Source organism: Micromonospora sp. CPCC 205739, assembly GCF_036906795.1.
Taxonomy (GTDB): domain Bacteria; phylum Actinomycetota; class Actinomycetes; order Mycobacteriales; family Micromonosporaceae; genus Micromonospora.
In genome coordinates this window covers 227,618-284,485 of record NZ_JBAKHS010000008.1, presented here as the reverse complement: position 1 = coordinate 284,485, position 56,868 = coordinate 227,618, and the positions used below count along the sequence as shown (strand labels likewise).

Here is a 56,868-nt window from a genome sequence, read left to right as displayed (position 1 = left end):
CTCGGCGGCTTACAGGCCGACGCCCCCACCCAGGGCGGGCCGCGCCCGGTGGACGAGCCGATCGCCATCGTCGGGATGAGCTGCCGCTTCCCCGGCGGGGTCGGCTCGCCCGAGGAGCTGTGGCGGCTGGTCGCCGACGGGGTGGACGCGATCGCGCCGCTGCCCACCGACCGGGGCTGGGCCGACGACCTGTACCACCCCGAGCCGGGGCGCCCCGGCCGCTGCTACGCCCGGGCCGGCGGCTTCCTGCCCAACGCCGCCGACTTCGACGCCGGCTTCTTCGGCATCAGCCCCAACGAGGCGTACGCGGTGGATCCGCAGCAGCGGCTGCTGCTGGAGTGTGCCTGGGAGGCGTTCGAGCGGGCCGGGATCGACCCGGGCACGCTCAAGGGCAGCCCCACCGGCGTCTTCGCCGGCCTGATGTACCACGACTACGGCTACGGCAGCTCCGCCGGCGGCAGTGCGGCGGCCGGTCGGGTGTCGTACGTGCTGGGGCTGGAGGGCCCGGCGGTGGCGGTGGACACCGCCTGCTCGTCGTCCCTGGTGGCGCTGCATTTGGCGGTGCAGGCGCTGCGGTCGGGGGAGTGCTCGCTGGCGCTGGCCGGTGGCGTGACCGTGATGGCCACCCCGGAGATCCTGATCGAGTTCTCCCGGCAGCGCGGCCTCTCCCCGGACGGCCGGTGCCGCTCCTTCGGGGCGGGCGCCGACGGTACCGGCTGGGCCGAGGGCGCCGGCTTCCTGCTGGTCGAGCGCCTGTCCGACGCCCAACGGCTCGGCCACCCGGTGCTGGCCGTGGTGCGCGGCTCGGCGGTCAACCAGGACGGCGCGTCGAACGGCTTCTTCGCCCCGAACGGCCCGTCACAGCAGCGGGTCATCCGTGCGGCCCTCGCCTCGGCCGGGGTGCCGGCCGCAGAGGTGGACGTGGTCGAGGCGCACGGCACGGGTACGACCCTGGGTGACCCGATCGAGGCGCAGGCGGTGCTGGCCACGTACGGCCAGGAGCGGCCGGCGAACCGTCCACTCTGGTTGGGCTCGATCAAGTCGAACCTGGGGCACACCCAGGCCGCCGCCGGGGTGGCCGGCGTGATCAAGATGGTGCAGGCGATGCGGCACGGCCTGATGCCGCCGACCCTGCACGCCGAGGAGCGCTCCCCGCAGGTCGACTGGTCGGCCGGGACCGTCGAACTGCTGACCCGGCCCCGCGAGTGGCCGGTGAACGGGCACCCGCGCCGGGCCGGCATCTCGTCGTTCGGCCTCTCCGGCACCAACGCCCACGTCATCCTCGAACAGGCCCCGCCGCCCCGGACCGGGGAGCCGGAGGCCGAGCCGCTCGGGCCGTTGCCCTGGCTGCTCTCCGCGCGATCCGAGGCAGCGCTGCGGGCGCAGGCCGCCCGGCTGCACCGGCACCTGTCGGGCCGGCCGGAGATGCGGCTGCCGGACGTGGCGTACTCGCTGGCGACCGGCCGCGCCGCCCTGGAACAGCGGGCCGCCGTGCTGGGCGCCGACCGCGACGAACTCCTCGCCGGGCTGGCCGCCCTCGCCGACGGCGGGGCGGCGGCGACTGCGCTGTCCGGTGTGGCCCGGGGCGGTCGGCTGGCCGTGCTCTTCACCGGCCAGGGCGCGCAGCGCCTCGGCATGGGCCGCGAGCTGCATGCCGCGTTCCCGGTGTTCGCCGCAGCCTTTGACGCGGTGGTGTCTGAGCTGGACGTGCACCTCGATCGGCCGTTGCGTGAGGTGGCCTGGGGCGATGACGAGGAGCTAATCCGGCTCACGGGTTACGCGCAAGCCGGCTTGTTCGCGGTCGAGGTGGCGCTGTTCCGGTTGGTGGAGTCGTGGGGTGTGCGGCCGGATTTCGTGGCCGGGCACTCGATCGGGGAGTTGGCCGCCGCGCATGTCGCGGGGGTGTTGTCGCTGCCGGATGCGGCTCGGCTGGTGGCGGCGCGTGGGCGGTTGATGCAGGCGTTGCCCGCTGGTGGGGCGATGGTCGCGGTGCAGGCGTCGGAGGAGGAGGTGCGGGCTGCCCTGGCGGGAGCGGATGCCTCTTCCGCGTCCTACAGAGCTGATGACGCAAACGATTCAAGCTCCAACAGCCACGGCCCGGCGGCGGGTGCTGGTGTGGACATTGCTGCCGTCAACGGCCCCCGCTCGGTGGTCATCTCCGGCCCCGAAGCCGCCGTGCTCGCGGTCGCCGAGCACTTCACCAGGCTGGGTCGCAAGACCACCCGCCTTCGGGTGAGTCACGCCTTCCACAGCTGGCTGATGGACCCGATGCTCGACGACTTCCGCGCCGTCGCGGCCAGCCTCACCTATGCCGAGCCGCAGCTTCCGGTGGTGTCGAACCTGACCGGTGCCCTCGCCAGCAGCGAGCTGACCGACCCGGAGTACTGGGTGCGGCACGTCCGGGAGGCGGTCCGTTTCGCCGACGGCGTCACCGCCCTGCACGCCGCCGGTGCGACGACGTTCCTGGAAATCGGCCCCGACGCTGCCCTCACCCCGATGATCGAGGGCATCCTCACCGACGACGTCACCGTCGTGCCCAGCCTGCGGCGCGGACACGACGAACACCACCAGGCCCTCACCGCCCTGGCGAAGCTGCACGTCACCGGCACCACCGTCGACTGGACCACGCTGCTCACCGGCACCCGCGTCGAGCTGCCCACCTACCCGTTCCAGCGGCAGCGCTACTGGCGTCCGGAGCGGCCCGGCGGCGAGGGGGCCACCCCGGCCGGCCTCGCCGCGACCGAGCACCCGCTGCTCGGCACGTCGGTGGCCCTCGCCGACACCGACGGCCTGCTCTTCACCGGCCGGCTCTCCGTCGACGCCCAGCCCTGGCTCGCCGACCACGCCGTCGGCGGCACCGTCCTCTTCCCCGGCACCGGCTTCGTCGAACTGGCGGTCGCCGCGGGCGAGCGGACCGGCACCCCGGTGGTCGAGGAGCTGATCCTGCACGCCCCGCTGGTGCTCCCCGAGAACACGGCCGTCACTCTCCAGGTCGCCGTCGGCGCGCCCGACGACACCGGCTCCCGGGCCGTCACCGTCCACGCCCGCGCCGGCGAAGCCGATCCGTGGACCCGGCACGCCGAGGGCAGGATCGGCGCGGGCGGCACGGCGCCCGCCGTGGACCTGACCACCTGGCCGCCGCCGGGGGCGACCCCCCTACCGACCGGCGACGCGTACGAGCGGATGGCCGAGCGCGGCTACGGCTACGGTCCGACCTTCCAGGGGCTGCGGGCCGCCTGGCAGCGCGGCGAGGAGCTGTACGCCGAGATCGCCCTGCCGGACGCCGCGCACGCCGAGGCCGAGCAGTTCACGCTGCACCCGGCCCTGCTCGACGCCGCGCTGCACGTGCTCGGGCTCGCCGACGGGGACGCCGACGACCAGGGCGGCACGATGCTGCCCTTCTCCTGGAACGTGGTCACCGCGCACGCCGCCGGTGCCCGGGGGCTGCGGGTCGCGATCCGCCCGACCGGGCCCCGCGAGGTCTCGCTGGACCTGGCCGACCTCTCCGGCGCGCCGGTGGCCAGTGTCGGTTCGCTCGCCCTGCGGGAGGTGGCCGCGGAGCAGCTCCGGGCCGCCGCGCCGGGCCGGCAGGAGGGCCTGTACCGGCTCGCCTGGACCCCCGCCGCCGACCTGCCCACCGCCACCACCGGAGCCGGATGGGCTGTCATCGGCCAACCCGCCCCCGGCGACCCTGACCTCGCCGGGCGCAGCACTGGCACCGGTCCGGCGAAAGCTCCGGACCCTGCCGCGCTTGGCGGGGACGGCGGCCGGGCGAACGACGGGGACCTCGCTGCGCCCGGCGCCGACACCGGTCCGGCGAACGACCCGGCTCTCGCCCTGCGCGGCGGGGACGGCGCCCCGACGAGCTACCAGGATCTCGGCGGGGGCGGCAGCCTTCCCAGCTACCCGGACCTCGCCGCGCTCGGCGCCGCCGTGGACGCTGGCCTTTCGGCGCCCGACGTGGTGCTCTTCCGGGTCCCCCGCCCGGAGACCACACCCGCCACCGCCGAGCGTGCCGAGCCGAACACCGGCGTCGACGTCCCGGCGGGGGTACGCGGCTGCGTGAACGAGGTCCTGGACGTCGTACAGGGCTGGCTCGGCGACCCTCGCTTCACCGCCGCCCGGCTGGTCCTGATCACCGAGGGCGCGGTCGGCGCGGACGGCGCGGACGTGACGCTGACCCAGGCGCCGGTCTGGGGGCTGCTCCGGGCGGCGCAGGCGGAGAACCCCGGCCGCTTCGTGCTGCTCGACACCGACCGGACCGACGCCTCCCGGGACGCCCTCGGGCCCGCCCTGGCCACGGACGAGCCCGAACTGATGCTCCGGGCCGGCCGCGTCCTGGTGCCCCGCCTGGTCCGCGAGCCGTCCGCCCCGGCCGACACCCCGGCCGGGCTGGACCCCGACGGAACCGTGCTGGTCACCGGCGGCACCGGCGGTCTGGGCGCCCTGGTGGCCCGGCACCTCGCCGGGGCGTACGGGATCAGGCACCTGCTGCTGACCAGCCGGCGGGGGCCGGCGGCGCCCGGGGTGGACGAGCTCCGCGCCGAGCTGGCCGCGCTCGGCGCCACCGCCGACGTGGTGGCCTGCGACGTCGGCGACCGCGACCAGCTCGCGGCGCTGCTCGCCACCGTTCCCGCCGAGCGCCCGCTGACCGCCGTGGTGCACGCGGCGGCGGTGGTGGACGACGGGGTGGTGGGCTCGCTGACCCCGGAGCGGATCGACGGGGTGCTGCGCCCCAAGGTGGACGCCGCCTGGCACCTGCACGAGCTGACCCGCGACGCCGACCTGGCCGCGTTCCTGCTCTTCTCCTCCGCCGGCGGGCTGGTCCTCGCCGCCGGGCAGGGCGGGTACGCGACCGCGAACGTCTTCCTCGACGCGCTCGCCCAGCACCGGGTGGCGGCCGGCCTGCCCGCCACCTCGATCGCCTACGGGCTGTGGGGCACCGACGTCGGCCTGGGTGCCTGGCTCACCGAGGCGGACCTGCAACGGATGGCCCGGCAGGGGCTCCCTGCGCTGACCGTGCCGGAGGGGCTGGCCGCCCTCGACACCGCGCTGCGCAGCCCCCGCGCGACGCTGGTGCCGGTGAAGGTCGACGTGGCGGCGCTGCGCGCCCGCGCCGACGACCCGCCCGCGCTGCTGCGCGGCCTGCTGCCCCGGGTACGGCGGCGCAGCGCCGCCGCCGCGGTCGACCCGGAGTGGTTCGCCCGCCGGCTCGCCGGCCAGTCCCCGGCCGAACAGGAGCGCCAGGTCACCGAGCTGGTACGCGGCCACGCCGCCGCCGTGCTCGGCCACGACGGCCCGGAGGCGGTCGACCCGGAGCGGGACTTCCTCGAACTGGGCTTCGACTCGCTCGCCGCGGTGGAGCTGCGCAACCGGCTCAACGCGGCGACCGGGCTGCGGCTGGCCCCGATGGCGGTGTTCGACAACAAGAACCCCGCCGCGCTGGCCCGGCACCTGCGCGCCGAGCTGGCCCCGGCCGACGGTGGGGCGCCCGCACCGGAGCCGGCCGCCGAGCCGGACACCCTGGCCGGGCTGTTCCGCGCGGCGGTGCTCGGCAACGAGGTGCTCAAGGGCTTCAACCTGCTGCGGGCGGTGGCCGACCTGCGCCCCCGGTTCACCTCCGCCGCCGAATTCGGGGCGGTACCGCCGGGCGTCACCATGGCCGACGGCCCCGGAGCGCCCGTGCTCATCGGGATCAGCACCCCGATGGCCACCGGCGGCCCGCACCAGCACGCCCGGCTGGCCGCCGCGTTCCGGGGGCGGCGCCCGATGGTCTCGCTGACCAACCCGGGATTCGTCGCCGGTGAGCGGCTACCCGAGTCGGTGGACGCGGTGGTCGACGTGCTCGCCGAGAGCGTCGTCCGGGCCGCCGCCGGGCGCCCGTTCGTCCTGGTCGGCTACTCCTCGGGCGGGACGCTCGCCTACGCCACCGCCGGGCACCTGGAACGCACCGGGGGGGTACGCCCCGCCGGGGTGGTGCTGATGGACACCTACCGGGTCGACACCGACGACCGGGACCAGTCCCGGCTGATGGAGCAGCTCACCGTCGGGCTGGTCCAGGCCGACGCCCGCTTCGGGATGCTCAACAGCGCGGCGCTGTCGGGGATGAACCGCTACTTCGACCTGGTGCCCCGGTTCCGGCTGGACCCGGTCGAAGCCCCGGTGCTCTTCGTCGGCGCGGCCGAGCCGTTCCAGCCCGACGCGGCCGACGACGACGGCTCCTGGCAGGCCCGGCCCTGGGAGCCGACGCACGAGTACCGCACCGTCGCGGCCACCCACTTCACCATGATCGAGGACCACGCGACGGTCGCCGCGGAGGTCATCGAGGAGTGGCTCGGGGCGCTCCCCGCTAGGGGCTGATAGGGGTATGGACCGCCCGCCCCGATCCATAGTGTCTGCCACGGGAAGCGATCGACGCACGATAGGGAGCAACGGATGAGCACCGACGGCAGCTGGCAGCTGGACATCGAGAGCCCGCTCGGCAAGCAGAGCCTCTGGGTCGACCTGACCGCCGAGGGCGAGAAGCTGATCGGCAAGGCCCGGGCCAACGGCCAGGTCATCGACCCGGACATCATTGACGGCGAGCTGGTCGGCGACGTCGCCTCGTGGAAGATCAAGTGCCGCAAGCCGGTCCCGCTGACCATGAAGGTCACCGTCACCGTCAACGGCGACACCATGACCGGCAAGGCCAAGCCGGGCATGTTCGGCACCTTCCCGGTCACCGGCCGCCGCGTCTAGTGACCGCACCGACGACCAAGGGGACGGCGCCGTTCGGCGAATTCCGGACCTGGTACCGGGTCACGGGGGAGCTGTCGCCGGGGCGGACCGCGCTGGTGGTCGTGCACGGCGGCCCCGGCAGCACCCACGACTACCTGACCAGCCTCTCGGTGTTCGCCGACGGCGGCACCCCCGTCGTCCACTACGACCAGCTGGGCAACGGGGGCTCCACCCACCTGCCGGACCGGCCGGCGGAGTTCTGGACCGTCCAGCTCTTCCTCGACGAGCTGGACAACCTCCTGCGCCACCTCGGGATCGCCGACAACTACGTGCTGTTCGGCCACTCCTGGGGCGGCCTGCTGGTGGCGAAGCACGCGGCGGCGGCGCCAGCCGGGCTCAAGGGCCTGATCATCGCCGACGCCCCGGCGTCGTACCCGCTCTGGCTGTCGGCGATGGCCGAGCTGCGCGGCGCGCTGCCGCCCGGGGTCGACGAGACGCTGCGCCGGCACGAGGCCGCGGGCACCACCGACAGCGACGAGTACCACGCGGCCACCAAGGTCTTCTACGACCGGCACCTGTGCCGGCTCGACCCGTGGCCCCGCGACTACCAGGCCTCCTTCTACGAGCTCTACAACGACCCGACCGTGTACCTCGCGATGAACGGACCGAGCGAGTTCCACGTCATCGGGTCGCTGAAGGACTGGGGCGTCACCGACTGTCTCGCCGACATCCGGGTACCGACCCTGGTCATCTCGGGCCGCCACGACGAGGCCACCCCGGCCATCGTCCGGCCCTTCGTCGACCTGATCCCGGACGCGCGGTGGGAGCTGTTCGACGACTCCAGCCACGTGCCGCACCTGGAGGAGCCGGAGCGGTTCCGCCAGACGGTGGGCGACTACCTCAAGACCGTCGCGCAGGTGTGAAGAAGGACGGACATCCGATGACCGACGCGGTCGGGCGGTTCCCCGCCGACACCCTGGACCAGTTCGTGCTCGGCCCCGCCGCCCTCACCCCGGACAAGCCGGCGGTGGTCGAGCGGGCCGGCGGTGTGCTGGTGACCGTCACGTACGGCGAGCTGGCCCGCGCGGTCGACGCGCGGGCCGCCGCGCTGACCGAGGCGGGCGTGGGCACCGGCGACCGCGTCGTCATCGAGTCGCACACCTCCGCCGCCGCCATCGCGGTGCTGCTCGCCTGCTCCCGGCTCGGCGCGGCGTTCATCCCGGTCGACCCGGACACCCCGGACCTGCGGGTCCGGGCCATCGTCGAGGCGACCGACCCGGTGCTGCACGTCCGGCCCGCCGGCCGTCCGGCCCGGGACCTGCCGGCGGCCACCGCCGTCGCCGAGTTCGGCCCGGAGGGGCTGGTCGCCCCGGCCGGCAAGCCCCGGCAGCGCCGCCGGCGCGCGGTGGTCGGCACCGACCCGGCGTACCTGATCTTCACCTCGGGGACCACGGGGCAGCCCAAGGGCGTGGTGCTCAGCCACCACGCCGCGCTGGCCTTCTACCGGGGCGCCCAGCGCTTCGGCGTGGTGGCCGCCGACGACGTGGTGGCCAGCACCTCACCGCTGGCCTTCGACGTCTCGCTGTTCGACCTCGGGGTCACCCTGGGCAGCGGGGCGACCCTCGCGCCGGTGCCCCGCGAGTTCCTGAGCTTCCCGCGCCGGCTGCTCGGCTTCCTCGCCGATGCCGACGCGACCGTGGTGCACGGTGTGCCGTCGCTGTGGCGGCCGCTGCTGCGCCACGAGCCGGACGGCCTGGCCGCCCTGGACCGGCTGCGCGGCATCCTCTTCGCCGGGGAGAACTTCCCCCTGGCCGAGCTGCGCCGGCTGCGCGAGCTGCACCCGGGGCTGCGGGTGGTCAACGCGTTCGGCGCGACCGAGACGGTGGCGTGCTCCTTCGCCGAGGTGCCCGACCCGATCCCCGCCGACGCCGAGCGGCTCTCCATCGGCGACGGCTACCCGGGCGCGGAGCTGCTGCTGGTCGACCCCGACGGCGCGGTGGTCGACGCGCCCGGCGCGGTCGGCGAGATCCACGTCCGCTGCCCGTCGCTGTTCAGCGGCTACTGGGACGACCCGGCGGCCACCCGGCAGGTGCTGGTCCCCGACCCGCTGGAGCCGCGTTCCGGGCAGCTCGTCTACCGCTCCGGCGACCTGGCGTACCGGGGGGCCGACGGGGAGCTGTACTTCTGCGGGCGGACCGACTCGATGGTGAAGATCCGGGGCAACCGGATCGAGCTGGGCGAGGTGGAACGCCGGCTGCTGGACCATCCGGCGGTCGGCGCGGCGGTGGCGCTGGCCGCCCCCGCGGCCGACGGCGAGCCGAGCCTGCACGCCTTCGTGGTGCCCCGGGAGGGCGCCACCGTCGGCGCCGCCGAGCTGGTGGAGCGGTGCCGGCGCAGCATGCCGGCGTACATGGTCCCGGCGCGGTTCCACTTCCTGACCGAGCTGCCGCTGACCGCCAACGGCAAGGCGAACCGGACCGCGCTGGCCGAGCTGGCCGGCGCGGCCCGGTAGGCCGCCGGGGTCACCCCACCAGGGTCCGCTGGCGCGGCCGGGGCCGCAGCGCGAGCGCCGGGGTCAGGGTCAGCACGTCGAACGGTCGCCGCGCCGCGTCCACCCGGCCCCAGAGCCCGTCCGGCCCGGAGACGCAGAGCCGGGACACGCCGTGCGCACGCAGCGTCTCCAGCGCCCCCGGCCAGCGCACCTGCCGGACGATCCCGTCCAGCAGCAGCCGGCGCACCTGCTCGCCCCGGGTCAGCACCGCGCCGTCGTGGTCGGAGACCATGGGCAGCCGGGGGTCGGTGAACGGCAGCTCGGCGACCAGCTCCCGCTCCACGGTCGCCCGCAGCGGGGCGAAGGCACCCGAGTGCATCGGCGGGCTCATCGTGTACAACGGCAGGCCGCCGCGCGCCCGCACCGCCGCCTGGAGCCACTCCAGGCGGTGCCGGCGTACCGAGAGCATCCAGAAGTCGTCGTCGACGTGGCAGGCCGTCTCGTACCACTCGCCGGCCTCGTCCAGCTCGCCGAGGATCTCGGCCAGCCGGGCCCGGGGCGTCCGGGCGAACGACTGGGTGACCACGTCGCTGTGCGCGTGCGTGAAGTACTCGGCCAGGTGCCGGTTCCAGCCGACGGTGAGCCGTACCGCGTCGGGGAAGCTGAGCGCGCCGGCGTAGACGGCGGCCGGCGTGCCGCCGAAGCTGGGCCCGACGACGATGTCGGGCCGGACGTCCAGCGCGTCCTCCGCCCAGTACGCCAGCGCCAGGCAGACCACCAGGAACGCCACCCGCTCGCTCTCCGAGTAGCCGCCCTCGGCCTGCCGGTAGCGGTCCACCAGCGACCAGCCGAGCGTCTCGTCGGCCTCCGCGGTCAGCCGGCGCGCCTCCGGGTTGATCAGCAGGAAGCGCCCGACCTGCGCGAACGAGCTGGGGCTGATGCCGGGGAAGACCACGGCGGTGGCGCCGGCCACCTGCTCCGGTCCGGCGCCGTCCCGGTCGGGGGCGGTCACAGCAGGACCTCCGACCGGTACGCCGGCGACGCGGCCAGGATCTGGCTGGCGATCGCCTCGACGTGGTCGGTGATGGTGACGTCCCGGTCGAGGTAGGGGACCAGCTCGCGGGTCCGCTCGTAGAGCTTTCGGGTGACCGGGGAGAGCCCGTCGTTGCCCCGGATGTCGACCGCCTGGGCGGCGCAGAGCAGCTCGAAGGCGACCACGTAGGTGGCGTTGGCGAGCACCTCCCGGGCCCGGCGGGCGGCCACGAAGCCGAACGAGACGATGTCCTGGAAGTCGCCGGTGCTGGTCAGCGACTGCACGGACATCGGCACCGCCATGGCCCGGGTCTCGGCGGTCAGCGAGGCGGTCATGAACTGCCCGCCCATCAGGCCGAGTCGCAGGCCCGGGTTCTCCCGGCACAGGAACGCCGGCAGGCCGTTGCTGTTGCTCTTGTCCAGGAACCGGTCGATCCGCCGGTTGGCCAGGTTGGTCAGGGTGGTCAGCGAGATGACCAGGTGGTCCATCGCCATCGCCACGTACTGGCCGTGGAAGTGCCCGTTGTGGAACACGTCGTTCTCGTCCGGCACCACCAGCGGGTTGTCGTTGGACGAGTTGAGTTCGGCCTCCAGCGTCTCGCCGATGCGCAGGAAGCTGTCCAGCACCGGCCCGAGGATCTGCGGGGTGCACCGGATGGAGTACGCGTCCTCGATGGGCTGCGAGCCGGCCTTGGCCGAGGAGCCCATCTCGGCGGCCAGCGCCGCCTCGGTCTCCTGCTCGTTCACGGCCAGGGTGGACTCCTGCAGGGTGCGCCAGAGCCGGGCGGCGATCTCCCGCTGACCCTTGTGCGGCTTCAGCTCGTGCACCCGCGGGTCGAAGGGCTTGGTCATCCCGCGCAACCCCTCCACGGAGAGCGCCGAGACCGTCAGGTACGTCTCCAGCAGCCGGCTGGCCTGCGCGAAGACCAGGCTGCCGAGGCCGACCATGCCGGAGGTGCCGTTGATCAGCGCCAGCCCCTCCTTGAAGCTGAGCGTCATCGGCTCGATGCCGGCCAGCCGCAGCGCCTCCGCGCCGGGCATCGTCTCGCCCCGGTAGCGGGCCCGCCACTGGCCGACGCAGACCAGCGCGATCGCGGCGAGCGGACCGAGGTCGCCGCTGGTGCCCAGCGACCCCTTCTCCGGCACGCACGGGATGATCCCCGCGTTGTGCACGGCGATCAGCTTCTCCAGGTTCTGCGGCGAGATCGCCGAGTTGCCCCGGGCCAGCGACACGATCCGGGAGAGCATGATCGCTCGGACGGTCCGGTCGTCCAGGTACTGCCCGACGTTGGTGGCCACCGCGTTGATCAGGTTCTCCTGGAGCTGCTGGGCCATGGTGACCGGCACCAGCCAGTCGACGAAGCCGCCCATGCTGGTGTTGACGCCGTAGATGACGCGGCCCTCGTCGACGAAGCGTTCCAGCGTCTCCCGGGAGGTCTGGACGCGTTGCCAGACCTTGTCGTCGAGGGCGACCGGCACCGAGTGCGTGGCCGCCGCCTCCAGTTGCTCCAGCCTGACCCACTGGTCGGCTGCCACAGTGAATTCCACGAGATCGAACCCCCTCCGCGGGACGGATGTCAGCGTTGTCCGCGTCGGGTCGGACGATCGGGCAGCGCGGTCTCGCACTGCCTGTGAGCAGGTGCCCCGTGGAACCCGACGGGTGCGCAGGGTCAGTCAAGCCGCCGCCGTCGCGGGTGGACCAGACCGGGCGTACCCCTAGAAGGGCGCGACCGGCCCCTAACCCGGGCCCGGCCCGGACCCCTTGCCGCGGCCGGGCGCCGGGCCGGGGGAGTGCGTTCCCTCTGCCGGGGGAGGCCCCGGCGGCGGCGCGTTCGTAGCGTCACCGGCATGGACATGACAGGTGCCGCTGCGCCCGCCGAACTCACCGGCGGGGGTGGGCGCTGATGCTGGTGCGGACCACGACCCTGGTACGCCGGCCGCCGGAGGCGGTCTGGCCGCTGCTCTGCGACTCGCGGATCACCTCGACGCCCCGCTGCCCGGTGTTCCGGCTCGGCGCGCCCACCCCGGTCGAGTGCTTCCTGCCGGCGGGGCCCGGTGCGGTGGGCGCGCCCCGGCAGTGCGTCTCCGACCGGGGCGTGGTGTACCAGCGCATCACCGAGTGGTCGCCGCCGGCCCGGCTGGCGTTCCGGATGGAGCGCACCGACCTGCCGATCGGCTCCTGCGTCGGCGCGTTGAGCGACACCTTCGAGCTGACGCTGGCGGCCGGTGGCCGGGCCACCCGGTTGACCCGCTCCACCCGGGTCGAGGTGCGCGGCCGGCTGCGCTGGGCGCGTGCCCTCGCCGTGTGGATCGGGCTCAAGGCGGTGCACCGGTTCGTGTTCGGCGACTGGCGACGCTGAGGCGTGCCCCGTCAGCCGCTCCCGGCGGACGGCGCGCTCACGCCCCGGCGGCGCGGTGGGCCGCGGCGAGGCGTTTCGGTGCGCGGGCGTACCAGGCGTCCAGGACCAGCTCCGTCAGCTCCGGCACGCTGATCCGCTCCAGCCGGACCAGCACCGCCGGGTAGCCGTCGAAGTGCGGGGTGGTGAAGTAGATCGCCGGGTCGTCGGCGAGCAGCGCCTCCTTGGCGCCCAGGTCGGGCAGCTGCGCGCCGAGGATCGGACCGTCGGGGGCGGCGTCGCCCAGGGCGTCGTGGTCCGCCCGGCGCAGCGGCCGGTCCCACACGAACGGCTTGTCGCGTACCCGCCAGGCGGGCGCGCCGTCGTAGGACGGCCGCTCCGTCGTCTCCGGCAGGGCGAGCGCGAGCCGGCGTACGTCGTCCCAGGTGGCCACGGTCCGACCATACGACCGGCACGGCCGCGGGGAAAGGACCGTCGGGGATGGCGGGCGGGGTGGGGGCGGGGTCAGGGGAGGGGGTGGGAGATGTCGCGGGCGTGGTCGGCGACGGCGGCGCCCACCACCGTCGCCTCCAGGGGCAGCATCTCCAGGCATCGGCGTACGGCGGCGGCCATCAGCACGTTCGGCACCCGCATGGAGAGCGTGCAGTGCGGCACCCAGCGCCCCGGGCGGTACTGCTCGGACAGGGCGATCCCGGCCCGGGCCAGGCGCTCGTGCACCAGGGCCTGGTGGGCCAGCAGTTCGACGGTGGGGGTGACCCCGAGCCAGAGCACCCGGCCGACGAACTGCCCGGCGTGGTCGAAGCCCAGCCGCAGCGGCGCGGCGACCACCGTCCCGCGCAGCGCCTCGGCCACCCGCTCCGGGTCGAGGCGGGGCGCCACGGCGAGGGAGACGTGCGGCCGGTGCCGCTGCTCCAGCAGCGAGCGCATGCTCTGCACGCCCTCGGCCTCCAGCGCGTCCCAGAGGACCCGGATGCGACGGGTGGCGTCGGTGTCCAGATACAGCTCCAGCGCCGCGACCACGTGATCACCCTAGAGGCCGGGTTTAGCCGGCCTCGGTGGGCGGTACCCGACGGGAGACGGCGGCCCGCGAAGGAGTGTTCCGGTGGACGTGGACGACCTGTTGATCGAGACCTACGACCGGCTGCCCGACCTGGTGCGCGCGGCGGTGGACGGGCTGAGCCCGGAGGAGCTGCGCCGCTCGCCGGGGCCCGGCGCCAACCCGGTCGGTTGGCTGGTCTGGCACCTGACCCGCATCGAGGACCACCACGTCGCCGACCTGCTCGGCGCGGACCAGCTCTGGACCTCCGGCGACTGGGCGGCCCGGTTCGGCCTGGCCCCCGACCCGGACGACACCGGCTACGGTCACACCCCGCAGCGGACCGCCTCGGTGCGCCCGGAGAACTCCCGGGCCCTGGTCGACTACCACGAGGCGGTCGCGCGGCGTACCCGTGAGTTCCTGGCCGGGCTGCGGCCGGCGGACCTGGACCGGGTGGTGGACGAGGCGTGGGACCCGCCGGTGACCCTCGGGGTGCGGCTGGTCAGCGTGGCCGAGGAAGCCCTCCAGCACGTCGGCCAGGCCGCCTACGTCCGGGGCCTGCTCCGCGCGGGCTGAGCCGGGCGTCACCCGGCCCGGCGCAGCGCGGCGTACGCGAGCAGGTGGAACGCCTGCGCCTCGGCGGAGGTGCCCGGGCGGGTGAAGTCCGGCGCGCCGCTGACCGGCCGGACCAGCCCGTGCCGGTCCACCTGGCGGTTGGCGGCGGCGAACAGGTCCCGCCCGACGTCCCGGTACGACCGCGGCAGCCAGCCGTCGGCGACCCCGGTCAGCGCCGCGTACGCCAGCATCTGCGCGACGTTGACCTCGACGAAGCTGCCCGGGTCGTCGAGCACGTCGTGGAAGAGCCCGTCCGGCCGGCGGTGCGCCAGGCAGGCGTCGAGTAGCTGCCGGGCGTGCCCGGCCAGCTCCGCCCGCCGTCCGGCCGGCCAGTCGGAGCGCAGCCGCAGCGCACGGGCGATGCCGGCGACCACCCAGCCGTTGCCGGTGCCCCAGTGGCCGGGGTGCTCCAGTTGCCCCCGGTCGGAGTCCCAGCGGGCCGCGTAGAGCCCGCTGCGCTCGTCGTACAGCCGGTGCCGGTGGCCGTCCACCTGGGCCGCCGCCGGTCCGGGGTGCCCGCAGAGGGCGAGCAGCGGCACCACCATGTACACGGTGTCCGCCCAGACCTGCCGGTTGCCGAGCAGGTGGAACAGGGTGCCGTCGGCGGCCCGGGGCGCCCGGGTCAGCAGCCAGTCGAGCTGCCGGTCCAGCGCCGCCGACCACCGCTCGTCGGGGTGCGCGGCCACGGCGTGCCACAGCGCCTCCCCGCAGGCGGCGCCGTTGACCGCGCCGTCCTCGCCGGAGACGTCACCGAGCCGCCCGTCCGGGTGCTGGCGGGTCACCGCCGCGTCGGCCAGCAGTACCGCCTGCTGGTCGCGGCCGAGGTCGAGCAGCGCGTGGCCGGCCACCCCCTGCTCCCAGGACTGCCGCTGCATGGCCAGCAGCGCCGCCAGCACCCGGCCCACCCGGGGGTCGTCCAGTTCGCGCATCGTCGCCTCCCTCCGATCCAGCTACCCCGGATCACGCCGCCCGCACCCCGGTGCCACGCCTCACCCGGTCCGGGTGAGGTCGCCTCACCCTCCGGGGCGCGACCGTGCTCACCGGGCTGCGGGACCACGCGGGGGAGGGGGCCATGGCCATGTCGGCGGCAGAGTTCCTGGAGCGGCTGAGTCCGCGCCGCCGCCCCGAACTGCCCGAGACCACCGCCGGCACGCTCCGGCTCGACCTGCACGACGGAGGCTGTACGGAACACTGGTACCTCACCCTGCACGACCAGTGCCTCGACGTCGCCCGCTCGGCGGACGACGCCGACCTGGTGGTCCGGGCCGACCGGGAGGTCTTCGACCGGCTCGTCGCCGGCCGGACGCACGTGGTGGCCGCGCTGATGCGCAACGAGCTGACCGTGCAGGGTGACATCCGGCTGCTGTTGGCGCTGCGGCGCATCTTCCCGGGCCCGCCCGACGCCCGGCACCCCCGCGACGTCGCCGGACGCGGGGCGGCGCGCCGATGAGGCAGGAACGCGTCCACGTCGTCGCCGGGAACGCCTTCGCCGCCAGCGACGCCCAGGGGGACATGGAGCCCGACCCCCGGGCGCCGGTCGGGCTCTTCTCCTTCGACACCCGGTTCGTGTCCCGCTGGGTGCTCACCATCGACGGCGAGCGGCTGCGCGCCCTGTCCCGCGACGACCTCAGCTACTTCGAGACCCGGTTCTTCCTGGTCCCCGGCCCCGTCGACCGCTACGTCGACGCGGACGTCTCGGTCATCCGCCACCGGTCCATCGACGACAGCTTCAACGAGCGGATCACCGTGCTCAACCACGCCGCCGACCCGGCCGACCTGGTCGTCCGGATGGACATCGGCGCCGACTTCGCCGACACCGCCGAGATCCGCAGCCCGCAGCACCGCCGGACGAGCGCCACCGCCTCCTCCGCCGACGGCGTGCTGCGACTGCGGTACGAGCGCGACCGGTTCAGCCGGGAAGCCATCATCTCCAGCACCGCTCCGGGCCATGTCGACGAGGGCGGCATCACCTACCGGGTCACCGTCCCGGCCAACGGGCAGTGGATCACCGACCTGCACGTCGGCATGACGGTTCGCGGTGAGGGCGGACGCGACCTGCGCAGCAGCCTGGAGACCCACCGGCAGCGGGTCGGCCGGGACATGCGCGAGGACCTGCGGGAGTGGCGGGGCCGGGCCCCGCACCTGGCGGCCGAGCGCGAGAGCCTGTCGGACGTCTACCAGGGTGCGCTGACCGACCTGGCCGCGCTGCGCTACACGCCGCTGTCCTACCCCGGACAGGTGCCGGTGGGCGGCCTGCCGTGGGCGATGGCGCTCTACGGCCGGGACGCCATCGTCACCTGCCTGCAGACCCTGCCGTTCACCCCCGAACTGACCCCGACCACGCTGCGGGTGCTGGCCCTCGCCCAGGGCGGGCGGCTCGACGACGAGCGGGACGAGGAACCCGGCAAGATCCTCGGCGAGCTGCGCTACGGCGAGTCCGCCGGCTTCGGCGACCAGCCGACCGCGCTCTACTACGGGGCCGCCGACACCACCCCGCTCTTCGTCGTGCTGCTCGACGAGTACGAGCGCTGGTCCGGCGACGCCGCGCTGGTGCGGGAGCTGCGTCATCCGGCCCGGATGGCGCTGGACTGGATCGACGCGTACGGGGACCCGACCGGCGAGGGCTACCTGCGCTACCAGCGGCGCAACCTGAGCAAGGGGCTGGTCAACCAGGGCTGGAAGAATTCGCCCGACGCGATTGTGCACCGCGACGGCCGGGAGCCGGGGTTCCCCCGGGCGACCTGCGAACTGCAGGGGTACGCCTACGACGCGAAGCTGCGGGGTGCCCGCCTGGCCCGGGAGTTCTGGGACGACCCGGCGTACGCGCAGCGGCTGGAGCGGGAGGCGGCGGCGCTCAAGGAGCGCTTCGACCGGGACTTCTGGCTGCCCGGGCGGGGGTACTACGCACTGGCGTTGGAGCCGGACGGCACGCGCGTGGAGACGCTCACCTCCAACATCGGCCACCTGTTGTGGAGCGGGATCGTCCCCGAGGAGCGGTCCGCGGACCTCGCGGGGCACCTGCTCTCGCCGCAGTTGTTCACCGGCTGGGGCGTGCGGACCCTGGCCGAGGGGCAGCTGCCGTACAACCCGGTGGGGGCGCACGTCGGCGCGGTCTGGCCGTCGGACAACTCGCTGGTCGCCGCCGGTCTGCGCCGCTACCACCACGACGAGGAGGCGGCCCGGGTCGCCGCCGGCGTCCTCGCGGTGGCGGAACTGCTCGGCGGGCCGGTGCCGGAGGTGATCGCCGGTTACCCCCGCGAGGTCACCAAGTACCCGGTGCAGCTGCCGATAGCGGGCCGCCCGCAGTCCTGGGCCTCCGGGGCGCTGCTGATGCTGCTGGGCACCATCCTCGGGTTGCGGCCGTGCGGCGACAACCTGCTGGTCAGCCCGGCCGTGCCGGAGGGCTTCGGCCGGATCGAACTGCTGGACGTCCCCGGCCGGTGGGGCCACGCCGACGCGTACGGCCGGGACCGCTCCGACGGCTCCCGGGGGCGCCGCTCCCGGCTGCGCTGATCCGTCCCGCCGCGCCGCTGCCCGGCGGTCACCGCTGCCCGGCGGGTGTCCCCGTCGGGGCGTTGTCGGGGGCCTGTCCCGGCGCGGGAACCGCGACCGCCGGGGTGTCGGCCGGACGGGCGGGGATGCGCCGGGACAGTCCTCGGTCCACGCCGACGAAGAGCAGGCCGAGCACCCAGAACGCGACGGCGAAGAAGACGGCGCTGACCGACACCCCGGCGTAGCCGAGCTGCCCGGCGTCGATGAACGGGTACGGGTACCGGTGCACGACGAGCCCGCGTACCAGCGCGAAGCCCAGGTACGCCAGCGGGAAGGCCAGCCACCAGGCGGCGTGCCGCACCCGGAGCCGGCCGCGCTGGTCGAACAGCGCCCAGTCGGCGATCGCCAGCAGCGGTACGACGCTGTGCAGGAACTGGTTGCCCAGCGCCTCGCCGAGGGCGCGGTCCGGCTGGGGCATCGCGAAGGGGCTGGCCGGGTTGGCCAGGACCAGGTGGTACACCACGCCGGTGATGGTGATGTACAGGGTGACCGCGCCCTTGAGCGCCGACGGCGGCTCGGCCCGGGACCGCCAGGCCCGCCAGCCCGCGTAGCCGGCGAAGAACCCGACCGCGACGTTGCTCTGGATGGTGAAGTAGGGCAGCAGGCCGGTGACCGTGGCCGGACCGAGCGCGGTGAGCACGACCCCGGCCAGCACGCCGAAGACGGTCGCCAGGCGGAGGGCCACCGCCACGCGTCGACGCCGCAGACTCATCGGCGCAAGCTACCAGCCCGCACGGTCACCGGCAGGCAGAGCCCGACCGCCGCTGCACGGACCGGCCGCGTTGCTGGCGGGCCGGGGGGCGTCGCGGCGGCCGGGTCAGCGGGGGGTGGGCGGACTGTTCCGGGCGGTGCCGCCGGGCGCGGTGGGCTTCCCGCCCGGGGTCGACGGCGTCCGGCCCGCGCCGGAGGGCCGGCCGTCCGGCTGGCGGCTGGCCGCCGGGTCGGGGCGGTCGGCCGTCGGGGCTGCCGGGTCCGAGCGGTCGGCCGTCGGGGGCACCGGGGTGCCGGTGTCGCGGACCACGCGCTCGCAGTAGCCGGGTACCTCGTTCCGGCCGCCCGCGCGGGCGATGAGGTCGGCGAAGGCCGGGTTGTCCAGGGCCCGGCCGGGGTTGTCCGCGGCGCTGGCCCGGTAGGCGTGGCACAGCCCGAGGACCGACGCGGCCGGCGACGGGCTTCGGGACTCCAGGTGGGACGGGGCGCCGGACCTGTCCCGCCCGGCCGTCGGGGAGGGGCTGTCGTGCGGCACGGTGGACGCCGCCGGCGGGGCCGGGTCGTCGCGGTGCAGCGGGCCGGGCAGGGTGCCGGTGGCGGCGGCGAGGGCGACGCCCCCGCTGGCGGCCACGGCGAGGCCCGCGAGCGCGAGCTTCAGCCCGGCCAGCTGGGCCAGGACACGCGGACGGGCGGGCCGTGGGGTGGGCCGCGCAGGCTCGGCGCGGGCCGTGCGGAACGCCTGCATCGCGGCGCTCTCGCCGCGCAGCTCGGTGGGGTGCGGCGCGGCGCGCACCGCCGTCAGCAACCGGACGAGCGGCTCCGGGCCGTCGTGCGGGTCGACGACCGGGCCGACGAGCAGTCGCTCGACGGTTTCCTGGTCCATCCGATGTGCGTTCATCTCGTGTCCCTCAGCGCCGGGCATACCCCGGGCGTCACATTCCCGCCGCTCGGGGTGGCGCGAGTCACGCCGTGGCGTGCCGGGCGCGGGCCGGCCTGCGTCACCGACCCGCCGCTACGCAGCCGATGCTGTACAGCCGGCTCGACCTGGCCCGGCTCGCGCCGGAGCTCGCCAGCGGTATGGTCGACCGGGTCGCCGGGGCAGGCCTCGGACAGGGAGCTGGCCGACGCCGCCCCGGTGGAGGCGCGCGCCGCCCTCGGTGACCGGGCGGAGGCCGAGGACGGCCGTTTCCTGCTCGGCCTGACGCGCTACGTGGTGGGGCGCCCCCGCTGACCCCGGCCGGGATCAGCCCATCGTCTTGGCGCCGTCGATCGCCTCGCGGAGGATGTCGGCGTGGCCGGCGTGCTGTGCGGTCTCCGCGATGAGGTGCAGCAGGACGCGGCGCACCGACCAGCTCGCGCCCGGCTCGAACCAGGGTGCCACCGGCAGCGCCTGCGCCGAGTCCAGGTCGAGGGTGGCGATCAGCTCGTCGGTGCGGGCGGCGACCTGCGCGTACTGGTCGAGCAGCCCGGCGAGGGTCTCGCCCTCGACCATCCGGAACCCGTTCGCCCAGTCCAGCGGCTCGCTCTGCATCGCCTCGGCGCCGCCGACCGCGAACCACATCCACCGCTCCTCGGTGACCGCCACGTGCTTGATCAGGCCGCCGAGGCAGAGCTCGCTGACCGTGGTGCGGGCCGCGGCCTGCTCGTCGGTCAGCCCGCGCACCGTGTGCCGCAGGAAACCCCGGTGCCGGCCGAGGGTCTGGGCCAGGTCGGCCCGCTCGCCGGTGAGAACCCGCTCCGAAGTGGTCATCGCTGCACCTTCCGTCGATGTCGTCGAGGCCCAGGCTAGGCCGGGGCACCGACAGTTCCGCCACGCGACGCCAGCGGTTGCCGATCCGGGGCGATGCCGGTCCACTGAACTACATGGGTGACATTTGGTCGGCACGTCCTCCTGGTCGGACCAGACGCTGCTGCGCTCCGGCTGGTACCCGCGCTCCGCGAAGACCCCCGCCGACCGCCTCGGTTACTACGCCCGCCACTTCGGACTGGTCGAGGTGGACACCTCGTACTACGCGATCCCGGTGCCGGAGACCACCGCCGGCTGGGTCGAGGCCACCCCGCCCGGGTTCACCTTCGACGTCAAGGCGTTCAGCCTCTTCACCGGCCACCCGACCCCGGTGTCGATGCTGCCGAAGGACCTGCGGCCGGCCACCGGCCCGGCCCGGGTCCGCCGTCGCGACCTGCCCGAGCGTGCGTACGAGGAACTGTGGGCCCGGTTCCGGGCGGCGCTGGAGCCGCTCGCGGCGGACGACCGGCTCGGCGCGGTGCTGCTGCAGTTCCCGCCGTGGCTGACCCGCGGCGAGGCCGGCCGGCGGCGGATCGTGGAGCTGGCGCGGCGCTGCCGCCCGTGGCCGGTGGCGGTGGAGCTGCGGCACGGCTCCTGGTTCGACGACGTGGCCGCGGCCGAGACGGTGACCTTCCTGCGCGACCACGACCTCAGCATGGTCTGCGTGGACATGCCGCAGGGGCACCCCTCCTCGGTGCCGCCGATCATGGTCGGCACGGCCGAGCCGATCATGATCCGCTTTCACGGGCACAGCGCCCACTGGGAGGGCGGCAGTAAGGAGGACCGGTTCCGGTACGCCTACTCCGACGAGGAGCTGCGCCGCTGGGCGGAGCTGCTGACCGACCTGGCGGAGCACTCCGGCGAGCTGCACGTGCTGTTCAACAACTGCTGCGAGGGGCAGGCCCAGCGCGACGCGGGCCGACTGGCCGAGCTGCTCGGCGTGACCCCCGCGCCGGAGCGCGCCGGCGTGTGAGGCGGTTTGCCGCCCCGGGCCCCGGGTACCGCGCCGAGAACGACAGAAGGGTGCCGCGATGACGCAGGAACGACAGCCGGGTGTGCCGGACGACGCCGAGGCCCGCCGGGTCCGCGAGGCGGAGGAGGCGCACGGCGGCAGCATGGCGCCGGGGCTGGTGGACGAGAGCGGCCGGCCGGTCGCCGAGCCGCCGCCGGCGCCGGCCGCTGACGAGGACGGCACCGGCTCCTGAGGCGGGGACGGACGCCGACGGGACCGGCCACGGGTTGCCGTGGCCGGTCCCGTCCTGCGTACCCGGGTCGACGGTGAGCGGGCGCAGGTGCGGTCGGGCCGCGCCGGGGACGGTTGTCCCGGCCACGGCCCGTCGCCCCGACGTCAGTCCCGGGTGATCCCCTCCGGGTGCATGCCGGTGTCCCGTTCGAGCGGGTTGTCGGGCAGGTCCCCGTCCGCGGTGTCGTCGGGGAAGGGACGCCGGGACGGCGCGGGGTCGGGCGGCGCGCCCGGCCCGGCGTCCGTGAACCGGGTCGGCTCCACCGAACCGAAGCCGTGCCGGCCCGCCGGCCCGGTCGGCGCGCTCGGCTCACCGGCACGGCGTTCACCGCGCCGGCCCTCCGGCACGGCGGTCTCCTCGCTGCCCTCGTCCATCGGGTCGTGCTTGCCCGCGCCCCAGGGCGGGTCCGCGTCGAAGCCGTCCGTGGTGCCCCAGGGGGCGGCGGACTCCGGCCCGCGCCCCGGGCCACCCGTCGGTCCCTTCTTCGCCGTCATGGCCACCTCGCTGCTCGTCGTCGCGCCCGACCGTGTCACGGCGTCCCGACCGGTGCGGGGCCGCCGTCGCCGACGGCCACCCCGCGCCGGTCGGGAACCGTTCAGCCGGCCATCGCCATCCCGCGCTGGCGCTTGGCCGTGCCCATCGCCGCGAGCTTCCCGAGCGACGCCGGCGCGCTGATCAGCGAGCCGGCGCGCCCCAGCACCCCGCGGTACACCTGGCCGGGCTTCTGCTGCTCACCCATGTACGAGGTGACCACGACCAACGCCCCGGTCAGCGCCGGGATGGCCCACTGGAGCAGCTTCATCTGCCGCTGGCAGGAGGCCACGTCGGACGGGGTCTGATAGTTGGGCTCGGTCGTCCCCTGGACCGGCGGGTTGCCGGCCTTCTCCAACCGCATGCCGAGCAACCGGCTGTACCCGGTGACCGCGAGCGCGCCGACGGTCAGCGCCGTCTTGACCGCGCTGACCCTCCCCACGCCGCGCTGGGTGAACACCCGCGGGCTCTCCGCGGCGAGTTCGCCGACCGCGCCGGCCAGGTGGGCGCCGATCGCCGCCGCGTTCACCGGCGTCCAGCGGGACCACCCCGCCGAGGCGACCGGCAGTCGCTGAGTCGAGTCGCTGATCCGCCCCGCCGCCCCGTTGACGCCGAGCGCTCCCATCAGGGAGCCACCGAACCAGGCTGCCAGGCCCAGATCGTGCATCGAGCGCAGTGCGGTGTGCCGTTCGGACATCTGATCCCCCTCCACCGTATTCGGGCGCAGCGGCATACCCGCCCGTCGCGCGGCTACGCACCCGATCTCACCGGCGGTCGGGACGTACCCTGCCGCGCCGTTCGTCCCGGCAGGGCCGCCGGGAATGGTGACGGGGTGGGTCGAAGGGCGCTCAGCGGCGCGGCAGGCCCGCCGCGAAGGTCGCCACCCGCGCGGCCAGCGGCCGTCCGGCGCGGACCCAGGTGAAGTGGTCCAGCGGGGCGCCGGCCTCGGCGCTCGTGTAGCGCTGCCGGGTCACCGGCGCGGCGGTCAGCTTGGCGCAGAGGTGGTCCAGCGTGCGGTGCGGGGTGTACTGGTCGTCGTCGACGCTGACGGCGAGGACGGGCGTGCCGACCCGGCCGACCGCCGCCTCGGCGTCCACCCCGTCGAGCATCGGGAAGCGACCGGTCCGGGCGGTGTACGCCCAGTCCCGGATCACCCCGCGCGCCTGCCGCCCGCCGAAGCCCCAGCCCGGCCAGACGCCGAGCGCCGCCGCGGTCGCCGCGATGCCCTGGGTGTACGGCAGCACCCCGTACCGCCGCAGCCCCGGGTAGCTGCGCCAGTACGGTACGCCGACGGCCAGCAGGGCGAGCCCGTCGACCGCGTCGGTGCCGTGCAGGGCGAGGTGCAGCAGGGCCGCCTGCCCACCGAGGGAGTGCCCGAGCAGCACCCGGGTACGGCCGTCCAGCCGGGGTTTGAGCGCGTCGAGCACGGCGCCGACGTCACCGGCCAGTTCGGCGTAGCCGTATTGGCAGGCGCGGCTCGGTGGGGGAGTGCTGGCGCCGGTGCCGCGCAGGTCGGCCACCACCACGGCCAGGCCCGCCTCGCGCAGCGCGGCGGCGAAGGGGCGGTAGTAGCGGGCCCGGACGCCCATCGCCGGCCAGAGCACCACCACCGGCGCGCCGGCCGGCCCGTCCGGCTCGGGGTAGACCTGCATCCCGAGGCGCGCCCCGTCGACGTCGACGAACTCCTGGCTGTACTCGGTGTCCCCGCTCACCGCCTCAGCCTACGGCGGGAAGCTACCGACGGGTAGCAACGGGTGTGCCACGCTCCACCCGTTCCACCGCGGCCAGCACCGCCGGCACGTCCAGCGCGGCCAGCGCCGGATGCACGGTGGCGGCGTCGACCGGTCGCCGCTGCCCCACCCAGAGCGCCTGGTGCCACGGCCGGTCCGGCGGGGGACCCCACTGCGCGGGCGGCACCGGGCCGAAGAGCAGCACCGACGGGGTGGCGTAGGCGGTGGCGAGGTGCCCGATGCCGGTGTCGCCGCTGACCACCAGCCGGGCGTGGGCGGCCAGCGCGGCCAGCTCCCCGAGGCCGGTCTCCCCGGCCAGCACCGCCGCGGCCGGCAGCCCGGCCAGGGCGCGTACCTGCTCGGCGATGCTCCGTTCGCCGGCGGTGCCGGTGACCACCACCCGGTGCCCCCGGGCGGTGAGCGCCCGGGCCACCTCGGCGAAGCGCGCCGGTGGCCAACGCCGCTGCGCCGCCTTCGCCCCGGGGTGGACGATGCTCACCCCGGTCGGCATCCGCCCCGGCTCCGGCCGGCGCAGGGCGAGGTCGGTGCGGTCGGCGGGGATGCCGTACCAGGCCAGCATCCGGCACCACCGGTCGATCTCGTGCTCCTCGGCCCGCCAGTCCGGGCCGTCGCGGTGACCGGCCTGCGCGTTGGCGAAGGCGAGCAGCCGGCCCGGCCGGACACCGGCGAGCATCCGGTGCGACTGCGGGCCGCGACCGTGCAGGTTGACCGCCAGATCCGGCGCCGGGCCGGGCCACGCCAGGTGGCCCAGCCCGTCCGCGTCGACCAGCCGGTCGACGCTCCCGACCAGATCGACCAGCGGGGCCAGCCAGCGCGGCGCGACCAGCGCCAGCTCCTTTTCCGGGTACGCGGCCCGCAGCGCGCGCAGCGCCGGCACCCCGGTCGCGAGGTCGCCGACGCCGAGCGCGCGTAGCACCAGGATCACGGGTACGACGACTCCTGTTCGGCGCAGACCACCATCTCCCGTACCGCGCAGCCGGGCGGCTGGGAGAGGGCGAACATGATCGCGGCGGCGGTGTCGGCCGGATCGTTGAGGATCGCGTCCGGGCCGGGCTTGTACCGCTCGTCCCGGTCGTCGAAGAACGCCGTCCGCATGCCGCCGGGGATCAGCAGCGTCACCCCGACCCGCCCGGCCAGTTCGGCGGCGAGCGCCCGGGTGAAGCCGACCACCCCGAACTTCGCCGCGCAGTACGCGGTGGCGTCGCCGACCGCCTTGATGCCGAGCGTGGAGGCGACCGTCACCACCGTGCCGTGCGTGCGCTCCAGGTGGGGCAGGGCGGCCCGGACGACGGCGGCGGTGCCGAGCAGGTTGATGGCGACGATCCGGTCCCAGGTCGCGCCGTCGATGTCGGCGAGCGCGCCGGGCACGTCCATCCCGGCGGCGGTCACCAGGCCGGTCAGGCCGCCGGCCTGCTCGGCGATGCGCCGGGTGGCCTCCTCGGCGGCCCGGGTGTCGGCCAGGTCGCACTCGACCCACGGCACCCCGTCGGCCGGCGCCTGCCGGTCCAGCACGTACGGCCGCCCGCCGGCCTTGGCCACGGCGGTCACCACCGCCGCGCCGAGGCCACTCGACCCGCCGGTGACCAGCACCGCCGATCCGTTCAGCTCCCTGCTCATCGTGCTCCTCTGACCAGTCGGGCGCCGCGCGAGCGCGCGGCGCTGATCGTCGCGGTGGTGGACCGGCCCGCCAGGTAGGGCACGGTCACCACCCGGCCGCCCCAGCCGCGTACCAGCTCGGCCTCGGGCAGTTCGGGGGCGCCGTCGCCGGCATAGTCGCCGCCCTTGACCCAGACGTCGGGGCGCAGCCGGGCCAGCGCGGTGGCCGGGGTGGGCTCGTCGAAGACCACCACGGCGTCGACGCAGTCCAGCGCGGCCAGCAGCCGGGCCCGGTCGGCCTGCGGGTTGACCGGGCGGTCCGGCCCCTTGAGGGCGCGGACGCTGCGGTCGGAGTTGAGGCAGACCACCAGGCAGTCGCCCAGTCGGCGGGCCGCCTGGAGGGTGGCGACGTGCCCGGCGTGCAGGATGTCGAAGCAGCCGCCGGTGGCCACCACGGTGCCGCCGTCGGCGCGTACCCAGGCGACCAGGTCCTCGGCGGCGGACTCCGGCCGGCGCGACGTGGCCGGCTCGGCACCGCGCCGGGCCAGGCCGGCCGCGCCCCCGGCGGCGACGTACGCGGACGCCGCGGCGACCGCATCCTGCACCGCCTCGGAGGTGAGCGCCCCGGCGGCCAGGGCGGTGGCGGCGGTGGCCGCGAACCGGTCCCCGGCGCCGCAGGTGTCCTCCGCGCGTTCCACGTCGGACGGTGGCGGCACCACCAGCGGGGTGCTGCCGGAGTGGCAGAGCACCGCGCCGTCGGCGCCCATGGTCACCGCCACCGCGCCGACCCGCCAGCGCTGGCGCAGCTCGTGCCCGGCGCGGGTGGCGGTGGACAGCGGCGACCCGGCACCGGCGTCGCCGGTGAGCTGCCGCAGCTCGGACAGGTTGGGGGTGGTCAGCCGGGCCCCCGGCACCGCGACGGCGCCCTTCGGGTGCGGGTCCCAGACCACCGGGGCGCCTGCGTCGGCGAGCGCGGCGCGCAGCGCCGGCTGCCGGACCAGGCCCCGGCCGTAGTCGCTGACCAGGATGGCGCCGGCCGAAGCGAGCACCTCCAGCGCCGCCTCGGGGGGCTCACCCGGTGGCCGGGCCGCACCGCCGCGGTCCAGCCGCAGCAGGGTCTGCCCGCCCGCGCGGAGCCGGATCTTCTCCGGCGTCGCCCCGGGCAGCCGCAGCGCATACAGGCGCACCCCGGCGGTGGTGAGCAGTTCCGCGATGCGGGCCCCGGCGGCGTCGTCGGCCAGCGCGGTCACCAGTGCCACCTCGGTGCCCTGGGCGGCGGCGAGCAGCGCGGCCAGCCCGGCGCCGCCGGGCCGGTCGGTGGCGGTGCGTTCGTCGAGCACCGGCACCGGCGCGTCCGGGCAGACCCGGCTTACCGCGCCCTCCACGTCGCGGTCGAGCAGGGCGTCGCCGACGACCACCAGCGGCCGGCTCACGACGGGCACCCGGGGCGGCTCGGCCCGTGCCCGTTGGTGCCGTGCCCGTTGGTGCCGTGCCCGTTGGTGCCGTGGCCGTTGAGCGCGTGCCGGTTGATCCCCGGTGCGGCGCCGGCGGCGGCCAGCGCGCGCTCGTCGCCCCCGGCGAGCCGGCCGGCGAACTCGACCGTGCGCTGCCTCGGCGCGGCGGTGCGCGGCAGCTGGCGGACCAGCGGCAGCGCCGCGTCGACGTACTCGCAGAGCAGGTGCAGCGAGACCAGGTGCAGCTCCTGCACCACCTGGCTGTCCGGCGAGGGCACCGCCAGCACGTCGTCGCAGACCTCGGCCAGCGGGTTCGGCGCGGGGCCGGTGAACGCCCAGCAGCGCACCCCGACCTCGCGGGCCGCCTCCACCGCCCGCAGGAGGTTGGCGCTGGTGCCGCTGGTCGACATGAGCAGCAGGACGTCGTTCTCCCGGCCGTGGGCGCGGACCTGGCGGGCGAAGACCTCGTCGTAGCCGTAGTCGTTGCCGATCGCGGTCATCGAGGAGGTCTCCGCGTGCAACGCGATCGCCGAGTACGGCTCCCGGTCGTCGCGCAGCTTGCCGACCAGTTCGGCGGTGAGGTGCTGGGCCTCGGCGGCGCTGCCGCCGTTGCCGGCCGCCAGCAGCCGGCCGCCGGTGGCCAGCGTCCAGGCCAGCTGGGTGCCCCAGCCGGCCAGCCGCTCGGCGGTGCACCGGTACGGCAGCAGCGCGGCGGCCAGCCCGGACAGGTGCGCGTCGAGGGCGGACATCGCGTCGCTCATCAGGCCACCGCCGGGGCGACTCGGCCGACCGTGCTGACCGTGGCGTAGACCGCGCTCAGCTGCTCGGCGCAGCGCTTCCAGGAGTAGCGGCTGCGGATGCGGTCCAGCGCCGCCGTGGCGTACGCGAACCGGCGCACCCGGTCCGCGAGCAGCCGGCGGATCGCGGTGCCCAGCGCGCGCGGGTCACGCGGCGGCACCAGGTCGCCGGTCAGCCCGTCGACCACGGTGTCGGCGATGCCGCCCACGTTCGTGCCGATCACCGGCACCCCGCAGGCCATCCCCTCCAGCGGGGTCAGCCCGAACGGCTCGTACCAGGGGGCGGCGACCAGCAGGTCGGCGGAGCGGTACCAGGCGCCCATCTCCTCGCGCGGGACCGCGCCGACCAGCTTGACCCGGTCGGCGACCCCGCAGGACTCGGCGAGGGTCCGCAGCCGGCGGGCGAAGCTGTCGGCGGGGAGCAGGTCGGCGGGTGGGCCGCCGACCACCACGCACTCGACCTCCGGCACCGCCGGCAGGGCCCGGACGACGTCCTGGAAGCCCTTGCGCTCGACCATCCGCCCGACGGTGAGGATGCGCGGGCGGGTCGGGTGGCGGGGCGCGACCGGCCCCTCCGGACGGAACATCTCCTCGTTGACCCCGGACGGGACCAGCGCCATCTTCGCCCTCGGCACGCCGAGCCGGACCAGCTCGCCGATCTCGTCCTGGCACTGGACGATCACCCGGTCGGCCGCCCGCCCCAGCGCGCGTTCGTAGCCGATCCGGCCTGGTGGACTGGTGTCCCGGGCCCCCTGGTGGCGGCGTTTCACCGAGCCCAGCGCGTGGTACGTCAGCACCACCGGCGTGTTGGTGCGCCGCCCGGCGTGCAGGGTGGCCAGGCCGCTCATCCAGAAGTGGGCGTGCGCCACGTCCGGCCGCCAGCCCTCGCCGCTCCACTGCTCGGCCATCCACCGCCCGAACTCGCCCATGTACGGCAGCAGCTCGTCCTTGGGCAGCCGCAGCGCGGGCCCGGCGGGCACGTGCCGCACCTGGTAGCCGGCGGCGGCGTCGATGGTGTCGGGCAGGTCGGCCGAGTCCCGGCGGGTGTAGACGCGCACGTCGTGCCCCTCGCCGACCAGGGCCGCCGCCAGTTCGGCGACGTGCGTGTTCTGCCCGCCCGCGTCCTCCTCGCCGAGGACGGCGAGCGGGCTGGCGTGCTCCGAGATCATCGCGATGCGCATGTTTCCTCCTCCAAGATCCGGTCCCAGTCGGCGAGGAACCGGTCGAGCCCGAAGCGGTCCTTCGTCACCTCCCGCGCCCGCGCACCCAGCCGGTACGCGGCGTCGCGGTCCTCCGTCAGCCAGCGGGCCGCCTCGACGAGGGTGTCGACCCGGGTGGAGAGCACCCCGGCGTCGGGCGGCACCGCGTCCACGGCCTCGGTGGTGGCCAGCGCGACGACCGGCATGCCGATCGTCATGGCCTCGATCAGGCTCAGCCCCAGCGACGTCCACCGGCACAGGTGCAGGTACGCCCGCCGCCGGGCCACCTCGGTGTGCATGACGTCCTGGGGCAGGTCGTCGTGGCTGGCCAGGCGGTGACCGGGCAGCCCGAGCCGGTCGGCCAGCCCGGTCACCCCCATGCCGAAGACGTCCAGCGGGGCGACGTTGGCGAACCGGGGCATCAGGTCGGTGCCGGTGACCCGCCAGCGTCGGATCGGCTCGTTCGTCACCACCGCGAGCCGGTCCAGCTCGCCGGTCCACTCCACCCTCGGCGGCACGATGCCGTGCTCGACGACGGCGGTGCGGGTGCCGCCGTTGTCCCAGAAGAGTTCGTTGAATCCGGTGACGTGGGTGAGCAGCAGGTCGTCGCGGTCGGCCATGGGGTGGCGGGTGTTCGGCACGTCGCCCTTGGGGGTGTTGTGCTCGACGTACACCGCCGGCACGTCCCGCCCGGGCCGCCGGCGCAGCCAGCGTTCGGCCAGCTCCAGCTCCTCGGGGCGTTGCAGCACGACCACGTCCACGTCCGCGCCGGCCAGCTCCTCGGGGGTGACCTCGACGGCGCTGTCCGGCCAGGGGTAGGTGCGGGCCCGGCCCAGCCCGTACGGACCGCGGTCCGGGGTGACCGGCACCAGGTAGCGGTGCCTGCCGTGCACGAAGGACGTGGTCCAGGAGCCGTGCACGTGCCAGAGCAGGACGTTCATGACCCTCCTTCAGCGTCGGATTCCGGTGGTGAGCAGGCGGACCGCGGCGACCACGTCGGCCGGGTCGACCCCGGCGGTGAGGCAGGGGTGGCCGGGTACCGGGCAGCGGGTGGCCCGGGTGTCCCGGCAGGGCGCGGCGGCGTCGCCGAGGCGGACCAGCGGCACCCGGTAGGGCGCCCACTGGCCGAAGGAGACGGTGGGGGCGAAGAGGCTGACGACGGGTACGCCGACGGCGGCGGCGAGATGGGCGGGGCCGGTGTTGCCGACCACCACGCAGCTCGCCCCGGCGAGGACTCCGGCCAGCTCCGCCAGCCCGGTACGCCCGCCGAGGTCGGTGCCGCCGGCGGCGGCCACCCGGGAGGTCAGCACGGTCTCGACCGGCCCCCCGGTGACCACTACCCGATAGCCGCTCGCGGTAAGCCTGCCCACGATCTCCACCCACCGCTCCGGCGGGCAGGCCCGGGCCGGCACGGACGCCCCCGGGTGCACCACCACGTACGGACCGTCGGGTGCCGTGGCCGGGGGCGCCGCGACGCGCAACGCCGGCTCGTCGCCGGCCGGCTGGCCGAATCCGGCGGCGGCGGCGAGGGAGAGGGCCCGCTCCGGCTCCGGCACGCCGACCGGCACCTTGTGCCGTACGTCCAGCAGGGAACCGGGGTAGTCGTCGCTGATCGCGCTGATCCGACCCACTCCGGCCATCCGCAGCAGCAGCGCGAGGGGGAGGGCCGACTGGTGGAAGGAGGTGAAGACGACCGCCTCGTCGGCGCCGACGGCGGTCAGCCGGGCGGTCAGCGCGCGGATGTCGTCGGGGTCGACGGGGGCGGGGTCGCCGTCGATCCAGGGCAGCGGCCATTCGACGATCTCGTCGACGCCGGGGAGCAGTTCGGCGGCGGCCCGGCCCCGGGGACCGCAGAGCAGCACGACCCGCCGCGCCCCGGCCGCGACGGCCCGGATCGCCGGGCCGGTGACCAGCACGTCGCCGGCGGAGTCGCTGCGTACCACCAGGACGGTGCCGGCGCGGCGCGCGGCGGTGGGCCGGACGGCGGCCTGCCGGCGCAGGATCTCGTCGACCGCCGCCGGCAGGTCCCGGGCGACGTGCGGGGCGGCGGCGACCTCCTCGGACCGGGTGACCGGGGTGGGCACCAGCACACCGGTGGCGCCGGCGGCGAGCGCCGCGGTCATGTCCCGGCCGATGTCGCCGACCATGACGCAGCGCCCCGGGGAGGTGCCGAGCGCGGTGGCGGCCGCGTGGACCATCCCCGGGGCGGGCTTGCGGCAGCCGCAGCCGTCGCCGTCGTCGTGCGGGCAGATCTGCCAGGTGTCGAAGGGGCCGAGCAGCTCCTCGACCCGGGCGTGGACCGCCCGCATCTGATCGGCGGTGAAGAGTCCCTTCGCCAGGCCGGACTGGTTGGTGACGACGCCCAGGCGCAGGCCGGCGGCGCGCAGCCGATCCAGTGCCTCGCGCGCGCCGGGCAGCGGGCGCACCTTCTCCGGGTCGCCGTTGTACGGCACGTCCTCGACCAGCGTGCCGTCCCGGTCGAGCAGCACCGCGTCGAAGAGGCCGTGCGTGATCGCCGTGCCCCCGTTCATGGCAGACCAGTTGCCCGGGGCAGGAGGAGTAAACATCAACTCTGCGCTCCGGCGGGCTCACCGTCCGCACCGGAGCGTCGGTGCCGCCACCAGCCCCGTACCCAGTGGGCGACGGCGACCGGCGGGATGAGTGCGCTGGTCAGCAGCATGGTGGACACCTCCTCCCGGGTGCGCGGGCCGGGCGCGATCCGCACCGCGGCGAACTCGGCCGTGCCCACCGCCCAGCCCAGCGCGCCGGTGGCGGCGACCGCGCCGAGGACCCGGCGCGGCGCGCCGTGGCGGGGCAGCAGGGTCCGCAGCGCGGCGGCGGTCACCGCCAGCGTCCCGGCGGCGGCGGTCGCGACGTGCCGGGGCCGCCGGCCGGGCGGCAACCCCAGCTCGGCGCGCCAGTCCGGGCCGTAGAGCCGGCGCAGCAGCGCGTCGTCGGCGTTGCCCCGCTGCACCCGCAGGCTCACCCAGCGGTCCTCGGGGCGGACCGGGTGGGTGACGACGCGTCGGCCCCGGACCAGCTCCCATCCGGCGCGGCGGACCCGGTGGGCCAGCTCGGCGTCCTCGCGGTAGGCCCGGGGGAAGCGCTCGTCGAAGCCCTCCACCGCGGCCAGCGCGGCCCGCCGGTACGCCATGTCCGCAGTGATCCACTCGCCCTCGGCCAGGCCGCCGGTGCTCCGCTCCCAGTCGGTGGGCCGCCGGTCGGCCGGCAGCGGCACCGTCACGGCGCCCTGCACCCCGCCGACCCGGTCGCCGACCGCGAGGTCGTCGCGCAGCCGCCGGACCCAGTCCGGCGCCGGCACCACGTCGTCGTCGAGGAAGACCACCCAGGGCCGGCGGGCCGCCCGCCAGCCGACGTTGCGGGCCGCCGCCGGGCCCGCGCCGCGCCCGGTCACCACCTTCGTGTACGCGGACAGCGCCCCCGGCACCGCCAGCTCGCCCGCGGCGTCGCGCCGGTCGTCGACCAGCAGGATCTCCACGTCGGGCAGCGCGGCGAGCTGCGGGGCGAGGGCGTCGAGCAGGGCGGTGAGGCTGGGCCGGCCGAGGGTCGGCACCACGATGCTGATCACCGGCCACCGCCGAGCGCGCCGCGCCGCACCGCGAACGGGCCCAGGGCCAGCAGCTCCACCGGGGCGGAGCCGAACAGCTCCATCGCCTCGCGCGGGGTGTCCACCATGGGCCGGCCGGCGGTGTTCAGCGACGTGTTCACCACCACCGGCAGCCCGGTACGCCGCTCGAACTCGGCCAGCAGCTCGGCGACGAGGGGCTCGGTGTCGGTGTGCACGGTCTGCACCCGGGCGGTGCCGTCGACGTGGGTGACCGCCGGGATGCGGTCGCGCCACTCCGGCTTCACCCGGTGCACGAAGAGCATGTAGCGGCTGGGGAAGACCCCGTCGAAGATGTCGGCGAAGCGTTCGGCGCGGACCATCGGCGCGATCGGGCGGAACTGCTCCCGCCCCTTGACGTCGTTCATCCGGGCGGTGGTCGCCGGGTCGCCGGGGTGGGCCAGCAGCGAGCGGTGCCCGAGGGCGCGCGGGCCGTACTCGCTGCGCCCCTGGTACCAGGCGACGATGCCGTTGTCGGCGAGCACCCGGGCCGCCTCAGCGGCGATCGAGTCGGGCCGGAAGTACGGCAGCGCGGCCCGGCGCAGCTCCGCCTCCAGCTCCTCGTCGGACCAGCCGCGGCCGAGGTCCGCCCCGGTCATCGGCGTCGCTCGGTCGCCGAGCGTGCCGGCGACGTGCAGGGCGGCGCCCAGCGCGGTGCCCGAGTCGCCGGCGGCAGGCTGCACCCAGACGTCCCGGTACGGCCCCTCGGCCGCGAGCCGGGCGTTGGCGACGCAGTTCAGCGCCACCCCGCCGGCCATCGCCAGGGTCGAGGCGCCACCCGAGGCGTCGTACAGCCAGCGGGCCAGGTCGAGCACGACCTCTTCGAGGCGGGCCTGCACGCTGGCGGCCAGGTCGGCGTGGTCCTCGGTCAGCTCGGCGCCCGGCTCGGCGGCCTTCGCCAGGCTCGCCCAGTCGATCCGGTCGACGTGGAAGCCGCCGGAGTCGGTGACCCGGACCAGCTCGCGCAGCACGCCGAGGTGCTTCGGCCGGCCGTACGAGGCCAGCGCCATCACCTTGTACTCGTCGCTGGAGTGCAGGAAGCCGAGGTGGCGGGTGAGGTCCTCGTAGAGCAGGCCGAGCGAGTGCGGCAGCTCCTGCGAGTAGAGCGGGCTCAGCTCGCCGTCGCGGTAGACCCCGGCCAGGTGGCTGGCGACCTCGCCGCGGCCGTCGAGGACCAGCACGGCGGTGTCGTCACCGGCCGGCGGGGCGGCCAGCCCGGCCGAGGCGGCGTGCGCCACGTGGTGCGGGACGAAGCGCACCTTCTCCGGGTCGAGGCCGGGCAGCGCGGCGGCGAGGAACTGCGGGGCCCGCCGGGCGTAGTCGACGCGCAGCCAGTCCCACGGGTCGGCGAGGCCGAGGTCGGCGGCGTCGCGGCACAGGCCGGGGTCGAAGGAGTAGGCCACCGCGTCGAGGCTCTCCACGTCGACGCCGGCGCTGGACAGGCACCAGGCCGCGGAGAGCTCCGGCAGCTCCCAGGCGGAGAACGGGACCGGCCGCTTGCCGTGCTTGCGACGGCTGAACCGTTCCTCTTCGGCGGCGGCCACCACCCGCCCGTCGACCACCAGGGCGGCGGCCGGATCGTGGAAGATCGCATTGATACCGAGGACGCGCATGGGAGGGTCCCTACCCTCGCCTTCGCCTCCTAACCTGTAGATCATCGACTTCTCCCACCGGCCGCAAACCTCCAGGTTGGAGATTCGCGGCCGGTGCGGATCCCGCCGGGCCGGTCAGAGGCCGCGCAGCATTCCGGGGCCGAACACCTCGTAGGCGATCCGCTCCGCCGGCACGCCCCGGCGCAGCAGCCCGCCCCGGACCTGGTTCATGAAGGGCAGCGGCCCGCAGAGGTGCACGTGCGCGTCGGGGGAGAGCGGGATCAGCTCGGGATCGATCCGGCCGCCGGTCACCTCGGCGGTCAGCGCCTGCGGGTCGTCACCCTCGGTGACCTGCTCGTACCAGAGCTTGAGGCGCAGGTGGGGCAGCTGGGCGTGCAGCCGCGGCAACTCGTCGCGGTGCGCGTGCGCGGCCCCGTCCCGGTCGGCGTGCACCAGCACCACCGGCCGGTGCGGCGCGGTGGCCGCCAGGTGCTCCAGCGCGGACATCGCCGGGGTGAGCCCGATGCCGGCGCTGACCAGCACCAGCGGCCCGTCGCCGGCCACCGCGCTGACCTCCCCGAAGGGCGGGCTGAGCCGCAGCGTGTCGCCGGGCGCGATCCGCTCGTGCAGGACGGTGGAGACCAGGCCGTCCGGCGCGCCGCCGACGCCGCGTACCCGCTTGACGGTGATCCGCCAGTGGTCCGCGCCGGGGCGGCCGGAGAGGCTGTACTGCCGGATCTGCCGGCCGCGCCCGCCGTCGAGGTCGACGGCGACCGAGACGTACTGCCCGGGGACGAAACCGGGGACCGGGCCGCCGTCGGCCGGCTCGAGGGTCAGCGAGACGACGTCGGTGGCCTCCGGCACGACCGCGGTGACCCGCCAGTCGCGCCAGACCGAGTCGCCCCCGGCCACACCGGCCGTCGTGTAGACGCGGGCCTCCCGGGCGATGAGTTCGCAGGCCATCAGCCAGTACACCTCGTCCCAGGCCGCCGCGACCTCCGGCGTGACGGCCGCGCCCAGCACCTCGCCGATGGCGGCCATCAGGTGCCGGCCGACGACGGTGTACTGGTCGGGGGTGATGCCGAGCGAGGCGTGCTTGTGCGCGATCCGGTCCAGGATGGCGTTCCACGCCGGGCCGCCGGCGCCGGTCAGGTGTTCGGCGTACGCGACGACGGAGGCGGCCAGCGCGGCCTTCTGCTGGCCGGTCGCCTGGTTGCCCCGGTTGAACAGGTTGAGCAGCTCCGGGTGCGCGGCGAACATCTGCCGGTAGAACCGGCCGGTGATCTCCTCCCCGTGTGCCCGTACGACGGGCAGGGTCGCGATCACCACGGCCTTGGACGATCCCGAGAGCACGGCGCTCCTCCTTCTGCGTTGCCTACGCCCCGCACTTAAACAGGAATTCCGGATACCTCTTCAGGGCCGAAAGTCCCGGGTGGCGTGTCGCGGGCGTCACGGTCGGCCCCTGTCCGGGCCGGGCACACGCTGGCTAGGGTCGATGCGTGAAGCTCAACCGGTCCACCGACATGGCGCTGCGGATCGCCATGCTGACCGCGCCGGCGTCGACCCGGACCACCGTCGACGAGCTGGCCGATCGGCTGGACCTGCCGCGCAGCCATGTCGCCAAGGTGGTGCAGCGGCTGCAACGGCTCGGCGTGCTGGTCACCATCCGGGGTCGCTCCGGCGGCGTGGCCTTCGCCGAGGGCGCGGAGGAGCTCACCGTCGGCCAGGTCGTGCGGGCCTTCGAGGGCGCGGGCGAGGTCGTCGCCTGCGAGGAGTCCGGCTGCACCCTCCGCGCCGGTTGCCGGCTGCGGGTCCAACTGCGCCGCGCCCAGGACGCCTTCCTCGCCGTCCTCGACGACGTCCGCCTCGGCGACCTCGCCGACACCCCGGCCGGCCCGCTCCTGCTCACCCTCACCGCGCCGCCGCGTATCCCCTGACCCGTCCCCGTCGGGTGCCGGCCCCGGCGAGTCCGGGTGGCGGGTCCGGCCCGGTGCTCCCGCCCCCGTTGGCGGGTGGGCGGTAGCCTGCGGCAGGGATGGCCCACGTCGATGGGAGCGCCGATGTCGAACTCCCGGGTTTCCCACCCGATCTTCGCCAGGTTGTTCGCGCGGGCGAGCGTGGCGATGGATCGGGCCGGCGTCGCCGAGCACCGGCGTCGGCTGGTCGCCGGCCTGCGCGGGCGGGTGGTCGAGGTGGGTGCCGGCAACGGCCGGATGTTCGCGCACTACCCACCCGAGGTGGACGCCGTGCTCGCGGTGGAGCCCGAGCCCTGGCTGCGCGCCGCCGCCCGGGCGGCGGCCGAGCGCGCGCCGGTGCCGGTGACGGTCACCGACGGGCTGGCCGAGGCGCTGCCGGTCGCCGACGCCACCGCCGACGCCGTGGTGATGTCGCTGGTGCTCTGCTCGGTCCCGGATCAGGCCGTCGCGCTGCGGGAGGCGTACCGGGTGCTGCGTCCGGGCGGGCGGCTGTGCTTCTACGAGCACGTCGCGGCGGACACCCCGGGGCTGCGCCGGGCGCAGCGGGTGGCCGACGCCACCTGCTGGCCGTTGCTCACCGCCGGCTGCCACACCGGCCGGGACACGGTGTCGGCGATCGTCGCGGCCGGGTTCAGCGTGGTCCGGCTCGACCGGTTCCGCTTCCCGCCCGGCGGCCTGCCCGCGCCGGCGTCGCCGCACGTGCTCGGCGCCGCGATCCGGCCCTGAGGTCCACCGCGCGGACGCACGTCGGGGGCGGCCCGGGCGGGCCGCCCCCGACGTCGAGCTCAACCGACGGTGACCGTGCCGTCCGGGGCGCGGACGCAGGAGACCGCGCGGGAGGCGGTCGAGGCCGCGCCGGTCAGGCACCGGCCGAGCACCCGGTGCCCGGCCGCGCTCGGGTGCCAGGACTCCTGGCAGGTCTGGAAGTACGTCCCGCAGGCGTTGGCGATCCGCTGGATCGCCAGCTTGTCGTAGCCGGAGAGGCTGGTGACGAAGACGCCGGTCGGGCCGTCCTGGAGGCGGATCGGGGTGGCCAGCGTGCCGGTGGGGCTGCCCGCCTGCTCGCAGAGCCGGGCGCCGTCGAAGGCGCGCTGCACGTTGAGGTAGACCAGGTCGGCGGCGGGGAACTCCGCCGCCAGGGTCGTGCGTACGGAGTTGACCAGCGTGCCGAGGCCCTGGGAGAAGCGGTGGCCCGGGGCGAGGCTGCCCCGGTGGATCGGGCAGCCGGCCGCGTACCGCTCGGCGCCGAGGGCGCGGAACTTGTCCCGGGTGTCGTCCCGGTCGTCCTCGCTCCAGTAGACCGAAGCCAGCTCCGGCGGCAGCGGGTTCGTGTAGTCCTGGAACACGATCCGGTGCTGGCCGTCGGCGTCGATCTCGCCGAGGGTGGTGAGGATCTGGCGTACGGCGGCGGTGGTCTCGGCCGTCGCGGCGCTGAACTGGGCGGCGGTGGCCAGGTCGGCGTCGTCGCAGGGCTCCTGCTCCACCGGCCCGCCCAGGTACGCCCAGAACTCCCACCAGCCGGTCCAGGCGTCGGCGATGAACCGGTTGGCGCACTTCTCGGCGACGCTGCCGAAGGTGAACGAGCTGTTGTTGGAGCCGAGGCCGACCAGGACCAGGTCGATGTCGTGGGTCTGCCCGACCGCGCGGAGCTGGTCGAGCTGCGCGGCGACCTGCCGGCCCTTGGCGCGGGAGGCGGACGCGGCGGCGATGTCGTACGGCTGGCCCCCGGAGCAGGCGAGGTTGAACCGGGCCTGGATGCCCGGCAGGTCCGCCTGGTGCAGCGAGGCGTGCGGCGAGCGGTGGCAGAAGTAGGCGTTGCTGTTCGGCGCCGACCAGCCCGGGAAGGGCTGCGCCACGCCGGTGACGTCGGCCACCGGGGAGTACGCCCCGGCGCCCTCGCCGCTGATGAAGCTGTCGCCCAGCGCCACGGCGGCGGTGGGCGGCGCCGCCGCGGCGGGGGTGGGCAGGCCGACGGCGGCCGAGAGGGCGGCCGCGGCGACGGCGAGTGTCGCGGCGAGAGCGGTACGACGGAACCTGACCATCGCGTCCCCCATCTGTTCATGGAAATGTGAAAGATCCTCCGGTGGTCGCGATCAGATCACCTTCCCGTGATGGCCGTCAATGGGCCGTAACGCGTTCGTTCAACCTTCGACACACCGGTGTGCCGACCCGGCGGTTCGGCCGGCCCGGTCCGGGGAACACCCCGGCGGAGGGTGGCGTTGGTGTCGGATGACCCGCGATCGGCGGGCGCCGCCGCGCTGCCTTGAGCGGGGCTGCGCCGTTGTGTCGGGGCGTACGGCTAGGCTCGCTGCGGCGCGCCGCGCGTGGAGATCGAGACGGTGAGCGGCACCACACCGCCGAGACCTGGGAGTACGACCAGTTGACCGCACAGCCTGAGACCCTCTACGGGGCCGACGACCTCACCCACCTCGAGGGCCTGGACGCCGTCCGCAAGCGTCCCGGCATGTACATCGGCTCTACCGACAGCCGTGGCGTGGGTCACCTCGTCAACGAGATCCTCGACAACTCGACCGACGAGGGTGTCGCCGGTCACGCCACCAAGGTCGAGGTGACGCTGCACGCCGACGGGTCGGTACGGGTCGACGACGACGGCCGCGGCATCCCCACCGACGTGCACGCCAAGTCCGGCATCTCCGGCGTCGAGCTGGTGCTCACCCGGCTGCACGCCGGCGGCAAGTTCGGCGGCTCCGGCTACAAGACCTCCGGCGGGCTGCACGGCGTCGGCGCCTCGGCGGTCAACGCGCTCTCCCGCCGGTTCGACGTCACCGTCCGGCGCGGCGGCAAGGTGCACGCCATGTCGTTCCGGCACGGCGTACCGGGGATCTTCGACGGCGACGGCCCGGACGCCCCCTTCACCGCCGGCCCCGGGCTCCAGATCGTCGGCGCGATGAAGCGCGGCCAGCGCACCGGCACCTCGATCCGCTACTGGCACGACGCCCGCTACTTCGAGACCGGCGCGACGCTCGACGTGGACGCCGTCCGGATGAAGCTGCGCAACACCGCGTTCCTGGTGCCGGGGGTCGACTACCGGCTGCGCGACGAGACCGGTGAGGAACCCGTCGAGGAGCGCTTCCACTTCCCCAACGGCCTCACCGACATGGTCGAGTTCCTGGCACCGGCCGGCGACCGGCCGGTCTCCGGCACCCTGCTGGTCACCGGCGAGGGCACCTACCGGGAGAACGCCGCCGACGCCAACGGCGTGATGCAGTCCAACGTGCAGCGCCGCGCCGAGGTCGAGGTGGCCTTCCGCTGGGGTACCGGCTACGAGCGCACCGTGGAGTGCTTCACCAACACCATCCGCAACGCCCACGGCGGCACCCACCGCAAGGGCTTCGAGCGGGCGCTGGCGCGGACCCTCGCCGACGCCGTGCGCAACACTCGGGGCCTGCTCAAGGCCAAGGAGGAGCCGCCCACCCTGGACGACGTCCTGGAGGGGATGACGGCCGTGGTGCACGTGCGCCTCCCGGAGCCGCAGTTCACCTCGCAGACCAAGGACGAGCTCTCCACCGCCGGCATCACCAAGGTGATCCAGTCCCTGGTGGAGCAGCACCTGAAGGCGTGGCTGGAGGACCGCAGGACCAAGGCCGAGGCCCGGACGGTCCTGCAGAAGATCGTCGACGCGGCCCGGGTCCGGCTGACCCAGAAGCAGCAGAAGGACGCGGCCCGGCGCAAGACCGCCCTGGAGGGCGCGTCGATGCCGGCCAAGCTGGTCGACTGCCGGGCGGCCGGCATCGACCGCAGCGAGCTGTTCATCGTCGAGGGCGACAGCGCCCTGGGCACCGGCCGGCTCGCCCGCTCCGCCGAGTACCAGGCGCTGCTGCCGATCCGGGGCAAGATCCTCAACGTGCAGAAGGCGAACCTCCAGCAGGTGCTGGACAACGCCGAGTGCGCCGCGATCGTGCAGGTGCTCGGCGCCGGCTCGGGGCGCACCTTTGACCTGTCGGCCCTGCGGTACGGCCGCGTCCTGATCATGGCGGACGCCGACGTGGACGGCGCGCACATCCGTACCCTGCTGATCACGCTCTTCGCCCGCTACATGCGGCCGCTGATCGAGGCCGGTCGGCTCTTCGCCGCGATGCCGCCCCTGCACAAGATCACCACCAAGGGGCGCAACCCGCAGACCATTTACACCTACACCCAGGCCGAGATGGAGGCGACGGTCCGCAAGCTGGAGAAGGCGGGCAAGCAGATCGTCACCCCGATCCCGCGCTTCAAGGGCCTCGGTGAGATGGACGCCGACGAGCTGTGGGAGACCACGATGAACCCGGCCACCCGGGCGGTCCGCCGGATCACCCTCGACGACGTCGACGCCGCCGAGCGGATCCTCGAACTGCTGATGGGGGAGAAGGTCGAGCCGCGCCGCAACTGGCTCATCGACTCCTCCGACCGGGTCGACCGCGAAGCGATCGACGCATGAGCCCGCTGGCCGACCGCCGAGAAGGAAGCTGAAGATGGCACGCCGCAAGGAAGACCGCGCCAAGGTGGACCTCTCCGCCTTCGACCAGGCCGGCGCGCGGGTCTTCGACAACCCGCTGGTCACCGAGGTCTCCGACTCCTACCTGGAGTACGCGTTCTCGGTCATCCACTCCCGCGCCCTGCCCGACGCGCGCGACGGGCTCAAGCCGGTGCACCGGCGCATCCTGTGGTCCATGCACGAGGCCGGCCACCGGCCCGACCGAGGGCACGTGAAGTCCGCCCGGGTCGTCGGCGACGTGATGGGCAAGTACCACCCGCACGGCGACACCGCGATCTACGACGCGATGGTCCGGCTGGCCCAGGACTTCTCGCTCAACGTGCCGCTGATCGACGGGCACGGCAACTTCGGCTCCCCCGACGACGGCCCCGCCGCGGCGCGCTACACCGAGGCGCGCCTCTCCCGCGAGGCGATGCTGCTCGTCGGCGAGCTGGGCGAGGACACCGTCGACGTCGAGCCCAACTACGACGGCTCGCTGACCCAGCCCACCGTGCTGCCGGCCGCCTTCCCCAACCTGCTGGTCAACGGCGCGTCCGGGATCGCGGTCGGGATGGCGACCAACATGATCCCGCACAACCTCGGCGAGGTGGTCTCGGCCGCCCGCTGGCTGATCAACCACCCGGACGCCGACCTCGACAAGCTGATGGAGTTCGTCCCCGGCCCGGACCTGCCCACCGGCGGTCTGCTGCTCGGCCTGGACGAGGTGCGCCGGGCGTACGAGACCGGGCGCGGCGTGGTCCGGATGCGCGGCCGGGTCGAGATCGGCCCGCTGGAGGGCAGCCGCGGCCGGCAGGCGATCACCGTCGTCGAGCTGCCGTACGGGGTCGGCGCGGAGAAGGTCATCGCGGCGATCACCAACGAGGTCACCAAGACCAAGCGGCTGACCGGCATCGCCGACGTCAAGGACCTCACCGACCGGGAGAGCGGCACCCGGCTGGTCATCGAGTGCAAGGTCGGGGTCAACCCGCAGGCGCTGCTGGCCGACCTCTACCGGCTCACCCCGCTGGAGCAGTCGTTCGGCGTCAACAACCTGGTGCTGGTCGACGGCCAGCCGCGCACCCTGGGGCTGAAGGCGCTGCTGGAGGTCTTCCTGGCCCACCGCTACGAGGTCGTCACCCGGCGCAGCGCGTACCGCAGGCGCAAGCGTGAGGAGCGGCTGCACCTGGTCGACGGTCTGCTGATCGCCCTGCTCGACATCGACAAGGTGGTCAAGCTGATCCGGGCCAGCGAGGACGCGCAGGCGGCCAAGGACGGCCTGATGCAGAAGTTCAAGCTCTCCGAGATCCAGGCCACCTACATCCTGGACACTCCGCTGCGCCGGCTGACGAAGTACGACCGGATTGAGCTGGAGGCCGAGCAGGAGAAGCTGCGCGGGGAGATCGCCGAGCTGTCGAAGATCCTCGACGACGAGAAGGTGCTCAAGAAGGTCGTCTCCGACGAGCTGGCCTCGGTGGTGAAGCAGTTCGCCGTGCCGCGGCGTACCACCCTGGTCGACGGCGACCTCAAGGAGGTGCTGGCGGCGTCGGTGCCGGCCGGCCCCCTGGAGGTGGCCGACGACCCCTGCCAGGTGATCCTCTCCGCGACCGGGCTGGTCGCCCGGACCGCGGCCGAGTCCGAGGAGGCCGCCGAGGGGCGCCGGCGCAACGGCCGGGTCAAGCACGACACGGTACGCGCCGTCGTGCACACCACGGCCCGGGGCCGGGTGCTCCTGGTGACCAGCGCCGGCCGGGCGTTCAAGATCGACGTGCTGCCGCTGCCGGTGCTGCCGGAGCAGGCCGGCACGGTCTCGCTGCGCGGCGGCATGTCCGCCGCCGAGCTGGTGCCGCTGGAGGCCGGCGAGACGGTGGTCGGGCTGGCCCCGCTCGGGGCGACCGCGCAGGGCTCGCCGGGCCTGGCGCTCGGCACCCGGCAGGGCGTGGTCAAGGTCTGCGCGCCGGAGTGGCCGGTCCGCTCCGACGAGTTCGAGGTGATCGGCCTGCGCGAGGGCGACGAGGTGGTCGGGGCGACCTGGCTCACCGACGGCCAGGAGGCGCTGACCTTCATCACCTCCGAGGCGTCGCTGCTGCGCTTCGCCGCCACGCTGGTCCGCCCGCAGGGGCTCAAGGGCGGCGGCATGGCCGGGGTCAACGTGCCCGACGGGGCGCGGGTGGTCTGGTTCGGGGCGGTCCGCACCGACGACCCCGGGCACGGCGAGCCGATGGTGGTCACCTCCACCGGCGCGACGGTCAAGGTGACGCCGTTCGGGGCGTACCCGGCGAAGGGGCGGGCGACCGGCGGCGTGCGCGCGCAGCGGTTCCTCAAGGGTGAGACGGACCTGGTGGTCGCCTGGGTCGGCCCCCGGCCGGTCGGCGCGACCGCGACCGGCGACCCGGTGGAGCTGCCCCCGGCCGACCCTCGCCGCGACGGCTCCGGCTTCGCCGTCATGCTCGGCCCCACGGTCGTCGGCCACCTCATCGAACGCGACTGACACCGACACGCGAAGAAGGGCCCGGGGGCAACCACCCCCGGGCCCTCCCTCATCTCTCCCCCGGCCTACCCTGTGGCCGTTGATCATGAAGTTAGCGGCACCGATTCCGACAATTCGCGCCGCTAACTTCATGATCACCGGCGTGATCCGGGCCGGGGCGGCCCGGTCGGCGGGGGGGTCAGGCTACGCCGGTGGGGCGGAACTGGACGCTGACGCGGGGGCCGACCGGGCGGGTGGTCTTGGGGATGGCGTGCTCCCAGGTGCGCTGGCAGGAGCCGCCCATCACCACCAGGTCGCCGTGCCCGAGGGGAAAGCGCAGGCTGGCACCGCCGCCGCGCGGACGCAGCAGCAGGGGCCGGGGCGAGCCGAAGGACACGATGGCGACCATCGTGTCGGTGTGTGCCGAGCGGCCCTGGGTGTCGCCGTGCCAGGCGACGCTGTCCCGGCCGTCGCGGTAGAGGCACATGCCGGCGGTGACGAAGGGCTCGCCCAGCTCGGCGGCGTAGTGCCGGGTCAGCGTCTCGCGGGCCTCGGTCAGCACCGGGTGCGGCAGCGGGCGGCCGCCCGCGTACCAGCAGAGCAGGCGGGGGACGTCGACCTCGGCCTCGTACATGGTGCGCCGCTCGGCCCGCCACGGCACCTCGGTCAGCAGGGTGTCGAGCACCGCGTCGGAGCCGCGCACCCAGCCGGGGAGGTGGTCGACCCAGGCGCCCCGGGTGAGCACGTGCCGGCGCAGCCCGCCCGGCAGCGGCCCGAGCGACGGCCCGGCGTCGGCGAGGTCGAGCATCGACGGCTGGTAGGCGGCCTGCGTCATGCCGCCACCCTATCAGCGGTTTAGTACAGGCGTACGATCGCCGCGCTGGACCAGGTCGAGCAGCGCGTCGGCCACCCGGCCCCGGCCGCGCCCGTCGACGGTGGCCCAGGCCCGTGCGGCGAGCGCGGCCCGCCGCCGGGGCGAGGTGAGCAGGCCGGTCAGGGTCCGCGCGGCCGCCGCCCGGGCCGCCCGGCCCGCCATCCCGGCCGCGGCCAGCTCCGGCAGCTCGCCCAGGCCGGCGGCCAGCCCGTGGTCCACCACCCGGTGGTACGACTCGCGCTGGTTGTCCACCACGCTGACCAGCGCCGACGGCGCGCCGAGGCAGCACAGTTCCCAGGTGGAGGTGCCGGCCGCGCTGACCACCAGGTCCGCCGTGCCGATCAGGGCGGGCAGCTCGTCGGTGGGCGGGACCGGACGCAGCGACTGGCCCCGGCCGGGGGAGACCGCCGCCAGCTCGGCCTCGACCTCGGGGCGGCCCACCACCACCGTCAGCTCCATCGGGTGCCCGGTGGCCAGCAGCACCCGGGTCAGCACCGGGGCGGCGCCGAGCGCGTCGGTTCCGCCGAAGAAGGCCAGCACCCGCGGCCGGCCCACCGGCGCGGGCTGCCTCGGTGCGGCCGGTCGGGCGCCGATCACCGAGTCGCGCAGCAGCGCGTACCGGGTGCCGGCGAGCAGCCGCCCGGCGGGCGCGGCGGTCCGCGCGCCGAAGTTCTGGTCCAGGTAGAGGTCGGCGTCCTGCCCCCGGGTGTCGCCGTCGACGATCGCCAGGGTGGCCACGCCCGCCGCGCGCAGCGCCCCCGCCCCGGCCGGGTCCAGCTCGTACGAGTCGAGCACCAGCGCGTCCAGCCGGTGCCGCTGGGCCGCCTCGACCAGCCCGGCCGGGGTGTCGGGGCCGGGGTGCGCCGGGATGCCCCGTGCCGCCAGCTGCCCCTGCGCCCAGCCGACCCGCTCGACGGTGCCGAACAGCTCGACGCGGGCCCCCCGGGCCAGGAACTCCTCGCCGAGAGCCAGGCAGCGGACCAGGTGGCCGACGCCGCGCCGGGGCCCGGCGTCGCAGCGCAACCCGATCCGTGGGGCGTTCAGGACTCCTCCAGGCGCTTCTGGCGTACGTCGGCGTTGAGGGCGCGCAGGGCGGGCCGGTCGGCCAGCCAGTCGGCGAGCTTGGCCAGCGGCACGCTCACGTCGCCGAAGTGGTCGGTGACCGCGCGCACCAGCGCCCAGTCCTGCTCGGTGTCGAGGGTGAGTCGCAGCGCCGAGCGGTCCGGGGTGAGGGTCACCCCGAGCACCCGGAACAGCTCCGGGTGGGTGTACGCGTACGAGGTGACGTGCACCCGGTGGTGGTCGGTGGCGAGCCGGTCCAGGGTCCGCAGCGCGTCCGCCCGGATGATCTCGACGTCCAGCCCCCGGGGCAGCGTACGGGCGATCGAGGTGCTGGCGTAGTCGAGGCCGGGCACCGCCCGGTACACCGCCGCGACCAGCGCGATGATCTCCGGGTCGAGCAGCGGGCAGTCGGCGGTGAACCGCATGACCGCGTCCCCGGGGTGGGCGGCCAGGGCGCCGACGAAGCGGCCCAGCACGTCGTCGACCGGGCCCCGGTGGCACGGCACGCCCAGCCGGTCGCACTCGGCGACCAGCGCGTCGTCGACGGCGTCGGTGCTGGTGGCCACGACCAGGTCGGCGAGCACGCCGCTGTCCCGGGCGGCCCGGACCACCCGGCCGAGCACGCTGCGCCCGGCCAGCGGCCGCAGCACCTTGCCGGGCAGCCGGGACGATCCCATCCGCGCCTGCACGATCCCCACGATCCGCGCCTCACCCGACCGCCCGGCCAGGGACGGCGCGGTGGTCGGGGAGGCGGCGCCGCCCGCGCCCGACGGTCCGACGCTCACTGCTGCTCCTCCCGGGGGCCGCGCTGGTTCAGCGCCTCCCGGGCCCGGCGTTTGGCCGCGCGGGCGCCCCGCTTCGCCAGCCGGGCCGGCGTGATCGCCAGCCGGCCCACCCGGTAGCTGAGCGAGCCGCTGAGCAGGTTGATGGTGGCGTCGGCCCGGCGCAGCGCCCGCTCCCGCGAGGTCAGCAGCTCCTCGGTCCACTTGAGCAGCGCGCCCAGCCGGGTCAGCTCCTCCCGCTGGCGTACCCAGGCCTCGCGCAGCTGCTGGTAGCTGCGCAGTCCGGCGGGCGGGTCGGTCGGCTCGACCGCGCGCAGCTCGGTGGCGAGGCGGACCCGCCCGTCGGCGTCGAGGCCGCGCAGCGCCGCGGCGACCGCCGCCTCCGCCTCGATCGCCGCGTCGACGGTGGCCCGGTCCAGCTCCCGGCCGGCGAGGCCGCCCAGCACCACGGTCAGACCGGCGACGTCCAGGGTGGACGGCCAGGGGTGGGCGTACCCGCCGGTGAGCAGCGCGGTGGCGAACCGCCACAGGCCCCGGGCCAGCACCACGTCGACCTCCAGCGGCGCGGCGGCCCGCCAGCTCGGGTCGAGCACCGCGTGTGCGTCGCCGGAGAGCACCACGTTGTCCGTGCCAGCGAGGGCCACTGAGCCGCCCAGCCGGCCGTCGGAGTCGGCCCCGGCGGCGAGCCAGGCCGCGTACCCGCGCAGCAGCCGGCGCAGGGTGTCCAGGTCGCGGCGCAGGCAGGCGTCGAGCAGCAGGGTGCGCAGCAGCCGCCCCTCGGGCACCGGCCCGTCGAGCGCGCCCGCGTCCCGGTAGGCCACCTCCCGGGTGGCGAAGGGCGCCGGCTCCGGCCGGCTCACCCGGCCGGTCACCCGCCACCGCCAGCCGTCCGGCCCGTCGATCACCTCCGCCACGCCGATCCCCGGCGGCCCGGTCTGTACCAGCACCACCGGCAGGGCGTCCGGCGACGGGTCGCCCCCGCCGGGCGGCCCGGAATCCGCGTCCGGGTCGGCGGGTCGGTGGGCGAGCAGCAGCCAGCCCGGCGCCAGCGCCGAGCCGAGGCCCGCGTGCAGCGCGTCGACGGCGAGCCGGGCCGGGTCCTGGAGCACGGTGCTGTCGCCGGCGCCGACCGCGCAGGCACCGTGCAGCACCGCGTCGAAGAGCCCTGAGGTGCTCCGCCGGTCCAGCTCGTCGGCGGCCACCACCGCGGTCGGCGCGGTCGGATCGGGGTACGCCGCGAAGCACGCCTGCGGCCGCAGTCCCGCCGCGGTGAGCCGGGCACGCAGCTGCTCCGGGTTGGCCGGCCGGCCGGTGTCGAGCACCCCGCCGACGGTCCACGCCGAGTCGGCGCGGTCGGCGTACCAGGGGGAGGCGGCGACCAGCCGATGCACGCCGAGCGGGTTGTCCAGCCGCAACAGCAGCGTCCCGCCCGGCCGCAGCGCCCGTACCAGCCGGTCCAGCACGCCGTCCCAGCCCAGCCGGGGGCCCTCCACCGACTCCACCGCGTCCACGCCGGCGGCGGCGATCACCACGTCGAAGGTGTCGCCGGCGGGCAGGCCGGCCGGGCCGCCCACCACCACCCGGGCGGCCCGGTCGGCCAGCGCCACCCCGTCCGGGTGGCTGCGCAGCAGGCAGGTCACCTCGGCGTGCGCCAGCCGGGTCAGCAGCACCGGGTCGTGCGGCCCGGCCAGCAGCACCCGCGCCCCCGCCGGTACGACCCGGGCCGCCAGGGCAGCCAGCGGCCCGCCGTCGGGCAGCCGCTCCTCCGGCAGGTCGGACCAGGCCAGCATCTCCCCGCCGGGCAGCGCGATCCGGGCCGCCGTCCGAGAGGCTGTCGGGAAACCTCGCGGCGGCTGCGGCGGGCCCAGCCGACGACCGGCCGCGTTGGAGATCGGTCCGGATACAACACCGGTATCCGGGCCGATCTCCGCCTTGCCGGATCGCCGGCTGGACTCCGCCTCGCCCGCCCCGGGGTTTCCCGACAGCCTCTGTGTGGTCAACTCTTCTCCTCCTGGAGGTGCGCCCACCCGAGCAGCTCGCGCAGCTCGGCCGGCGTACAGCGGTGGTCGGTGCCCAGCTCGGCGCGGGCGATCTCGAAGGCGGTCGGCAGGTCCACGGACTCGCCGTGCAGCTCCGGCCACTGTCGACGGATCCGGGCGGTGCCGCCGAAGGTGGGGTCCTCGGCGGCGAGGATCATCGGGTCGCCGTAGACGGCGGGTTCGCAGCCGGCGGCGATGCCGTAGAAGATGGCGCTGGTCAGCCGGTTGGAGGCGACCCGCTTGTGCCGGCGCAGCTCGGTGAGCTGCTTGTCGAGGAAGAGCGGGTCGGTGTCCTTCCACCAGTGGCCGCGGTAGCCGTGGCAGATCACCCGGAAGCCGGCGTTCTCGTAGAGCCGGCGCACCCGGCGCATGCCGTACTCGTGCCAGTAGAGGCAGACGGTGACCGGGCCGGGCTCGGTGGCCCGGATCCGGGCGATCAGCTCCTTGTGGTCGCCCTTGACGTGCTGGCCCTCCCAGCCGTGGAACGGGTACCAGATGGTGCCCTCCCGCTGGGCCTCTGGCGGGTCCTGCGACCGCAGGGACAGCAGGTAGGCGAAGGGCGCGCCGACGGTGACGACGTTGCGCCGCCCCACCGACCAGGCCCGCCGCCGGGTCTGCTCGGACCAGAGCAGGCTGGGGGTGAACTCGGCGTACGGGTGGCCGGGGGCGAGTCCGTCGCCGATGTTCCAGCCGTGCTGGACGTACCCGTTGATCCGGGGCGGGTGCCCGTCGCCCAGCCCGCAGTAGCGGGCCAGCACGTGCGCGTGTCCGTAGAAGTGGTTCGCGTGGTGCATCGCCTTCCCCCGTCAGGCGCCGACGGGACGGACCGTGACGCCGCGCAGCGCCGCGCCCAGCGCGTCGATCACGCGATCCTGGTCGGCGTCGGTCAGGGTCGGGAAGAGCGGCAACGACAGCTGCTGCGTGTAGAACGACTCGGCCACCGGGCAGGATCCGCGCCGGTAGCCGAGGTCGGCGAAGGCCGGGTGCCAGTGCGCGGGCAGGTAGTTGACCTGTACGCCGATGCCGGCGGCCCGCATCCGGTCGTACACCTCGCGGCGGCGTCCGTCGAGCACCCGGATCGGGTAGAGGTGCCAGGCCGGGGCGGCCCACGAGCGACGGCCGGGCCGCAGTACGCCGTCGAGGTCGGCCAGCGCCTCGTCGTACCGGGCGACCAGCCGGGCGCGGGCGGCGAGGAAGTCGCCGAGCCGGCGCAGCTGGCTGCGACCCAGCGCGCAGAGCACGTCGGGCAGCCGGTAGTTCAGGCCGAACTCGTGCACCTCCTGGTGCCAGCCGCCCTCGTCCGGCCAGCGCAGCGCGTCGCGTTCCCGGACCAGCCCGATGTTGCGGAACCGGCGCGCCCGGGTCAGCAGCTCCGCATCCGCCGTGGCGACCGCGCCGCCCTCGGCCGTGGTCAGGTTCTTGGTGGGGAAGAACGAGAAGGTGGTGAGGTCCGCCAGCGAGCCGACCGGCCGGCCCTTGTAGGTGCCGCCGATGGAGTGCGCGGCGTCGGCCAGCAGCAGCGCGTCGCTGTCGGCGAGGGCGCCGTGCAGGGCGTCGTAGTCGGCTGGATGGCCGGCGTAGTCGACGGCGGAGACCACCCGGGTACGGGAGGTGGTCGCCGCCGCGGCCGCGGCCGGGTCCAGGGTGAAGGTCTCGTCCTCGACGTCGGCGAAGACCACCGTCGCGCCGAGCGCCACCGCGCTGCTGGCGGTGGCGACGAACGTCATCGGCGGCACCACCACCTCGTCGCCGGGGCCCACCCCGGCCGCCGCGTACGCCACGTGCAGCGCGGCGGTGCCGTTGGAGACCGCCGCGCAGCCGGCCCCGCCGGTCCACCGGGCCAGGTCGGCCTCGAAGGCGGCGACCTGCGGACCGGTGGTGAGCCAGTCGCTGCGCAGCGCGGCCACCACGGCCTCGATGTCGTCGGCGGTGACCGACTGCCGCCCGTACGGGAGCATCGCCGTCACGCGCCGATGCCGAGCATGTCGCGCAGCTGCTCGACGCTCAGCCACTCGTCGTTGGTGTCCGACTGGTACGCGAACCCGTCCGGCACCGGCTCGCAGCCGACCGGCGGCTGGTAGCCCCAGGTGGCGATGGTGGGTTGGACGATGAACCGGTCCCGGGCGCGCAGCGTCCGCCGGCTGTCGTCCGGCGCGATCATCTCCTCGTGCAGCTTCTCGCCCGGCCGGATGCCGATCTCGTGGGTGGTGGCGTCCGGGGCGACCGCCTCGACCAGGTCGAGGATGCGCATGCTGGGGATGCGCGGCACGAACAGCTCGCCGCCCTGCATCTGGTCGAAGCTGTCCATGACGAACTGGACGGCCTGGTCGAGCGTGATCCAGAACCGGGTCATCCGCTTGTCGGTGATCGGCAGGCTCCTGCCCTCGGCGGCCAGCCGGCGGAACAGCGGCACCACCGAGCCGCGAGAGCCCACCACGTTGCCGTAGCGGACCACCGAGAAGCGGGTGGGGTGCTGGGCGGCGTAGTGGTTGGCGGAGACGAAGAGCTTGTCGCCGACCAGCTTGGTGGCGCCGTACAGGTTGATCGGGCTGGACGCCTTGTCGGTGGAGAGCGCGATGACCTTCCGCACGCCGGCCTCGATCGCGGCGTCCACCACGTGCTGCGAGCCGGTGATGTTGGTGGCGATGAACTCCGACGGGTTGTACTCGGCGGTGTCCACCTGCTTCAGCGCCGCGGCGTGCACCACGTGGTCGACGCCGTGCATCGCCCGGGTCAGCCGGTGCCGGTCCCGGATGTCGCCGATGAACCAGCGCAGCCGCGGGTCGTCGCCGAGCTGCTGGCGCAGCTCGTACTGCTTCAGCTCGTCGCGGGAGAAGACCACCACCCGGGCCGGGTCGGCCTCGGCCAGGATGTGCCGGAGGAAGGTCCTACCGAAGGAACCGGTGCCGCCGGTGACCAGGATGGAGGATCCCGTCAGCTCGCTCAATGTGGTGCTCCCATGATCGCAGGTTGTGCGCCGGCGGCCGGGGGCCACGCGACCGGACGGACGCTAACCACGGCGGGTTAACACCCCGACGCTCCCGGGTGAACCGACCGCGCTGGTCCCGTGAATGCCGGACACCCGGCAGGCGAACACTTGCGCCGACCGCGCCGCGCGGCTGACCTGCCGGATCGGTCGTGGCTACAGTGGCCGCGCGGCCCCCGGCGGCTCCCGGCCGTCGGCCGCCCCCCACCGTCCCGGCGCCTCGAATCGATGGCGCCCCCGCCCCGCCTGCCGGAGATCCTGGACCGTTTCCGTTCGAGCGGAACGGCAGGTGTCCAAGATCCGGCCACTGGCGGGCGCCGGGCCGGCACCAGCACCGACCCCTGCCGACCGACGGTCGCCGGGGCCACCCAGCGAGCAGGAGGCGACGATGACGTCCGGTACCGACGTACGGGAACGGGCAGTTGCCCCGGCCGAGGCGGCGGCGTCGCCGGGGCGGCGGCGCTGGCTGGTGCCGGCGCTGCTGGTCCTGGGCTGGCTCGCCGGGGTGGCCTGGCGGATGTGGCTGGCCCGGCACGTCGCCCTGCCGATCGCGCACACCGACGAGGACAGCTACCTCAACACCGCGCGGGCGCTCGCCGGCGGGCCGGGCGGCTTCAGCAGCGAGAACGGACCGCTGCGCCGGGTCGGCTACCCGATGCTGATCTCGCCGGCGTTCCTCGGCGAGCGGGACTTCACCGCCAGCTACCGGCTGGTGCAGCTGATCAACGCGGCGGTCAACGCCACCGTGCTGCCGTTGGCGTACCTGCTGGCGCGCCGCCTGCTCGCGCTGCGCCGGTCGTCCGCGCTGGTCGCCGCCGCGGTGGCCGCGACCCTGCCGGCCACCGCCTTCTACGCCCAGGTGGCGATGATCGACGCGGTGCTGGCGCCGCTGGTGCTGGCCTGGCTGCTGGCCGTGCACCGGTGGATCGCCCGGCCGGGGGTGCCGGCCGCCGCCCTGGTCGGCACGCTGGTCGGCGCGTTCCACCTGCTGCACTCCCGGGGCCTGGTGATCGTGGCGGTGTACGCCGGGCTGGTCCTGCTGCTGCTCGTCCGTCGCCGGGCCACCCCCGCGCAGGTGCTCGCCGCGGTGCTGCCGGTGCTGGCCCTGGCCCTGGTGAACTCCGCCGGCATCCGGTTGCTCGGCGACCGGGTCTACCTGCTCGGAAACCCGCCCGGCGGCGGCACCGTCCGGGCCGTCGCCTCCGGCCGGGGGCTGCTGCGGCTCGGGGCGGCCGTCGCCACGCAGCTCTGGTACCTGGTGGTGATCACGTTCGGGCTGGCCGGGATCGCCTGGGCCGCCGCCCTGCGCGAGCTGCGCCGGCCCGGCCGCGACGCCGCCGTCCGCTGGACGCTCGGCGTCGCGCTGGTGACCAGCGTCGGCGTGGCCGGCGGCGCGTCGGTGATCCTGGCCGGCATCACCACCAAGCCGCTGGACGCCATCTACGGGCGGTACGTGCAGATGCTGGCCCCGTTCTGGCTGCTGGTGGGGGTGGGGGTGCTGCTCACCGTGGCGTACCGGGTGCTGCTGGGCCGGGCGGCCGTCGCGGTGGGGTTGCTGGTGGCGGGCGCGGCGCTGATCGCCGCCCGGCTCGCCTACGTGGCGAGCCGGGGTCACGAGCTGCGCTACGGCGGTTTCGGCGCGCCCGACCTGATGGCGCTGACCGGCGGCTGGCGCGAATTCCGCCCGTTCACCGGCGCGGCGGTGGGCGCGCTGGCCTGCGTGCTGCTGGTCGCCGCCGTCCGGGTGCCGAGGCTGCGGGTGCCGGTGCTCGCCGCGCTGGTCGTCGTCAACCTCGGCACCATGCAGGTGATCACCGACCGGCTGGTCCGGCCGATGGTGGCGGCGACCGCGCCGACCCCGCGCGTCGCCGACCTCGGGGTACGACCCGGCGAGCGGGTCCACGCCTCGGTCGGCGTGCACTACATCCTGCGGCTCAACCTGAGCCACCAGGTGACCTGGACCGACGTGCGGTGGTTCGCCGAGCAGCCGCCGGCCGGCACCGAGGTGGTCTTCGCCCGGTGGGCGCCCGGCGCCCCGGACGACTGGGACGGCGCCCGCTATGGATTCGTCCGCCTCGGCGGCAATCCCGGCCAGCACTGGGCGGCCTGGCGGCGCGCCTGACCGATTTTTCCGGCCCCCTGATGAACGGGGAATGGCCGGCCGGTTAATGCGCGACGGACAATTGTCGACATCAGCGCCGGCGACGATTCTCCCGGTGCAGGGAAACGGGGACGACGGCGATTTCCCGGCCGTCGTGCACCTGACGTTCCTCGGTGCCCTCGACGAACCGGAACCGGCGGTTCATCCGGCGTACCACGGTGTTGTCGGCGAGCACCTCGCCGTCGAGCCGGTCGAGGCGCAACTCGTCGAAGGCGTGGTCCACCGCCGCCCGCATCACCGCCAGCCAGACCGGCAGCGTCTCGCCCCGCTCGGCCAGCCCCTCGGCGTCCAGGTAGAAGCCCCACGAGCCGGTACGCGGACCGTCCAGCCGCAGGTCGAAGAAGGTCACCACGCCGCAGGGCACGCCGTCGTGGACGTACACCAGCACCCGGCGGGTGGCGTCGGTCCGTACCCGCGACCACCACGTGGCGTGCTCCGCCGCGGTGATCTCATGACTGTTCTTGCTGACCTGCCGGTTGGTTTCCTGATTACGCCAGGACAACATCAGGTTAACGTCTTCCTCGGTCGCCTCACGCAGCACCCCGACCTCTTTCCGTTCGATTCCTGCGGGCCTCGGGAACCCTACCCGGGAAATGGTGAGGGCAATTCCGGGGCTGTACACTCCGCCGCATGAACGAATTGAGTCGCGCGCAGATCCGCGACCTCATGGCGCAGGTGCTCGCCAACCAGGGCAAGGTGCTCCCGGACGACGACGCCGCCGACCTGCGGGAGATCGGCTTCCGGTCGCTGGACTTCTCCGAGCTGGCCCTGCGGGTGGAGGACGAGACGGGGGAGGAGCTCAACTTCGACGCCCCCGGCCTGCGCCGGATCGCCACCGTCGGCGACGTGCTCGACTTCCTCGGCACGCTCCAGCGGCAGTGACCATCACGACCTCCACCCCGGCCGGCCTGGACAACCGGGTCGTCGTCGGCGGTGTCGCGCGTACCTGGCGGGCCCTTCCCGCGCCGGCACTGCCGTCGCCCGCCGCCGTCCTCGCCGCGGGCTCCGCCGACGCCCTGACCGCCGCCCGGCAGCACGCGGTGCACGGCACCGAGCTGCTGCTCAGTACCGCGCACCGGGTCGACCCGGCGATGCGCGACGAGCTGCGCGCGGCCGGCTTCGCGCTGACCACACTCGACGCCGACGGACCGGTGACGGTCCCGCCGGCCCGTCCCCGCCCGGCCGAGCCGGGCCGGCTCTGGCTGCTCACCTCCGGGTCCACCGGGCGGCCCAAGCGGGTCGGGCACACCCTGGACTCGCTGACCACCGTCCGGGGTGCCCAGCCGTCGCGGACCTGGCTCTGTCCGTACGCCCCCGGCACGTACGCCTGGTGGCAGGTGGTGACGCTGTCGCTGACCCAGCCCGGGCAGCACCTCGTGGTGGTCGACCCGGACGAGTTGGACGACTGGCCGGCCGTCGCCGCCGCGCACGGCGTGGACGCCGCCTCCGGCACCCCGACCTTCTGGCGGCGCACCCTGCACCGCGACGGCGCGGCCCTGGCCCGGGTGCCGCTGCGCCAGCTCACCCTGGGCGGGGAGCCGGTCGACCAGGCCGTCCTGGACCAGCTCCGCGCGGTCTTCCCGGCCGCCCGGATCTCCTGGATCTACGCCTCCTCCGAGGTCGGCGCGTCCATCGTGGTGCACGACGGCCGCGCCGGCTTCCCGGTCGACTGGCTCGACCGGGAGGTGCCCGGCCGGCCCCGGCTCGCGGTCGACGGCGACGAACTGGTGGTCAGCTCGCCGTACCACGGGGCCGGGCTGGCCGGGCCGGTGCGCACCGGCGACCGGGTGCAGATCGTCGGCGACCGGGTGCTGATCACCGGCCGGCTCGACTCCGACGAGATCAACGTCGGCGGGAGCAAGGTCTCCGCCGGGCTGGTCCGGGGCGTGCTCACCGCCCACCCAGGGGTGGCCTGGGCGCGGGTCACCGGTCGGCGGGCCCCGGTGCTCGGCCGGATGGTCGTCGCCGAGGTGGTGCCGACGCCGTCCGGCGAGCCGCTGGACGAGGCCACGCTGGTGCGCTGGTGCGCCGACCGGCTCCCCGAGTACGCGGTACCGCGCCGCATCCGCATGTTCACCGAGATTCCCGTCAAGGAGACGTTGAAGAGCGATGTCTGACTCCCCGCTCGTCCCGCCCAGCACCGTGGTCCTCGTCTCCGGCGGCTCCCGGGGGCTGGGCCTGGCCATCGTCACCGACCTGCTCGACGCCGGCGTCCGGGTGGCCGCCTTCGCCCGTACCGTCACGCCGGAGCTGGAGAAGCTCGCCGAGGCGCACCCCGACCGGGTGCACGTCGGCGCCGTCGACGTCACCGACCCGGCCGCCACCCAGGCCTTCGTCCGGGAGGTGGAGGAGCGGCTCGGCCCGATCGACGGGCTGGTCAACAACGCCGCCGTCGGGCAGGACTCCCTGCACGTGCACACCTCCACCGCCGACATCGCCCGGATCATCGAGACCAACCTGACCGCGCCGTTGCAGCTCACCCGCCTGGTGATCCGCCGGATGCTGGGCAAGGGGCGGCGCGGGCGGATCGTCAACGTCACCTCGATCTGCGCCCAGCGCGGCTTTCCCGGGCTGGTGGCGTACTCGGCCACCAAAGGCGGCATGGACGCGGCCACCCGCTCGCTGGCCCGCGAGCTGGGCGACCGGATGCTGGTCAACGCGGTGGCACCCGGCTTCTTCGCCTCCGAGATGTCCGCCGTGCTGGGCAGCACCCAGCTCGACCAGATCGTCCGGCGCACCCCGACCGGCCACCTCACCGAGCCGGAGGAGGTCGTGCCGGTGGTGCGGATGCTGCTGCGCGAGCAGACCAACATCAACGGCCAGGTCGTCGTGGTGGACGGTGCGGCCTCCATCTGACGCCCCGTCCCGGCCGGGGCCCGCCACCCGCGCGCCCCGGCCGGTGCCGGCCCTGCTCGGCGCCGCCGAACGGCACCTGCGGGTGGGCCGGCCGGCCGACCTGGGGCACGCCGTCACCCGCAGCCACCTCGACGACGGGCGCTGCGTCGGCTGGTACGGCCCACCGACCCCCGGCTGGCGGGTCGCGGTGGACGCCGAACGGGCCGACGCGGACGTCCCGCCCGCACTGGCCCACCGCTTCGGGCGGGCCGACTTCTGGGCCCGCTGGACCCGGGCGGAGAGCCTCTGCAAGCTGGCCGACGCGCCGGTGGCCGCCTGGTGGCGGCGGCACGGGCTGGCCGTACCCCCGGACACGCCGGCGGTGTGGCGGACCCTGCGTCTGCACGACCTGGTGGTCACGGTGGCCTTCGCCCCGCCGCGCCTCGGCCCGTGACGCTGCCCGCCCCGCGGCGTGTCGGCAGGCCGCAACCGGTCCGCCCGGTCCGTCCGGGGGCGGACCGGGCGCGACGCGCTCGACTCAGATGAGATCCCAGCTCAGCGGAGTGCCGCGCGGGACGTCGACGGCGAAGGTGCGGCCCAGCACCTTCTCGATCTCCACCGGCGGCAGCCCGCCCGCAGGCCGGATCGACCGCACGGTCTCGGCGGTCACCGGATCGCCGGCCCGCACGTCCGCCACCACGTAGAGCGAGCGGCGGAAGCGCAGCCCCTCCCGCTCGGCGGGGGTGGGGCCGATCGCGGTGCCGCCGAGGGCCGCGTACGCCCGCCCCGACTCGACCACCAGCGCGGCCAGCTCGTCCGGGTTGAGGGAGAAGTCCGAGTCCACCCCGCCGTCGGCGCGGTCCAGCGTCACGTGCTTCTCGATGAAGCAGGCGCCCAGCGCCACCGAGGCCACCGGTACGCCGATGCCGGGGGTGTGGTCGGAGAGCCCCACCGGCACGCCGAACGCGTCGGCGAGCACCGGGATGCGGCGCAGGTTGCTGTCCGCCGGCGGGGCCGGGTAGGAGGCGGTGCAGGCCAGCAGCACGATGCCACCGGCCCCGCCCTCGCGGACGGTGCGCACCGCGGCGTCGATCTCGGCCACCGTCGCCATCCCGGTCGAGATCAC

Annotated in this window: 50 protein-coding genes (2 of these 50 only partly in view); 19 read left to right on the top strand and 31 right to left on the bottom strand. The window is 75.2% G+C overall.

Annotation, left to right across the window (positions count from 1 at the left end):
- From V6U88_RS15165 to V6U88_RS15150, 4 genes are all read left to right on the top strand, one after another.
- Positions 1-6,360, top strand: partial view of a type I polyketide synthase gene (locus tag V6U88_RS15165; protein ID WP_334453490.1) — the 3' portion only. It extends 5,523 nt beyond the left edge of the window; 6,360 of the gene's 11,883 nt are visible here — the last part of the coding sequence; its start codon lies beyond the left edge, outside the window; the stop codon is at positions 6,358-6,360.
- A 75-nt stretch (positions 6,361-6,435) separates the two neighbouring features.
- Complete coding sequence (locus V6U88_RS15160) at positions 6,436-6,738, top strand: hypothetical protein (RefSeq protein ID WP_154938578.1); 303 nt, start codon at positions 6,436-6,438, stop codon at positions 6,736-6,738.
- Complete coding sequence (locus V6U88_RS15155; protein ID WP_334453488.1) at positions 6,738-7,640, top strand: proline iminopeptidase-family hydrolase; 903 nt, start codon at positions 6,738-6,740, stop codon at positions 7,638-7,640. The genes V6U88_RS15160 and V6U88_RS15155 overlap by 1 nt, the downstream gene beginning before the upstream one ends.
- 17 nt (positions 7,641-7,657) lie before the next feature.
- Positions 7,658-9,229 (top strand): amino acid adenylation domain-containing protein, encoded by a 1,572-nt coding sequence (locus V6U88_RS15150; protein ID WP_334453486.1) that lies wholly within the window; start codon positions 7,658-7,660, stop codon positions 9,227-9,229.
- A 10-nt stretch (positions 9,230-9,239) separates the two neighbouring features.
- Here the strand turns inward: V6U88_RS15150 and V6U88_RS15145 are convergent, their stop codons facing one another.
- Together V6U88_RS15145 and V6U88_RS15140 are read right to left on the bottom strand one after the other, a co-directional pair.
- A complete protein-coding gene (locus V6U88_RS15145; RefSeq protein WP_334453484.1) occupies positions 9,240-10,220 on the bottom strand; it encodes an ACP S-malonyltransferase in 981 nt (326 codons plus the stop codon).
- The gene (locus V6U88_RS15140; RefSeq protein WP_334453483.1) at positions 10,217-11,788 is read right to left on the bottom strand and encodes a phenylalanine aminomutase (D-beta-phenylalanine forming); all 1,572 of its coding nucleotides are present in this window, start codon (positions 11,786-11,788) and stop codon (positions 10,217-10,219) included. The genes V6U88_RS15145 and V6U88_RS15140 overlap by 4 nt, the downstream gene beginning before the upstream one ends.
- A 356-nt stretch (positions 11,789-12,144) precedes the next feature.
- On the opposite strand from V6U88_RS15140, the gene V6U88_RS15135 reads away from it, so the two are divergent.
- On the top strand, positions 12,145-12,600 hold the full coding sequence (locus tag V6U88_RS15135; protein ID WP_334453481.1) for a hypothetical protein: 456 nt from the start codon (positions 12,145-12,147) through the stop codon (positions 12,598-12,600).
- A gap of 37 nt (positions 12,601-12,637) precedes the next feature.
- On the opposite strand, the gene V6U88_RS15130 is transcribed toward V6U88_RS15135, so the two are convergent.
- Entirely contained in the window at positions 12,638-13,030 is a 393-nt protein-coding gene (locus V6U88_RS15130) for an MmcQ/YjbR family DNA-binding protein (protein WP_334453479.1), read from the bottom strand.
- A gap of 71 nt (positions 13,031-13,101) precedes the next feature.
- Complete coding sequence (locus tag V6U88_RS15125) at positions 13,102-13,617, bottom strand: 2'-5' RNA ligase family protein (RefSeq protein ID WP_334453477.1); 516 nt, start codon at positions 13,615-13,617, stop codon at positions 13,102-13,104.
- A gap of 82 nt (positions 13,618-13,699) precedes the next feature.
- Here V6U88_RS15125 and V6U88_RS15120 point away from each other — a divergent pair, with 82 nt between their 5' ends.
- Entirely contained in the window at positions 13,700-14,209 is a 510-nt protein-coding gene (locus V6U88_RS15120; RefSeq protein WP_334453475.1) for a mycothiol transferase, read from the top strand.
- A gap of 8 nt (positions 14,210-14,217) precedes the next feature.
- Here V6U88_RS15120 and V6U88_RS15115 read toward each other — a convergent pair whose 3' ends face one another.
- Positions 14,218-15,177: a glycoside hydrolase family 88 protein gene (locus tag V6U88_RS15115; RefSeq protein WP_334453473.1), complete on the bottom strand. Its 960-nt coding sequence runs from the start codon at positions 15,175-15,177 to the stop codon at positions 14,218-14,220.
- 143 nt (positions 15,178-15,320) lie between these two features.
- Between V6U88_RS15115 and V6U88_RS15110 the strand changes: the two genes are divergently transcribed.
- A complete protein-coding gene (locus V6U88_RS15110; RefSeq protein WP_334453472.1) occupies positions 15,321-15,698 on the top strand; it encodes an SCP2 sterol-binding domain-containing protein in 378 nt (125 codons plus the stop codon).
- Positions 15,695-17,761: an amylo-alpha-1,6-glucosidase gene (locus V6U88_RS15105; RefSeq protein ID WP_334453471.1), complete on the top strand. Its 2,067-nt coding sequence runs from the start codon at positions 15,695-15,697 to the stop codon at positions 17,759-17,761. The genes V6U88_RS15110 and V6U88_RS15105 overlap by 4 nt, the downstream gene beginning before the upstream one ends.
- A 28-nt stretch (positions 17,762-17,789) precedes the next feature.
- On the opposite strand, the gene V6U88_RS15100 is transcribed toward V6U88_RS15105, so the two are convergent.
- The 3 genes from V6U88_RS15100 to V6U88_RS15090 form a co-directional block, all read right to left on the bottom strand.
- Positions 17,790-18,512, bottom strand: a complete 723-nt coding sequence (locus V6U88_RS15100) for a Pr6Pr family membrane protein (protein WP_334453469.1) — start codon at positions 18,510-18,512, stop codon at positions 17,790-17,792.
- A gap of 105 nt (positions 18,513-18,617) precedes the next feature.
- Positions 18,618-19,409, bottom strand: coding sequence for a hypothetical protein (locus tag V6U88_RS15095; RefSeq protein ID WP_334453468.1), 792 nt, complete (start codon positions 19,407-19,409; stop codon positions 18,618-18,620).
- Positions 19,410-19,754: 345 nt separating this feature from the next.
- Complete coding sequence (locus tag V6U88_RS15090; protein ID WP_334453467.1) at positions 19,755-20,261, bottom strand: DinB family protein; 507 nt, start codon at positions 20,259-20,261, stop codon at positions 19,755-19,757.
- A gap of 124 nt (positions 20,262-20,385) precedes the next feature.
- On the opposite strand from V6U88_RS15090, the gene V6U88_RS15085 reads away from it, so the two are divergent.
- Together V6U88_RS15085 and V6U88_RS15080 are read left to right on the top strand one after the other, a co-directional pair.
- Positions 20,386-21,270, top strand: coding sequence for a DUF72 domain-containing protein (locus V6U88_RS15085; RefSeq protein WP_334453465.1), 885 nt, complete (start codon positions 20,386-20,388; stop codon positions 21,268-21,270).
- Between the two features lie 58 nt (positions 21,271-21,328).
- Positions 21,329-21,502 (top strand): hypothetical protein, encoded by a 174-nt coding sequence (locus V6U88_RS15080; protein ID WP_334453463.1) that lies wholly within the window; start codon positions 21,329-21,331, stop codon positions 21,500-21,502.
- Between the two features lie 143 nt (positions 21,503-21,645).
- Here the strand turns inward: V6U88_RS15080 and V6U88_RS15075 are convergent, their stop codons facing one another.
- The 13 genes from V6U88_RS15075 to V6U88_RS15015 form a co-directional block, all read right to left on the bottom strand.
- On the bottom strand, positions 21,646-22,035 hold the full coding sequence (locus tag V6U88_RS15075; RefSeq protein ID WP_334453461.1) for a hypothetical protein: 390 nt from the start codon (positions 22,033-22,035) through the stop codon (positions 21,646-21,648).
- Between the two features lie 101 nt (positions 22,036-22,136).
- Positions 22,137-22,769 (bottom strand): hypothetical protein, encoded by a 633-nt coding sequence (locus V6U88_RS15070; RefSeq protein WP_334453459.1) that lies wholly within the window; start codon positions 22,767-22,769, stop codon positions 22,137-22,139.
- 151 nt (positions 22,770-22,920) lie between these two features.
- A complete protein-coding gene (locus V6U88_RS15065) occupies positions 22,921-23,724 on the bottom strand; it encodes an alpha/beta hydrolase family protein (protein ID WP_334453518.1) in 804 nt (267 codons plus the stop codon).
- Positions 23,725-23,806: 82 nt separating this feature from the next.
- Positions 23,807-24,748, bottom strand: a complete 942-nt coding sequence (locus V6U88_RS15060; RefSeq protein WP_334453457.1) for a glycosyltransferase family 9 protein — start codon at positions 24,746-24,748, stop codon at positions 23,807-23,809.
- Positions 24,745-25,440, bottom strand: a complete 696-nt coding sequence (locus tag V6U88_RS15055; RefSeq protein WP_442934632.1) for an SDR family oxidoreductase — start codon at positions 25,438-25,440, stop codon at positions 24,745-24,747. Before V6U88_RS15055 ends, V6U88_RS15060 begins: the two co-directional genes overlap by 4 nt.
- Entirely contained in the window at positions 25,437-26,852 is a 1,416-nt protein-coding gene (locus tag V6U88_RS15050) for a PfkB family carbohydrate kinase (protein WP_334453455.1), read from the bottom strand. Before V6U88_RS15050 ends, V6U88_RS15055 begins: the two co-directional genes overlap by 4 nt.
- Positions 26,849-27,634: a D-sedoheptulose-7-phosphate isomerase gene (locus V6U88_RS15045; RefSeq protein ID WP_334453453.1), complete on the bottom strand. Its 786-nt coding sequence runs from the start codon at positions 27,632-27,634 to the stop codon at positions 26,849-26,851. Before V6U88_RS15045 ends, V6U88_RS15050 begins: the two co-directional genes overlap by 4 nt.
- Positions 27,634-28,851 (bottom strand): glycosyltransferase, encoded by a 1,218-nt coding sequence (locus V6U88_RS15040; RefSeq protein WP_334453451.1) that lies wholly within the window; start codon positions 28,849-28,851, stop codon positions 27,634-27,636. Before V6U88_RS15040 ends, V6U88_RS15045 begins: the two co-directional genes overlap by 1 nt.
- Positions 28,836-29,810 carry a glycosyltransferase gene (locus V6U88_RS15035; RefSeq protein ID WP_334453449.1) on the bottom strand — a complete coding sequence of 325 codons (975 nt, stop codon included), beginning with the start codon at positions 29,808-29,810 and terminating at the stop codon, positions 28,836-28,838. Before V6U88_RS15035 ends, V6U88_RS15040 begins: the two co-directional genes overlap by 16 nt.
- Positions 29,811-29,819: 9 nt before the next feature.
- Complete coding sequence (locus tag V6U88_RS15030; protein ID WP_334453447.1) at positions 29,820-31,400, bottom strand: HAD-IIIA family hydrolase; 1,581 nt, start codon at positions 31,398-31,400, stop codon at positions 29,820-29,822.
- 35 nt (positions 31,401-31,435) lie between these two features.
- Positions 31,436-32,458 carry a glycosyltransferase family 2 protein gene (locus V6U88_RS15025; protein WP_334453445.1) on the bottom strand — a complete coding sequence of 341 codons (1,023 nt, stop codon included), beginning with the start codon at positions 32,456-32,458 and terminating at the stop codon, positions 31,436-31,438.
- A complete protein-coding gene (locus V6U88_RS15020) occupies positions 32,455-34,107 on the bottom strand; it encodes a carbamoyltransferase family protein (RefSeq protein WP_334453443.1) in 1,653 nt (550 codons plus the stop codon). The genes V6U88_RS15025 and V6U88_RS15020 overlap by 4 nt, the downstream gene beginning before the upstream one ends.
- Positions 34,108-34,221: 114 nt before the next feature.
- Entirely contained in the window at positions 34,222-35,439 is a 1,218-nt protein-coding gene (locus tag V6U88_RS15015) for a globin domain-containing protein (protein ID WP_334453440.1), read from the bottom strand.
- Positions 35,440-35,585: 146 nt separating this feature from the next.
- On the opposite strand from V6U88_RS15015, the gene V6U88_RS15010 reads away from it, so the two are divergent.
- A complete protein-coding gene (locus V6U88_RS15010; protein WP_334453438.1) occupies positions 35,586-36,023 on the top strand; it encodes an RrF2 family transcriptional regulator in 438 nt (145 codons plus the stop codon).
- Between the two features lie 123 nt (positions 36,024-36,146).
- The gene (locus V6U88_RS15005) at positions 36,147-36,788 is read left to right on the top strand and encodes a class I SAM-dependent methyltransferase (protein ID WP_334453436.1); all 642 of its coding nucleotides are present in this window, start codon (positions 36,147-36,149) and stop codon (positions 36,786-36,788) included.
- A gap of 59 nt (positions 36,789-36,847) precedes the next feature.
- Here V6U88_RS15005 and V6U88_RS15000 read toward each other — a convergent pair whose 3' ends face one another.
- The gene (locus V6U88_RS15000) at positions 36,848-38,104 is read right to left on the bottom strand and encodes a hypothetical protein (protein WP_334453516.1); all 1,257 of its coding nucleotides are present in this window, start codon (positions 38,102-38,104) and stop codon (positions 36,848-36,850) included.
- 338 nt (positions 38,105-38,442) lie between these two features.
- Between V6U88_RS15000 and V6U88_RS14995 the strand changes: the two genes are divergently transcribed.
- Positions 38,443-40,500 (top strand): DNA gyrase/topoisomerase IV subunit B, encoded by a 2,058-nt coding sequence (locus V6U88_RS14995; RefSeq protein ID WP_334453434.1) that lies wholly within the window; start codon positions 38,443-38,445, stop codon positions 40,498-40,500.
- Between the two features lie 34 nt (positions 40,501-40,534).
- The gene (locus V6U88_RS14990) at positions 40,535-43,024 is read left to right on the top strand and encodes a DNA gyrase/topoisomerase IV subunit A (RefSeq protein WP_334453433.1); all 2,490 of its coding nucleotides are present in this window, start codon (positions 40,535-40,537) and stop codon (positions 43,022-43,024) included.
- Between the two features lie 178 nt (positions 43,025-43,202).
- On the opposite strand, the gene V6U88_RS14985 is transcribed toward V6U88_RS14990, so the two are convergent.
- From V6U88_RS14985 to pseB, 7 genes are all read right to left on the bottom strand, one after another.
- Positions 43,203-43,838, bottom strand: coding sequence for an alpha-ketoglutarate-dependent dioxygenase AlkB (locus V6U88_RS14985; protein WP_334453431.1), 636 nt, complete (start codon positions 43,836-43,838; stop codon positions 43,203-43,205).
- A 12-nt stretch (positions 43,839-43,850) separates the two neighbouring features.
- A complete protein-coding gene (locus V6U88_RS14980; RefSeq protein ID WP_334453515.1) occupies positions 43,851-44,921 on the bottom strand; it encodes a PseG/SpsG family protein in 1,071 nt (356 codons plus the stop codon).
- Positions 44,918-45,667 carry a glycosyltransferase family protein gene (locus V6U88_RS14975; RefSeq protein WP_334453514.1) on the bottom strand — a complete coding sequence of 250 codons (750 nt, stop codon included), beginning with the start codon at positions 45,665-45,667 and terminating at the stop codon, positions 44,918-44,920. Before V6U88_RS14975 ends, V6U88_RS14980 begins: the two co-directional genes overlap by 4 nt.
- A 53-nt stretch (positions 45,668-45,720) precedes the next feature.
- Positions 45,721-47,511 (bottom strand): class I SAM-dependent methyltransferase, encoded by a 1,791-nt coding sequence (locus tag V6U88_RS14970; protein ID WP_334453513.1) that lies wholly within the window; start codon positions 47,509-47,511, stop codon positions 45,721-45,723.
- A gap of 206 nt (positions 47,512-47,717) precedes the next feature.
- Positions 47,718-48,554 (bottom strand): hypothetical protein, encoded by an 837-nt coding sequence (locus tag V6U88_RS14965; RefSeq protein WP_334453429.1) that lies wholly within the window; start codon positions 48,552-48,554, stop codon positions 47,718-47,720.
- A gap of 12 nt (positions 48,555-48,566) precedes the next feature.
- Entirely contained in the window at positions 48,567-49,727 is a 1,161-nt protein-coding gene (locus tag V6U88_RS14960) for a DegT/DnrJ/EryC1/StrS family aminotransferase (RefSeq protein ID WP_334453427.1), read from the bottom strand.
- Positions 49,724-50,707: a UDP-N-acetylglucosamine 4,6-dehydratase (inverting) gene (gene pseB / locus V6U88_RS14955; protein ID WP_334453425.1), complete on the bottom strand. Its 984-nt coding sequence runs from the start codon at positions 50,705-50,707 to the stop codon at positions 49,724-49,726. Before pseB ends, V6U88_RS14960 begins: the two co-directional genes overlap by 4 nt.
- 427 nt (positions 50,708-51,134) lie before the next feature.
- Here pseB and V6U88_RS14950 point away from each other — a divergent pair, with 427 nt between their 5' ends.
- Positions 51,135-52,868, top strand: coding sequence for a hypothetical protein (locus V6U88_RS14950; RefSeq protein WP_334453423.1), 1,734 nt, complete (start codon positions 51,135-51,137; stop codon positions 52,866-52,868).
- A gap of 70 nt (positions 52,869-52,938) precedes the next feature.
- Here V6U88_RS14950 and V6U88_RS14945 read toward each other — a convergent pair whose 3' ends face one another.
- Entirely contained in the window at positions 52,939-53,448 is a 510-nt protein-coding gene (locus V6U88_RS14945) for a GNAT family N-acetyltransferase (RefSeq protein ID WP_334453422.1), read from the bottom strand.
- 89 nt (positions 53,449-53,537) lie between these two features.
- Between V6U88_RS14945 and V6U88_RS14940 the strand changes: the two genes are divergently transcribed.
- The 4 genes from V6U88_RS14940 to V6U88_RS14925 are packed head-to-tail and all read left to right on the top strand — an operon-like array spanning position 53,538 to position 56,196.
- Positions 53,538-53,789, top strand: coding sequence for an acyl carrier protein (locus V6U88_RS14940; RefSeq protein ID WP_170285331.1), 252 nt, complete (start codon positions 53,538-53,540; stop codon positions 53,787-53,789).
- Positions 53,786-55,024 (top strand): AMP-binding protein, encoded by a 1,239-nt coding sequence (locus tag V6U88_RS14935; RefSeq protein WP_334453418.1) that lies wholly within the window; start codon positions 53,786-53,788, stop codon positions 55,022-55,024. The genes V6U88_RS14940 and V6U88_RS14935 overlap by 4 nt, the downstream gene beginning before the upstream one ends.
- A complete protein-coding gene (locus V6U88_RS14930) occupies positions 55,017-55,763 on the top strand; it encodes an SDR family NAD(P)-dependent oxidoreductase (protein ID WP_334453416.1) in 747 nt (248 codons plus the stop codon). The genes V6U88_RS14935 and V6U88_RS14930 overlap by 8 nt, the downstream gene beginning before the upstream one ends.
- Complete coding sequence (locus V6U88_RS14925; protein WP_334453414.1) at positions 55,747-56,196, top strand: hypothetical protein; 450 nt, start codon at positions 55,747-55,749, stop codon at positions 56,194-56,196. The genes V6U88_RS14930 and V6U88_RS14925 overlap by 17 nt, the downstream gene beginning before the upstream one ends.
- An 84-nt stretch (positions 56,197-56,280) precedes the next feature.
- Here the strand turns inward: V6U88_RS14925 and pseI are convergent, their stop codons facing one another.
- Positions 56,281-56,868, bottom strand: partial view of a pseudaminic acid synthase gene (gene pseI, locus V6U88_RS14920; protein WP_334453410.1) — the 3' portion only. The gene runs 465 nt beyond the window's last position; 588 of the gene's 1,053 nt are visible here — the last part of the coding sequence; its start codon lies beyond the right edge, outside the window; its stop codon occupies positions 56,281-56,283.

What these genes read in the sequence shown, in the direction of transcription:
- V6U88_RS15160 (WP_154938578.1), top strand. Translation starts at nt 6,436, where the DNA reads ATGAGCACCGACGGCAGCTGGCAGCTGGACATCGAGAGCCCGCTCGGC.
- V6U88_RS15150 (WP_334453486.1), top strand. Translation starts at nt 7,658, where the DNA reads ATGACCGACGCGGTCGGGCGGTTCCCCGCCGACACCCTGGACCAGTTC.
- V6U88_RS15135 (WP_334453481.1), top strand. Translation starts at nt 12,145, where the DNA reads ATGCTGGTGCGGACCACGACCCTGGTACGCCGGCCGCCGGAGGCGGTC.
- V6U88_RS15115 (WP_334453473.1), bottom strand. Translation starts at nt 15,177, where the DNA reads ATGCGCGAACTGGACGACCCCCGGGTGGGCCGGGTGCTGGCGGCGCTG.
- V6U88_RS15110 (WP_334453472.1), top strand. Translation starts at nt 15,321, where the DNA reads ATGGCCATGTCGGCGGCAGAGTTCCTGGAGCGGCTGAGTCCGCGCCGC.
- V6U88_RS15105 (WP_334453471.1), top strand. Translation starts at nt 15,695, where the DNA reads ATGAGGCAGGAACGCGTCCACGTCGTCGCCGGGAACGCCTTCGCCGCC.
- V6U88_RS15100 (WP_334453469.1), bottom strand. Translation starts at nt 18,512, where the DNA reads ATGAGTCTGCGGCGTCGACGCGTGGCGGTGGCCCTCCGCCTGGCGACC.
- V6U88_RS15095 (WP_334453468.1), bottom strand. Translation starts at nt 19,409, where the DNA reads ATGAACGCACATCGGATGGACCAGGAAACCGTCGAGCGACTGCTCGTC.
- V6U88_RS15090 (WP_334453467.1), bottom strand. Translation starts at nt 20,261, where the DNA reads ATGACCACTTCGGAGCGGGTTCTCACCGGCGAGCGGGCCGACCTGGCC.
- V6U88_RS15080 (WP_334453463.1), top strand. Translation starts at nt 21,329, where the DNA reads ATGACGCAGGAACGACAGCCGGGTGTGCCGGACGACGCCGAGGCCCGC.
- V6U88_RS15075 (WP_334453461.1), bottom strand. Translation starts at nt 22,035, where the DNA reads ATGACGGCGAAGAAGGGACCGACGGGTGGCCCGGGGCGCGGGCCGGAG.
- V6U88_RS15070 (WP_334453459.1), bottom strand. Translation starts at nt 22,769, where the DNA reads ATGTCCGAACGGCACACCGCACTGCGCTCGATGCACGATCTGGGCCTG.
- V6U88_RS15065 (WP_334453518.1), bottom strand. Translation starts at nt 23,724, where the DNA reads ATGCAGGTCTACCCCGAGCCGGACGGGCCGGCCGGCGCGCCGGTGGTG.
- V6U88_RS15055 (WP_442934632.1), bottom strand. Translation starts at nt 25,440, where the DNA reads ATGAGCAGGGAGCTGAACGGATCGGCGGTGCTGGTCACCGGCGGGTCG.
- V6U88_RS15045 (WP_334453453.1), bottom strand. Translation starts at nt 27,634, where the DNA reads ATGAGCGACGCGATGTCCGCCCTCGACGCGCACCTGTCCGGGCTGGCC.
- V6U88_RS15040 (WP_334453451.1), bottom strand. Translation starts at nt 28,851, where the DNA reads ATGCGCATCGCGATGATCTCGGAGCACGCCAGCCCGCTCGCCGTCCTC.
- V6U88_RS15035 (WP_334453449.1), bottom strand. Translation starts at nt 29,810, where the DNA reads ATGAACGTCCTGCTCTGGCACGTGCACGGCTCCTGGACCACGTCCTTC.
- V6U88_RS15030 (WP_334453447.1), bottom strand. Translation starts at nt 31,400, where the DNA reads ATGAACGGGGGCACGGCGATCACGCACGGCCTCTTCGACGCGGTGCTG.
- V6U88_RS15020 (WP_334453443.1), bottom strand. Translation starts at nt 34,107, where the DNA reads ATGCGCGTCCTCGGTATCAATGCGATCTTCCACGATCCGGCCGCCGCC.
- V6U88_RS15005 (WP_334453436.1), top strand. Translation starts at nt 36,147, where the DNA reads ATGTCGAACTCCCGGGTTTCCCACCCGATCTTCGCCAGGTTGTTCGCG.
- V6U88_RS15000 (WP_334453516.1), bottom strand. Translation starts at nt 38,104, where the DNA reads ATGGTCAGGTTCCGTCGTACCGCTCTCGCCGCGACACTCGCCGTCGCC.
- V6U88_RS14990 (WP_334453433.1), top strand. Translation starts at nt 40,535, where the DNA reads ATGGCACGCCGCAAGGAAGACCGCGCCAAGGTGGACCTCTCCGCCTTC.
- V6U88_RS14985 (WP_334453431.1), bottom strand. Translation starts at nt 43,838, where the DNA reads ATGACGCAGGCCGCCTACCAGCCGTCGATGCTCGACCTCGCCGACGCC.
- V6U88_RS14970 (WP_334453513.1), bottom strand. Translation starts at nt 47,511, where the DNA reads ATGCTGGCCTGGTCCGACCTGCCGGAGGAGCGGCTGCCCGACGGCGGG.
- V6U88_RS14965 (WP_334453429.1), bottom strand. Translation starts at nt 48,554, where the DNA reads ATGCACCACGCGAACCACTTCTACGGACACGCGCACGTGCTGGCCCGC.
- V6U88_RS14950 (WP_334453423.1), top strand. Translation starts at nt 51,135, where the DNA reads ATGACGTCCGGTACCGACGTACGGGAACGGGCAGTTGCCCCGGCCGAG.
- V6U88_RS14940 (WP_170285331.1), top strand. Translation starts at nt 53,538, where the DNA reads ATGAACGAATTGAGTCGCGCGCAGATCCGCGACCTCATGGCGCAGGTG.
- V6U88_RS14930 (WP_334453416.1), top strand. Translation starts at nt 55,017, where the DNA reads ATGTCTGACTCCCCGCTCGTCCCGCCCAGCACCGTGGTCCTCGTCTCC.